Source organism: Phyllobacterium sp. K27 (assembly GCF_054796155.1).
The window spans coordinates 1944783-2000171 of record NZ_CM139240.1 but is presented as its reverse complement, the minus strand read 5'-3'; the positions used below and the strand labels follow the sequence as shown (position 1 = coordinate 2000171).

Here is a 55389-nt window from a genome sequence, read left to right as displayed (position 1 = left end):
GTACGGGTGCAAAGCTACAATAGTAATAGGACCATAAACAATGACCGAACGCTTTCCTCTCACCATAAGCTATGCGCAGATCGCCGTGTTTGATCCCGATCTGGAGAACCCTTTCAATGACTGGAACGATCGGCAATATACGCAAGGGTTTTCCTGGCGCGAAGGTAGTGTTTCCTTTGCTGTGCCAGACGGCAATACTGTTTTTGTTGAGGTGCTCACAGAACCAGAGACCAGTCACCTTTCCGGGGAACCTACGCGTGTGATTTTGGTACCTTTCGATATACCGGAAGACAAAGTGGTTATCGGATCCATCATGGACGAGCGGACCACGGTACTTGGTGCTGGAAAATATCAGCTGACATTTGAGCTGCTCGATGGAGGTATCGAAGATGGCGAGACCTACGAAAAATTCATAAGACTGACTTTTGCCAAAAGTGTTGCACCCCTGTTTGAGATTAAACTAGCGGATGCGGAGATGAACGTGGATCTTCCTCTGGACAAGAATGCCGTTCCAGCGAGGTAGTGCAATGCCTACAGGTCGTACTCTGCTCATGGATATGAACTCTGTAGAGAGAAGCATGTCCGAGGAAAAATAGCCTGTATCGCTGCGTGGTGGTTAAATGACACAAGAAACACAGACTTCGATACACATATAAACTATAGGAACGAGGTATGGCAGAACTCTTCATCAATTTCCAGATGGCACTCGATAAGTTTGGCCCACCTCAGCTTGGCGAGAGGCTATCGCACGCGGCTCTGGATACCTATCGTGGCAGGCTGCCGGACAGCCTGTTGCAGTTCTGGGAGCAATATGGCCTTGGCGTCTGGATGAAAGGTTATTTCCAATTGTGCAATCCGGAAAAATACCGCTCCATCCTCACATTCGTGTTCGGCAATGATCCGGAGTTCCGGCCAGAGCGAAGCCATGTGGTTGGCTTCTCCGCTTTCGGAAGACTTTTAGTGTGGAACGAAGACTATCGTGTGATGGATATAGACCTGATCTATCATTATGTTCTTTGCGATGAGCGTTTCGAGCCTCGACCCAGAATCAGCGATGATATACGCATCGGGAATGCGGTTATGGGTGTGGACGATAATGCCTATGACCCGGCTGATCAAAATGGAAAGCCATTGTACAAACGAACATTAAAGGCTAATGGCGAGTTGGCCTCCGGCCAGATATATGCTCCAAAATTGCATCCCGCACTTGGGGGCAGTATCACCGCCGATAATTTTCGCTCTGCCTCGGCGTTGGAAGCGATGAGTCTTGCGGCACAGGCAGGACCGTTTGATTTGCGCGATATGTCATCTCCACGCATCAAAGTCGTCAGACAGCTCGGTGGAGACTGATTATGTCTGGACGCGCGGTTACCCTTTTAGGCCTATGCACTTGTCCGATGGTTGATCCGGGGCGGAGGCCGCATGTTGGTGGCCCCGTGGTTTCGACGGCCCGGAACTTCGTGAAGGTAAACGGCAACCCGATTGCAACGGCCGCGAGCAATGGCTACGGCGTATGATACACTTTCCGATACGGTAACAGAAGAACACAAACATGGCTTTGAATGATAATTTCCAATTTATCGTTGAGCGCTTTGGTCGGCCGGAGGGGTTATGCCCTTCAGCCAACCGATCCAGATATTACTGCTTACCAGGATGTTGTGCCCCCTTCCTTGCTCGAATTTTGGAAGGAGTGTGGATATGAAAGGTTCTCGACGGCTATTTCCAGTTTTGCAACCCAACGAGCTACCAGCCTCTAGTCGATCAGATATTCGAAGGCGACGCGGATTTTGACCCCAAACTGATTCGCCCGGTTGGGTTTTCTGCCTTTGGCAGACTACTGCTTTGGCATAAAGAGTTTTTCGCTATCACGGTCGATCTGGTGAACTTGGAAATGTCGTGCAAAGATTTTTCCAACAAACATGCGGAAAAGTACGAAGCCGACATTGTCATAGCGAGCGCTCTCAATGGTCTGGACGCCAAAGCCAAGGATGAAAATGATGAGAATGGAAAGCCACTATTCAAGCGTACGCTTGCAAAGCTTGGAAGTTTGCCACCCGACAACATTTATGGTTTCAAACCAGCCTTAGCGCTTGGCGGGTCGCCCATTTTAAAAAATCTAGTCATCTACAGCGCATTTGAGCATATGAGCCTTTTGTCACAGCTCGGTGAAATCCAGTTAAGGGACTATTCCCACCCCGGATGAAACTGAGGGACACGGATATCGTCCAGCACGTTGGAGTTTTCACAATCGATGCCGCTGTGTTTGAGCGAGGATTTCCTCGACATGGGGAGGCCGCCGGAAGTTATCCAGCAGCCACGAGCTTACTTGCCCAGTCATGCCAGTAAGCTGCGACGGCTGAAGTTTGCTTCACGATACGATCAGGGGCAAGCGGGGCGGTCCACAAGTCCAGCCGATAGGTATCAACGGGGGTGTCATTGACATTGGTGTCAAGTTCATTGGCTGTCTGCATCGCCCTGCTTTGGTACCGCGCCCGATAGGACCCGGTTGGCACGGCCATGCCCACGCCTTGATCGGCCGCCCATTCCATCAAAGTGATCTCCCCTTTGGGTGCTTGAAACGAGACCTCCTCCCAGCTTTCATCGATACCGGGATCGGCATCGAACAGACGTATGGTGATGCCAATAATGCCGGTGTGCAGGCCGGTCATCAGAAACAATATTGCTGGCGTCTGTGCCCCGCACAGGCCATTGTTCTGGCCCCGGAAGCAGTTGTCCATTTCTCCGTTAAATGATCCATCCAGTTCAATATAGGCCTGTCCATAGTGAGCCTCGATATTCCCCGCGAACAGTTCGGTCATGATTTTTCCTTCTCCAACTGGTTTTAATGATCCCGCCGATGGACCGAAAAAACCTTCAGTAGAAAACTGCATGCCTATAAATGGCATGAGACAGCTTGCCACCTGCCTTGGTCGCTGTATTTACAACTGGAACATAGCATCCAATCAATAAACGATGAACGGACCCGCGTCGACGTGGGCCCAGCTCCCGTTACCACTCCCGCCATTCTGCGGTGATATCTTCATCATCCGCGAGGCTGAAGCCTGACGCCCTACCACCGTGTCGATTAGGACACCAAGTTCGTCACGCTCCTCAGATCATGCAAACACCTGCACTCGCATTTGTTGAATCACTACCACTCGGTGACAGCGCGCTGGGCGAATCAAAAAGTCAGCATCGCAGGCGAGCCATGCCCAGAGCATCGACATAAGTTCCTGCCTTGAAGGCGTAGGAACGGTGTATGCCTTCGCGTTCGAAACCGTACTTTTCATATAGCCGGATCGCCGGAGCATTGTCAGTATAGACCGTCAGCTCAAGACGTTTAAACGCCAGCCAATTGTCGGCAGCGTCGATCACTTCCCGGATCAGTGCTGTACCTACCCCTTTCCCAACATGATCGTCGTGCACTCCGATCCCCAGTTCGGCGGCATGGGCCCGGCGGCCAGTGTAAGGATGTAGACCAGCCTGGCCCACGATGACATTATCAATCAGAGCGACAATGATAAGCGCGTTCGGCCCTTGGCTTTCCAGCCATTTCTTCGTCTGCTCCGGTCGTTGATATGGCAACCGCAGCGTGCCGGCCCGAAAGCCCGGCAGATTGATCAGGGCTGACAGGGCTTCAAAATCATCAATCCGGGCTGCGCGAATCCACAGCCCAGCTGATTGCTTTACGGAAGTTAATTCAGAAGTATTCGATGACTGTTGGGCAACTTTGTTCATGGGCGGCTCTCCTTTTCTGTGAGGGAGGAGAGCGGAGTGTCATGAACCCTGCTCGCCTCGGCAGGGTTCGCAGGTTGATTGTATCGCGACTAACGCAATGCCACTCCCGCACACCCTACAAGGTGCGTGGTCATGAGCATAACAATGGTGACGCGAGCGTTTATCATGCGCAAATCATAGTGAAATCGGATCATTGGGCAAGAGGCTTTGAGTGGGAAGCCGGAAGGGATGATCTGGCTGGTTCGTCCATTTAGTCTTGAATGCCCGTGAATTCATTTTGAGGTGCAGCCATTAACAGCTGTCGACACGAAATAAGATGCACCTTTCTCTTTTTTGGAGCATACGCAAATGAGGGCTTTGCGGTAAACGATAGGATTGTTGAGTGTCGCCACCACTAGAAATGCTGAACTTACCATGGGTGCGGATTGCATTGGCGTACATAGCCATTTTGCTCGGCTCCCGAATTCCTGTACCCGGTATCGACGCCGCAGCCTTGGCTGAACAAATTTCCTATTCGCCAATGCAGGCAATGGCGCGGTTCTCGATCTTTGCGCTGGGAGCATTTCCCCTCTTTACCGTGCTTGCCGATATGGAAATCACAAAACTAATCGTTCCGTCTTTAGCAAAATGACAAGCGTCCCCTGCGGGCTCTTCCAGGATGAGCCTCATTGTCAAAATACTCATTCTCGCTCTTACCGCCATTCAAGGGTACGGCATCATAAGGGCACTAACCTCGATGGGGATAGTGGACGGGTCTGCAGGCGTGTTGGTTGCAGGGATTGCATCGTTTATCGGTGCTTCCGCAGTGATGATCTGGCTGGCTGACATCGTCCGCCTTCCCGGTATGGCGACGGGTGTCTGGTTGCTCTTGACCATACCAATGCTTGGAGCTCTGCCGCATGGAGTGGTCACATTGGTTGAACTGACGCATTCCGGCCCAAGTTCCGTTTTGGAACCGCTAATTGTTTGTATTTCAGTTGCAGCTGCAGTCGCCATGACTGTTCTCGCATGTAACTTGCTTTCGCGAAGTAATGGCTCTGGCAAAGCAGACTTACAGATATCATCGGCCGTTCTGCTCTGGCCGCCGTTTCTGGCCAATATTACTGGGAGCTATCTCATCGCCGTATTTTTTGTTCTCGATCCCACACTATTGTCCAACGCTGCATGGTTCATGGATGCAACATTCCTTGTAGTGATCACGCTACTCATTCCACTCTTCGTGTGTGGCTATTATCGGCTCTTCGCCTTGGACCAGATTGATGCAGCGCGACGTAGGGACATCAAGTCTATTCTTTTATTGGTGGCTGGCGTTCAAGTGATCGTCTGCTTGGGAATCGGCGTCCTGAATCGGATTCTACCTTTCCCGGCAATTCCTGATGGTGGAACGCTCATCGCCTGTGTTGTGGTGATGCTGGCCCTCCGAAATATGTTAGAGCGAGGGCGAGCCGTGCGAACAACAAGCTGAACGGAATGACCAGCCGCCAGACATGGCTTGTCAAATGGGATTGACGCTGTTGAGTGCGACCAGCTTAACTGAATTGCCTCTTTTGCGCAGGCCCGTCTTCACATTCTCAAAAGATGCCTCCAAATCACTCCGAAATCTCCCGATGACAGATTAGCCAGTGCTTAGAAAGTATTCTACTCGTGCCTGATCACTCGCAGCATCGGTTTTCCATCCATCTCTGAATCTTCGAAGCGGGCGTGCAGATCGAACGATGTAATGGCCTCGCCAGCCTTGAAACGCCGACCATGGACAACAAGGTTTCCGAGTCCGAATACGGAAAGCAGCGCTTTCGTCACGTCACCTTGCAGGTCTTCGATCATCAAATTCATGACGCTGAAATGCTCGAGGCCAGTGGTCCAAGCCCGCGTTCCATACTCACCCTGAGTTACGAAAGCACCGAATGCCAGCATTGTTGCTTTCTGGGCCGGCTGATCCAAGTGGCTATTCACATAGTTTAGATAGTCATCGAGATCGGTGCGTCCGACGATCATGCCAATAGAATGCAGCACTGCTGCGCGCATAGGCGCGCACTGGTGGATGCCCAGCAATGTTGCGGCAATCTCGTTGTGGGCAATCTCGGGTTGTTTCTCATCTGTCAGAACCCTCATCTTGAAGTGGGCCCGGTGGGTCGCCCGAAATAGATCATCATAACCTGCCTTGGGATCGACGCAGAAGGTCTTTGTCCAGTCGATCTCAGGCTGCGTCACGAGAGGGTAATGATCTGGAGTTTCCCGCGTCTCAACTCGCGTGGGTTCTCCCACAAAGACATAGGTCGAACCACGGAGGCCATTGAAAACGCCCCTCTCGTCCATTCGCTCACACTCGTAGCCCTCTCGGCCCCAAGCCTCGATGAGCGCCGAGTGCGAAAGGTCAGACGGGCCATCAAAATAGAGCGTTATCTCGAAATCCTCAACGGTATCGTCTGTCAAAAAAATATCCCGCGAAACTCAATAACAATTAACCGACGCTGGCTCGACTTCACCAATCTCAATAATGATGCTGAAATGCAAATCCCTTGTTCCTGCCTGCAAGATTCACTGCACTAACAGCGATCTTCAAGGCGGTGGATACATCAATTCCGATTTTGCTGTCTTCATTTTCGACCATCGTTATTCTCCTCACTGCCCGTTACACGACGAACGGCTCACCGCAACCAGCTATCGGCTTCTCATTCGTCGTTGCGCAGACATAGCCTATGAACGAGTTAGCTCGTTTACTTAGGTATTACGAAAAGCAGACGTTTGGGTTAGTCTAAAATTCGTTACACGCTTTGCGTCAGGAATAGAAGGAGATCACAAGTGAGGTATCTGCTGTCCTGCGCCATTACGTCTCTGCTTTTATTGTTGGCTGTAAACGCGTCAGCACAGGAGAAACCCATGAAGCTGGTCGAAACCCCGGAATTTTCGGTCGAAGCCAATCCCATGTTTGAAAATACGCGCGTCTTTGCTGGCTCGATTGGGCTGAGACGCGAGCCGGAGACGACGTTTTCACCCCAAATAAGTGTGTGGACGACGGAAGCCGAGAAAGATGTGTCGCCACAAGACTGGCTCACGGATACATTGAAGGACAACGGAGCCATCATCGAGCGCAAGGCAGTCGTTTTCGCTGGTATGACCGGAGAAATGACCACGATCAAAGATCGTCTCAAGGACTGGGATACAAATGAAGAACGGGATTGGTACCGGCTGCGTGTATTGCTTGTATCGGACAACGGCACTGCCTGGTATCACGCCACAGCGATGACGAGCGGAGCTGATTTTCCGGCAGTCGAGGCGGATTTCACGCGATTACTTGGCTCCATCAGAATCAAGCTTGCAGGAGTTGCCGCCAGCAAGGCGCGAGAGGTCGGCGAAGACCAGAAAACAGCGCTGCTCGAGCAAATGAAAAAGAAGATCGACGAAGCGGCGGCCGGCAACAGGGAGCGGGAAAGAGAACGGGAAAAAGCTGCCAGATCTGCGCGCGCCAGAGAGCCTGTCGCTGACGTGGAGGTTCGCTTTGACAAGGCAGTTGCAGCATCTGGCCTGCAGGACAAGCGGGATGTCTTGCGCCAGATTGTGTTACCGACGGTATCCCTGACCGAACTTGATGTGGTCGAAGCAGACAAAACCGGGCTCAGCCGTATCGGCGGTGGCCCCGATCTGCCGGAGAAGATGGACTGGCCGCGTGATGCGAGCGGCTTCTATCTGAATTTTCTGGGCCAGATCGAACTCGCCGACCTGCCGGAGCGCGCCGAAATCCTGCCGGATGCAGGACTGCTCTCCTTTTTCACAGGAACGGATTATAGCGATTGGCGTGTCAACTATACGCCGCCTGGCGTCACACTGGTTACTCATGCTCTGCCGGACAGCGCAATCGACACGACTGAATCTGCATTTCGAATGGTAGTTTGGAACGGCGACCGGAAACAGTTCGTGGCGGACGGAACCAGGATCGACGGATTGTCGGTCGAGACTGACGACAAAGGACGTATGACGTTCAAACGTGATGGGCACGCGGTGATGGTGTTTGCGTCCGAATATGAGATCAGCCGATCGGCACAGGAGCTCCGGCTTGAGCGATCGCTCAGCACACCGTTCGGTCTCCCCGACACCAACATTCCGAAAACCTATGTGGATGCGGGAATAAAAGATCCATCCGGTTTCGCATTGGCAATCCAGGAAAACTTCAAGATCGGCGAAGGGCCGCAGCACCAGATGTTCGGAATCTCCGGTGTACGGGAGTTGTCCAGTATCCAGAAGCTGGCTGCAGATTATGCAGCGAAGCAAGGCTGGTCGGATTTAGTCATGCCGGATGGATGGTTCATTCTGATCAAATTTGCCTCAGGGGGTGAAGCCGACTTCAGTTTCTCCGATCATGGTGACTACATCTTCATGATCCATCGCAATGACGCTGCGAAGGGTGATTTTACGCGAGTCTTCGCCTTCGTTGATTCTGGCTGAATGGGAATGAAAATGCCCAACGAGTTCGAGAGTCTAGTTCCTTTCCAACCACTTGACGAGCAAAGGCGGATTAGTTGCATGTTCGTCATATCGGCCATCAAATTCCGTACTTTTGAATAGGGTTATTTCACTGCTGGTGACTACAGCCGAGATTGCTGAAGCAGCTTCTTCCCAGAAGCAGCCATTACTTAGATTGTCCAGGAGGTCAATCTGTCAGTCCTTGCTGCATCGAATGTTGTGCCAGCGCGTTACCCTATAGAGACCAGGCAATTATGCCAAGGTTTCTAGTTTGCCCTTTACCAAATGTGGCGGGCATAACGTGGAGTATTAAAGCATGCAAATTCCTAAAGGGGCGACGGTTGCGGTTGCGGATGGCGAAAAGTTCAATCTCTTTCAGAACGTAAGTGATAACATTGATCCGAGTCTGAAAGCACTTCCTGATACCGATGTTGATACCGAGAGCAACAACGCAAGCGGAGGACGCAAAAGCAGTTCGGCAAATCCTGACCAAGGGCAGGCTGACGAGGATAATTTCGTGGGAGGAATTGCTGACGTTTTAAACCGACTGGTGCTTAACGGCAAGATCACCGGGCTGGTGGTGATCGCGGCCCCCAAGGCGCTGGGAGAGTTGCGAAAGCACTATCATAAGGAATTGGAAGCCATCTTAATTGGCGAGATTGCAAAAGATCTGACCGGACATTCTATCCAGGATATCGAGAAATCTATCGCAGCAGCCTGACCGATTTCCAAACCACTGGAGCCCCTGCTCCAGTGGTTTGTTGATAGCGAGGTGAAAAAAGGAACAAGTGTGCATCTGCTTCTTCCCCGGGCGTGACCGTCGTCTCCCCACCGCAGCTGCCTACGAAATTGCCAGCGTGAGGCCCTTACCCGACTTACTCTAGATCGGGTACATCGTTTCGAGGGACGCTTAGACCTGCCGTAAGCCGCCGTCGACGCACAGTTCGGCACCGGCGATGTAGCTTGCGTCATCGCTCAACAAGAACAAGGCGGCCGCAGCCACTTCTGAAGGCCGTGCCATACGACCCATCGGAATCGGAGCGACAATTGCAGCGCGAGTGTCCTCCGCCACAGCGGCCATCATGTCCGTATCCGTGGGGCCGGGTGCAACGACGTTGACTCGAATACCTTTGGGTGCGAGTTCTGCCGTCCAGGTTCTGGCGTAGGATCGAACGGCCGCTTTGGTTGCGCAGTAGGTTCCATAAGCCGCGTAGCCCGCGTTCCCGGCTATGGACCCAACGAGGACGACCGAGCCGCCTTCTGCCATTGCGGGGAGAGCCGCCTGGAGGCCGAACACCATCCCGCGGACATTGACGCCAAAGTGGCGGTCGAAATGCTCCGGCGTTATTTCGGGGATCTGCGACGGCTCGGAAAGACCTGCATTCAAAACAAGCGCGTCGATACGACCGTATGCTTTGCGGACATTTTCGACAGCCTCCACCATGTCTTCCGGAGAGCTTGCGTCCGCGGTAATACCGACAGCGCCATTACTAATGGCTTTGGCCGCTTTTTCAGCATCTTCACCTCTGCGACTGGTGATGAAGACATTTGCGCCTTCGGCAGAAAGTCGCTCTGCAATCGCCAGGCCGATACCCTTCGCGCCGCCGACGACCAAAGCCACCTTGTTACTCATGCGATCCATCGTAAATCCTTTCACTGAATGGTCTCGCTATGATATACGTTGGATATCTGATATCAATTACGCACCTGGAATAGCCTAGATATGAACCAGTATACCGACCTTGAAGTACTTTCTCAGCGCGCGCTTTGCGACATGGCGCAGGTTCGCCCGGTGCTCGACAAGATCGCTGATAAATGGACGATCCTGATACTGACAGTGATCTGTCCGAAACCTGCGCGGTTCAACGAACTCAAGCGACGTCTCGATGGGATCACTCATAAGGCTCTGGCGGATGCTTTGAAGAGGCTTGAGCGGAACGGCCTTGTCACGAGGACGGTGCTCCCAACGCAGCCGATCGGAGTGGAGTACGCAATTACTCCGCTAGGACATTCCTTGCGGGAGCCGTTTGAAGCACTGTGCGAGTGGGCAGCGGCCAATGGCGACAAGATTGAGGCAGCCACGCTGCGTTATGACAAGACGGGAAATCGCCGTTGATCGCGTCGCGGTGTGCGCTTCTGGTCTATTGCTGCCGTCAATGTTGCAGCGGTAGTTTTCGGAAGCCGTGAAGCTCTTCCATGCCTCCTTGCTCTTGAGGACAAAACGTTAGAACAGAATATCGTGAAGAACTTCAGGATGAGAAAAATGCACTCACGGGCTATTATCGTCGTCGGAGCCAAAGGCAACTCTGTGATCGTCATCGCTTAGTGGGCCAAGTTCGTCCAATACGTCATCCCGCGAAGCCAAAGCATGTTTGACAATGCGCACTTCATACGCTCGATTACCATCGACAATTGTCTGAGGACCCTCCTTCTCAACAACATCCAAAAGAGCTGCGAAGTTTGAAGCCGCCTCCTCTTTCGTCCATTGATCGCCAGGGTTTCTTGTCATTTCACCCAACTTTGTCTAAATTGCCGCGCTCTTGGGGGATAGCGGCGTACGGCGTGACTAAGCCACCGCAAAACGTTCTTTGGTGGCAATGTACATTCTCGATACGGATGTGCTGAGTGAGTTGTCCCGGCAAAGCGCCCATGGGGCTCTCAAGGCTTGGGTCAGCCTCCAACCCGCACAATCCCTCATGATCTCTTTCAGCACGTATTTTGAAATCTATCGGGGCGTAGAGCGCTTGAGAAAGACGAATCCCGACAAAAGCGACAGCCTCGAACAATGGTTTGTTCGGCTGATCCAGAACGAGCGATTTGTGACGATAGACATGGTAACCGACGCTGCGAAGCTTTACGCGCGCATGACTTTGACTCCCGAACTGAGATTTCTCTGGGTAGCCTCTCCTGGAACCAAGGAACCCAAGTGTGGCCAGGATCTTGCGATTGCGAGTTTGGCTATCATTCACAACGTTCCCATCGTTACGCGGAACGCGAAAGATTTCCTTACAATACATCGCTTCTTTCCCCTCCCGGGCATCTACGATCCTGCGCACCAAGTGTGGCATCTGAACGTTGAAACTAGCACGCAAGTTAATTTACCCCAAGTTGCCAGGTAAGTAACGGAGGATTTTCAGTTATCGCCACTACGCCGGGATAGTGATCCGTGAATCCTTTGATCTTATGAAACAATGGTGGGGTCGCGCAAACTTATTTAATTTAAAAACAGCTACTTATGGTAACATGTTAGCTCCAGCCTTGCCAAGCCGGTTGAGGCACCTCCGTATTGATCAGAGCCTCGTAGGTGAGATTTCCAAGACATGAAACGTCGTATCTTTTGTCAACAATTTTGACTGTCGACAGTTAGACCCGGCTCACAAATTATGGGACTGAAAAACGCAATTCGACGATGGATTCACAGGCGTTGGAATGTTTGTAAGGTGTCTTGCAGGAATAGTTTAAAAGCGGACATGGCAGTCCCCATAATTTGGTCGATATTATTCGTTCAACGCCACTGCGCGCCGTCTGGACGATTTAGCTTATTTAGCAAGGCAAGCAAAACGAGGCCAAGTTTCAAATCCAGTGCCCAATTAGATGTCATGGAACTGCGTGGTAACTTAATGCCGTATTTTACGCGATCTGAGAGGCTCTCGCTAGATCGGTGAAGCCAATTCCAGATAACGGCAGAACGCGTTTGCTAACTGCATTTGCCGAGGCGTCCGACATTGAGCCTCGAATACCGATGGCGATGCAACGAGCACACATAGGCATTTTGCACGGGAGGTCGCCACGTTAAGTCGGTTCAGGCTGTAAAGGAACTCCATGCCTCTCGGCGCGTCCGCATAACTAGATGTAGTCATCGAATAAATGACTATTGGAGCTTCTTGACCCTGGAACTTGTCTACTGTCCCTACACGACCGCCGGGGATTCTGTCCCGGAGTTCGAATACCTGAGCGTTGTAGGGGGCGATGATGAGAATGTCATCGAGTGTAATTAGACGCTCAACTCCCTTATGGTCGATCCACATGGTCTCGCATCCAAAAATCTCATTAACTAGATTCCGAACTTGATCTGCTTCTTCCGGTGAAGAACTTTGGTTGCCTTGGGTCGGAACGGGAACATACCGGAGGCCACTCCCTCTTATACGTGAAGCCGAGCGGATGTCCTGAACTTCAAGACCCAGTCGCGAGTGTAGTCGCCCTTGATAGAAGAGTTCTGACGTGAAGCGGCAAACATCTGGGTGCAGACGCCATGTTTCGGCAAGAAACAGACCGCGATCATCTGCGATAGTTTGTTGCCCATTAAGAATGTGATGCAAGGCCGAAACATCCGTACCCTCCGGATGACTTCCCTGCATTGGCTGCTCAAGTTGCTGTGGGTCTCCGAGCAATACGATACTATGTGCAGCTTGCGAGACGGCAATAACGTTGGCCAATGACATTTGAGCTGCCTCGTCGATGAACAGGACATCAACCGTTCTCGCGGCGTCTGGTGAAGACCACAACCATGCGGTAGCACCCGCCACTTGCGACCCATTTCCAATTGCGCCCAAAAGCGCGGCATTATCCTTGGCAAATCGCAGATTTGGTTGATCGGGTTCCGGATCGGAGGGCTTCTGGATGCAATTGACGTCAATCTTCATTTCAACTGCAGCCTTACCTACCGCATCGAGAAGATTGCGGATGACTTTGTGGCTATTGGCTGTGATGCCCACAGTCTTTCCCGCCCGTACGAGCTCGCATATCATTCGCGCGCCAGTGTGAGTCTTGCCGGCACCCGGAGGTCCCTGAATTGGAAAAAAGCCCCCATCAATAAATGGTGAAATCCTGAGCGCAGCATCAAGTGTGGTCTCACCAGAACCTTGAATTGACTGCCCACCAATCCTCGGCGGCATCCGCATAAGGAGATCTCGCGCCGCTTGATAAGGCCCCTCGCCGTCCAGGCCATGTTCGACGACATATTCAGCTATACGAACGATGGACTCTGCTAGTATGCGTGTGTTTATCACCTTGTGCGAGAACATTGCCTCCGGATGCACGTTCGCGCTGTCCATACGTTTTTTTACATCGACCCAACGCTCATCCAATGAGATCGCTTGGATCGACCCTAGTTTTGCGCCTCCTACGTTATGCAAGTCTTCGCCGCCACGCAGTTCAGTTTCCTGCAAGACGAAGCTATAGCGATGAACTGGCGCTTTGGCTGTTCCACCAGTCACACCCATCAGTGTCAGACCGGAAATCCCGGCGCGCTCATCAAGGAGTTCCTCAGACGTGAGATCGGACAGCCGAAAATACTCCCACCAGAGCGCCTTTTCTTCGCGTCGATGCCAGTCAAGAATGTTGGCCAGCAGCCAACGCCCATTCTGTTCAGCCGAGCGTTCTAAGGGATCAGTGGGTATTTTTTCATTCAAACGCGCGGCAAGTGTGTCAATCTTTTCCTGCCATTCGCTCAGCGCTTCGCCCCCAACTCCTTCTTCCGTCGCCGGACGAGAAATGTCCGCGCCGTTGGCGATAAGTTCGGTCCGGCGGGATTCCAGCCAATCCCTTAGTTGCCAGGTGGAAATACAGTCATCACGATTATATAACTCGACAATGCCACGGTCCGCATCATCAATGAGTTCAAGGTCCCCGAGTTCGAGTGCTGCTTGCACTTTTCCGAGTGCGGCATTTGCCTCTGAAAGGTCTATCTCCCGCGTGTACGAATAGAGCGGCTCGAGCTTCTTGATTGAATAGCTTTCGACACTGGCCCGAACGCCGTTTCTCACTACGCTGTAGAGATCCACAAAGCGCTTCGAGCGCAGAAGGAAATCAATCTCCTCCTCGCGTGTGGCGTAGCGCCCCATCAAACGCTTGAGTGCTGCAGGTTCATATGGGGCAAAGTGATAAATATGAAGATCGGGGTGGTCCTGCAGCCTTGAAAAAATAAAATCAACGAAATGTTCAAATGCCAGCTTTTCCTGCTCTTTGGAAAAGACCCATTTTGCTGAGTAAAATTGGCTCCCGTTGGCGGCTCGGCATGCATAACCGAACAGATACTCAAGTCCGCCCTCCCCGACAAAAGGGTCGCCTTCTAGGTCGAAGAATATGTCGCCGGCAGATGGCTGGGGCAAGCTTGTCAGACCGTAGCCGTTCTCCACCGGCAACAACTCGTGAAGAATCTTCCCGGATTCGCGACCAGCAACCTGGATGCGCGCTTGCTCCCGTATTCGCTCGTACGAATGAGCGGCACCCCTTTCCGGTTTCCACGAAATTGGAACTGGAATCATCGCCAAGGCTACTACGGTATTTATTCCATGCTGTTTTAACTCATTGATTTGAACCTTGGAAATCCCCGCGACCAGGGATAGGTGATCATCGCCTCGTCGCCGTGTGTCACACCGCTGTTGCCAGCGACAAACGTCACAATGCTCATTCGGATCAGGGTAAATTTCCTCCGCTTCGGACGATCCTACGGCTTTCTCCAGGCTTTTTTGAACCCGGCGATAGTAAGCTCTGTAGTCATCCATCCTGTACTGCTGAGGTTCGAAATCTGACCACGGCGTTACGACATAACTGTTGGCCGGGGCTATCCCTTGAACATCTGCCAGAAGATCAGCATACAGGCACAATTGCAGCACAGTCCCGCCTTTGGTCTCTGTTGCCAATTTCGTATCAATAATTTCGTAAGACCACGGACCAAGATCACTGGGGTCATCGACGCGGCGCAGGATATCCGTGCGGCCGATCCAGTTTTTTGTCCGGAATGCGCCCTGAACAATGATGTCATCACCGGCAGCCATTGCTTGTCGCGTCTTGGCGACTGCTTCGTCATCTACCCCGACGCCTTCAACAAGAGTAATGCGAAACCCTTTTTCTTTAAGATGCCTAACATAATCGCGTTCATGGCGTGCGCCGCGTTCCCAGAGAAGTTCAAGGAGCGGATCCCATACATACGGCTTAGCCAATGTTCCTTGTGCAACTTTCATGTCGAGATCAGTCAGATGTCCGCAACGAAGATGCCCAACTAAATCGGTGGCACTGAGAACAATTGAATCGCCAAGTCTTTGCATAAGCGGTCTCCGTGAGTTCACAACACCAATGCGGGATTTCTGGAACCTGCTAGCGGACCCCATCCAGCAGGCTCGTCAGTCCAATTGCAATTCCAACGCTAAACTAAGTATCGCCAGCTTACGCAATAATACTGATAGTTGCAGGCCGTAACTGGTTCAGCTGGCTGCTCGGGTACGGTGTTCAGCCGGGTTGGACAGTACCATTCATTCTTGAATTAGCCACGAGCTTGTAAGTCGTTCCACTGAGCATTCATAACGGATCGTTGGTCTCCTAAGTTCACTATCAGAGGAACTGCACCATAGAGCGGTTCTCTGTTTGATAGTTCTGATGCAAGCGGTCGCTATCTTATCGTCTGCAGCCGTGCCCAGCTTCGTGGCCAACCACTTCCTTCAGATTGCTAGTGCCGCGTGAAGTATTCAGGTAGCCAAGTTTGTCAGAATTTAAAATCCAGGGATCGGCGTATGGAGTTCGACGGGTCTGGCATGATGTGCTGTCTGAAGGCTTGTCGTTGAGTCTTCATGCCGAACGTGCTGGATTGCCAGATCAAGCCGACAGACCGAACCAGAACTGGTAGCCGACTTCACCTTATCTGAACGGCGGAGGGCTGGCTTTATATTCCCGCCGTCAGCATCGCTCTGATTTGCTCGATCAAGGCTCGGCCCTGTCAAACTTCAGATCCGGTGATTTTTGCTGCTCAATTCCGGATCACGGCAAGCAGCAGTCAGACTGCAGATTTCAACATCACCCGTTCTTCCAATTTGGCCGCGCTCTCCTTCCGCTCACTGTAGCGATCCGTCAAATAGTCAGAAACATCTCGGGTCAAGAGTGTGAACTTGACCAGTTCTTCCATGACATCGACCACCCGATCATAATAGGCGGAGGGCTTCATGCGACCGTTTTCGTCAAACTCCTGATAGGCTTTCGCTACAGAAGACTGATTGGGAACCGTAATCATGCGCATCCAACGTCCAAGCACTCGCATCTGATTAACGGCGTTGAAAGACTGGGAGCCACCGGAGACTTGCATGACAGCCAGTGTTCGTCCTTGCGTCGGGCGGATTGCTCCCATTGCGAGCGGAATCCAATCAATCTGCGATTTCATGACGCCTGTCATAGCACCATGACGCTCGGGGCTGGTCCAGACTTGCCCCTCGGACCAGAGTGACAATTCCCGCAATTCCTGAACCTTGGGGTGATCGACCGGCGCGTCATCCGGCAGCGGCAAGCCAGACGGATCATAGATGCGCGTTTCGGCACCAAAATGCTCAAGCAGCCGGGCTGCTTCCTGCGTCAGAAACCGGCTATAGGAGACTTTTCGCAATGATCCATACAGCAGAAGAATGCGCGGCCGGTGCGTTGACATTGGAGAAACAAGTTTTGCAGGCTGCGGCAGATGCAGAGCTTGCTGAACTATGTTTGGCAGATCAGACAAGGCGATTTCCTTCCGCATCGATAACGACCTCGCCATCTTCCTTGGTGAAAGGGCCTTTTTGCGCACCGGGTAGAATGTCCAACACCAGTTCAGATGGCCGGGCCAGACGCACGCCCCTATCCGTCACAACGAACGGACGATTGATCAGGATTGGATGCGCTTCCATTGCGTCCAACAACTGCTCGTCGGTCAGGGACGGATCGTCAAGACCAAGTTCTGCATAAGGTGTTCCCTTTTCGCGGATAGCCTCGCGAACAGTCAAACCGGCTTTGCTGATCATATCTTTGAGTTCGTTGCGGCTCGGCGGTGTCTTCAAATATTCAATAATCGTCGGCTCAATACCTGCATTGCGAATGAGCGCCAGTGTATTGCGCGACGTGCCGCAGGATGGATTATGATAGATGGTGACGGTCATCCGACTGTCCTTTCAATTTTCTTCAGATTTTGAACAGCGGCACCACTTTCGTACCAGCCCTTGCTGTGGTTTACGATCCACACGACAGATAACATCACCGGCACTTCGATTAATACGCCAACGACTGTGGCGAGTGCGGCACCCGAGTTGAAACCGAAAAGACTGATGGCAGCGGCAACAGCGAGTTCAAAGAAATTGCTGGCACCGATCAGGGCGGAAGGCCCGGCAACGCAGTGCTGTTCTCCACTGACGCGATTGAGCAAATAGGCAAGACCCGAGTTGAAATAGACCTGAATAAGGATCGGCACGGCAAGCAAAGCAATGATCAGGGGTTGGGCGATGATCTGCTCGCCTTGAAAACCGAAAAGCATGACAAGAGTTGCCAGCAGCGAGACAAGCGAGATTGGTTGCAACGTTCTCAGAAGACGATCGAGTCCCTCCTGACTTCCATTTGCAAGCAATTGTTGACGCGCGATTTGAGCGATGATGACCGGGACAACGATATAGAGGACTACAGACAGGACAAGTGTATCCCAAGGCACGGTGATTGCCGAAAGGCCAAGCAGGAGGCCGACGATTGGAGCAAAGGCGACGATCATGATCGCATCGTTCAGGGCAACCTGTGACAGGGTAAAATGCGGCTCGCCTTTTGTAAGGTTCGACCAGACAAACACCATTGCTGTGCAGGGCGCTGCTGCCAGAATGATCAGACCTGCAATGTAAGAATCGATCTGTATTTCCGGCAGATAGGGCCGGAAAAGCCAACCGATGAACAACCAGCCCAGCAATGCCATGGAAAACGGCTTGACCGCCCAATTGATGAACAGTGTGACGCCGATACCGCGCCAGAACTGCCCAACATGACCAAGTGATGCGAAATCGATGCGCAATAGCATGGGGATGATCATCAGCCAGATCAGCACCGCCATCGGGATATTGACCTTGGCATATTCTGCCGAGCCTATGGCTTGGAAAACACCGGGGATGAAGTGGCCAAGAGCTATGCCGACAACAATGCACAAGGCAACCCAAACGGTGAGGTAGCGCTCGAAAATGGACATAATTACGCAACGTCCGTTCTGGCAGTTGATGAGCCTTCAAGGCGGCCGATTTCCTGCAGTTTCGCATGCAGTGAAAGATTATCTATTGATTGCATGGGAAGGTTCAAAAATGCCGATATCCTGTTCTTCAAATAACGGGCGGCGGTTGAAAACGCTCTTTCCTTCTCTATCTCCGTGCCCTCGACAGCAGCAGGGTCTTCAATTCCCCAATGTGCAGTCATAGGTTGGCCTGGCCAGACCGGGCAGGTTTCGCCTGCGGCGTTGTCGCAAACAGTGAAAACAAAGTCCATCTCGGGAGCACCCGGTCCGGCAAATTCCTCCCAGTCTTTCGATCGGAAGCCTTCCGACGGATAGCCGAACGCGTCAAGAACCTTCAAGGCCAAGGGGTGAACTTGGCCCTTCGGGTGGCTGCCGGCGGAAAATGCCCTGAACCGCCCCTTCCCTTCAACATTGAGAATGGATTCGGCCAAAATGGATCGCGCTGAGTTCCCCGTGCAGAGGAAAAGTACGTTATAAACTTGGTCAGCCATTGAGAGTCTCCTTGGGTGGACAACAGGGAACGATATCGGCGAGCAACGCCTGGCAGAGTCCGGGATGACCTGCGCAACAGTCTTTCAAGAGGAAGCCAATTGCCTCACGGAGCCTTTCAAAATCTGCACGATAGATAATTGATCGGCTTTGGCGTTCGGCATTGATGAGGCCCGCCCTCGATAAAATGCCGAGATGGGTCGACATCGTGTTTTGCGGAACACTCAGCATTCGCGAGATTTCACCTGCCGGAATCCCGTCAGGCTCGTGCATGACGACGAGCCTGAAAGCGTCCATTCTGGTTGTTTGGGCCAACGCCGAAAAAACTTCTATAGTCGGTTCTTTTTCCATATATCGGGATATATCGATGTGATAATTCCTTGTCAATCTGTCACAGGGGGATTTAGGTTGCACCCGAACACGCTGATTTCCGCAGCGATACTCTGATTAAGAGTAAGTATCTTGGAGGGTGCGGCGTCAAACTGTCCGGCGCGATTCCGACCGGGACTCAGTTCAATTCAAACCAAGCTGTGGTGGAGCTTGCAGAGAAGTTTGCTGCAGTCAGGCGTCTTCTCATGAATAAAATCCCCGCTGAGACCCTGTAAGTTCAAAACCTATTTACAAAAATTTCGCAACAATGGTGTGACGTTCATGTAATGCCGGGCAAGCCGAGTGCTGGTAAGAACCAATCCGCTGAAAACATTATCGAAATTTCCGCTTCGTGACTTTTTTCACCTGACACATTCCTGGAGAACAGCGCGCTCAAGTGATTTATAGTGGGGAATTGCCTTCTTTGAAATTTTGGCTTCAGCCTGCCCCTTCCACGTGACTGAAGTTGTAATCGGAACCGTCATCAGAGTTTTACAGAACTGTTATACTCGCGTCTTTGAAACACATCTTGCGTTAGACATAGACTGGCCACTGACTGAACCGATCAGGGAAGCATGGACAAGATATTGGAGGAAACTGATCTGGTTGTGCAAATCGCTTCCGCTTGGCAGGATCGCGCAGGGCTTGTGCGCAGACAGATTTCTTTCGCACGGGCAAAGGAACTCATCCATCGCATTTTCGACGATGCCGGCGTTCCCAGACCTTTCGTGAAGTGCATCCCTGCAAACTACCGTATGCAGGGGTTTGCCACGTCAGAACACGAGATCTTCATTTCGGAACTGCCCAGCAACGCGACATTGATCGAGGCGTGTGCACAACTCCTGCTTGGCCTGAGTGACAGCGTTCCGGTCCAGCAGAACTTCAGCCAAAATTCACTATATTTCCGGAACTGTATGGCGCTGGCTGACCGCTATATAGACAACATGGCTCACGCTGACGCCCGGCGGGAAACCTGCCTGACCGTCGGCGACGTGCATTCAAAGTGGGCAGACATTCAAAAAGACCATCCCCTTTATGAAACTGCAGTCGGCGCGGGATGCCGCATTTTTAGACGCGGGGGAGAACCCGAACCGCTGCGCGATCCGTAAAGGAACAATCAACGCATTCCATAAGCACAGGCATCCTGGCTTCGCGGAGGGTTCACAACATGCCGCCTCGTCGGCGAGCTGCGAGCACCGCCTGGAGCGATGCGTCGCCGTGAAAATCTATGAGTATAGGGCTGGTAATAGAGTTCATGATCGTATAGTCTTATTTCAACATCTTTTGAGATATTGAGGTAATTATGAATGAATTGCAAGCCCTCGATGCTTTTGCATCGCTTTCACAGGACACCCGGCTGAGGATTGTGCGTCTGCTTGTGACTGCCGGACCCGACGGAATGCCTGCAGGCGCAGTTGGCGACGCGATGGGAGCATCATCCTCCAAGATCTCGTTTCATTTGAGCCATCTGGAACGTGCCGGTTTGATCCAGTCACGACGCAAGGCGCGATCGATTATCTACAGCGCCGTCTATCCTGCACTCTCCGGATTGATCGAATTCCTGATGAAGGACTGCTGCCAGGGACAATGTGATCCCATTGAGAAAAACTGCGCTGAAACCTGCACTGCCTGAAATCGTCACTCGTTGGACCAAAAGGTTCTTGAATGTCAGCATCATCTCATCGGGACCTTTTTGTGGTCGCCGCTCTCGGCCTGACTCAGATCATCGGCTACGGCACTCTTTATTATAGCTTCAGTGCATTGGCCGCATCGATGGCTGCAGATTTCGGCTGGTCACAGGAGTGGGTGTTTGGCGTCTTTTCCATCTCGCTTCTCGCAGGGGGATTAGCCGCGCCCCTGGCAGGCAGCCGGATAGATCGCCACGGAGCGGGAAAAGTAATGGCTTGGGGATCAGTCGGGGCGGCCATCGCACTCATTGCGTGTGCGCTTGCCCCGGGACCGATTGCTTTCGCTGCGGGGTTGATGACGATTGAACTCGCATCGACATTCGTCCTCTACAACGCAGCCTTCGCTTTGCTGGTACAGATCAATCCTGTCACCGCACCACGAACAATCACCTACCTCACCCTTATCGCCGGGTTCGCCTCGACAATTTTCTGGCCCTTGACGTCAGCGCTCCATGCGACCCTGTCTTGGCAGAAAGTGTATTTCGTCTTTGCCGCTTTCCATCTCGCCCTATGTCTGCCGATTCATATTTGGCTGGCGCGACTGTCTGCGAGTTCGGCGGATGCAGGGTTAATTGAGGTAGCAACAAAGCACTCTGTTGAAGGAATCCTTCCCACAGAACGCAGGCAATCCGGCTTTGTATTGATGTCTGCAGGCCTTGCCCTCGTGAGTTTTGTCGACGCGGCTATCCTGATTCACATGTTGCCCTTGCTGACTGGATTGGGGCTTGGCAGTGCAAGCGTGCTGATCGGTACCCTGTTCGGCCCTGCTCAGGTAGCCAGCCGACTTTTCAGCATGTTGAGCGGCAACCGCATTCAACCACTGGGTTTGGCACTGATATCAGGGCTGCTCGTACCAGTGTCGGTTGGCGTCCTGTTGCTGAGCGGCTCATGGGTTCCAGGGGCTCTTGCATTTGCCGTCATCTTTGGTTTGGGGGCCGGTCTTGCCAGTATTGTACAGGGCACTCTGCCACTGGCGCTCTTTGGCAGCAATGGTTACGGACAACGCGTCGGCAAGGCTACCGCAATCCGACTGGTTGCGACCGCCGCTGCGCCCTTCGTGTTCGCATTTATGATGCAGCATCTTGGCGCGGGGACGGCATTGGCCATAACGGCGGCACTTGGTTTTATGGCTGTGGTATCTTTCGCAGCCATCGATCGTCCTATGCACCGAGCATGGCTCCGGCAACTATCCTGAATCCTGCTCGGACCCCCTCGCCGTTCATTTGTTTTGACAATGTTCAATTTTAATCGCCTGCTCACGCGAAAGCCCGAGGTCTTCAAGCAGGTGATCGTCCAACGTAGACAACCGCCGCTCCGATTTGGCTCTCCGTCGAATTTGGATCACGCGACTGAGATGCGAAACGACACACCGGATCAAATTATCCCTCACGGCAGCAACAACCAGATTTTGGCAAAGGCATATCCGATTGCCAAGGACCCAGTCATTGCCAGCGATACGAACAGGATAATGGTCGAAAACCTTAGTACAGCGGCCACCGCCATGACACCCCATATACTGACCGCACCACCCGAAACGAGAAAAGCCATTGCAGCGCCTGGCGACATGCCAAGATCAAGAAGTCCACGCACCAGAGGCAATGCCGCATAGCCGTCGAGATACATGGGGGCTCCCACCATGACAGTGAGTGGAATTGCGTAGTTGGAATCCGCGCCGACATAGTTGGCCAATAGATGCGGCGACAAAAGATCCCGCATCACATATTCAGCCGAGAATGCGAACGTCAGGCACAAGGTTATCAGCTTCGTCATTGAGAGCAGGTCGGCCCGGAACAACCGCATCCGGTCTGGATATTCCCAGATGCGAAATGAAAAATCTTTCGGGGTTTCAGCAGAGCACAGGTCAGTTTTTGCCCTCCAGGATTGGCGGGGCGGTTTTTGCACCATGTCTGTGCCAGTTAACAGTGCGGTTCCGGATCCTGCAAAGACTCCGAGAGCGAACGCAGCGACGGTCTTGCCGATGGCAAAGGCCGGGCCGAGCACCGCCCAAGTCACAGCGAACATCGCCGGATCGGTGACAGGCGAGGAAAGCCAAAATGCCATGATGGGAGCGAGAGGAACGCCAGATGCAAGCAGTCCGGCCATGAGCGGGAGAACCGTTACCCCGCAAACGGGCGTAGCGGCACCTATCGCGGAAGCAATGACAATCGTGGCGGCAGGGCGTCCTTTAAACCAATGCGCGGCGACAGCGCCCGCCCCACTCGCTGCAACCCAAGCCGACAATACAAGCCCGATCGCAATAGTTGGGGCCACCTCGACAAAGCTGCCCAATACGAAGCGCAATGTTTCTTGAGCCGTTGCCGGCCATGCAACGGCTGCCGCGACAGGGACTACGGCGATCGTTGCCCACAACAGTGGTCGTTGAAATTTTGGCAGTGCGATGATCATAACGACTCCCTTTCGACACCGAGCATAAATCCACCGCTTCCATGAAGATAACGAATAGTATAAATAGGAGATATGAGTGCAAACGATAGGTTTAATCCTCAACTTGACAGCGAGCTCTTGCGCAGTTTTTTGGCAGTGGCCAAAGCAGGCAGCGTCAGTGGCGGGGCCAGCCGCCTGTTTCGAACGCAGTCCGCGATAAGCCTTCAAGTGCGGAAATTGGAGGAAACAGTCGGGCAACAGTTGTTCGAACGACATGGCCGTGGGGTCTCGCTGACCGCGAGAGGCGAACAGTTATTGTCCATCGCACGACAAGTTGTGGAAACTCTCGACCAAGCTGTCATTGCCATGCGCCAAGTGAAGGCCAGAAGCGAGATACGACTTGGGATACCTGAAGAGTACGGCGATACCCTGCTTCCGCTGATCCTCACCGAATTCGCAAAAGAACATCCCGGCGCGCGAATTCTCTTGTGGTGCAGTTCAAGTGCCGGATTCCGGGCTGCGATTGAACGGGGTGACTTGGATATCGCCCTACACTCTCCGGCTGATGTCACATCTGAAGACGCTGTCGTGCACCAGGAGGCTGCTGTTTGGGCAGGATCTGCATACCATGAAGTTGAAACCCGAAAGCCGTTGCAGGTGGCGCTTTTTGACAAGGCGTGTTGGTGGAGGCAACGCTGCCTCGATTTGCTCGATGCGTCTGGACTTGATTACGAAATCGTCTGCACCAGCGAAAGTGTTGCAGGGGTTCGTGCCGCGATATCGGCGGGGATTGCCGTCGGTGTACTGCCGAGGAGCTCTTTGACCGAGAGCATCAGGCTGTTGACTAATCCGGAACTTCCGCACCTTGGCGAAACACCGCTCGTGCTCACACGGGCGTCAGGCGCGAGGGCAGAACTCGCCGACAGCCTGACAAATATCGTCAAGAAAACACTTGGTGCCTTATCGGTCTAAGATGATCCGCCTGGTCAGCCAGGGTGAAAGGGCAGAAAGCTAAGAGATTCGCCTTCAACGATATTCACCATCTCTTCGCCAAGCATGGCTACCCCGTCGGCGATCGACAAAGGGAAAAGTCTTCCAGCCGAGCCTCTTTCCAACATGCGCAATAGAGGTCGATTGAACTGATCTCGCCCGGCAACACTGACAGGGATGAATTCGGACCGTCCCTTCTGCTTGGAATATTGGAATGCAGCTAGGCCGACGTCGAGCGGTGAATGCAGGCGATTCATGCCGGAACGCCGACGCAAAGCTGGCAAGACGATTTCCCTGAAGGTGATGGCAGCGGCATAAGGATTTCCCGGCAATGCCGCAAAAACCACATTGCGCACAATTCCCATTTTCAACGGCTTTCCAGGCCGCATCGCCACCTTCTTGATATGAAGTTCGCCGTCATTCTCCACAAAAGCTGCGGTCACATGGTCTTCGCCACCTGCTGATGCTCCGCCTGTCGTCAGCAGGATATCGCAATGTGAAAGGGCATCCCGGATTCGCTCCGAGATAAGCCGTTTGTCGTCTTTGACGTGGCCAAGATCGACAATCTGCACCCATGGTTCGTCAAGGTAAGCCGATATCATGAACTTGTTCGAATTATAGATTTGGGAGCCTGCCCGTGCTTGCCCCGGATCGACGAGTTCATTGCCAGTCGTCAGCAAACCAACGCGCAAGCGGTCATACACATTGATCTCTGCGATGCCGAGTGACGCCAGCAAGGCGATTTTGTTGGTTGTGAGAATGTCGCCTTTGTTGGCAATGAGCTGGCCAACCGCAACGTCCTCACCAGCACGACGTACATTGGCACCGGGTTCAGGCTGCCTGGTTATGATCACGCAATCGCTGGTGACATTGCAGTCTTCCTGCCGAACAACCGTATCAAAGCCTTCCGGCATTGGTGCACCCGTAAATATCCGGACGGTCCCACCTGAACATTTGGCCAGTGACGCATTATCTCCCGCGGCGACCGTCGCCGAGACCGGAATTGACCATGGTCCCGGACCCTTCAAAGAAGACCACGTTACGGCAAAGCCATCCATTGCCGCATTGTCAAAGGGCGGACTATGTATCGGTGCAAGCACATCCGCGGAACACACCCTCAATCGCGCCTTCCCGATGGCGATATGCTGACACCGATCAATCGGGGTGGCCATCGCGACGGCCGCAGCGACCGCATCGTTAAAGCCGATGGCGGAGTCTTTCGATCCCGCATAACAATCAGCTTCCTTTCCTCGATCCGCCACAACCTCGGGAATTTGATCCATTTCAGCTCCGATTATTGGCTGACCGTTTGCAGATAGGCGAACAGATTCTTGATGTCCTCGGGCTTCTTCAATCCGGCAAAGGCCATCTTCGTGCCTTTTACCTTACCCTTGGGATCGACAAGATAAGCCTCGATTGTCGCCTCATCCCAAACCATGCCAGCGGCTCCGGCATCTTTCATTGCGGACGAGTACTGGTAACCTTCCACCGTTCCTGCCTTGCGACCGACGATATTGTGCAGCGAAGGTCCGACCTTGTTTTTCCCCTCTTCGACTGTATGGCAGGCGGTGCACTTCTTGAACACCGTGGCACCCGCTGTGGCATCCAGTGCCTGAGCGGGACCAAACAGAACTAAAGTGGATATGATTGCGATAGCGAAACCAAAATCCTTCATTACAGACTCCAGGTAGAAAACTGCGTTAAGGCACAGAAACGCGCGCTCCCTGACATTGGAAGCGCGCGTTGGTGTTTACGATGCGGAATATTCTTTTGATTTGAACGAGAGATGTTTGACGCTTTCAGGCGCATCCGAAATCTTGCGGATATTCGCCCAAGTTTGCTTGTAGTTCGGCAACATCAGCTCATTCGTACCCGCATTGATGACATTGCCTTGAACGCCCGTCGGGAAACCGAACAGCATGAAGGTTTCGCCCTTTCGGGCGGACGGCGTAGGATACACGATGGCCTGTGTCGACCCGCTCTCATTGTAGATTTCCACGAGATCGCCATTGCCAAGATTGAGCGCCTTCATATCTTCCGGACTCATATCGATGAAGGGATAGGGCCAGCGGTCCATGACGAAGTCATTCTCCTGGTCGAGAAACGCGCTTTGCCAGACGAGATTCGCGCGCCCGTTGTTGATCAGGAACTTGTTGTTTTTCTTCTGTTCCTCTTTACCGGGAGCCTGCAAACCGCGCCATTTGGCCTCCAGGAAAGTCGCCTTTCCATCCTTCGTGCCGAATTTTCCGTCGGTGTAGAGACGCTTCGTTCCGACTATCTTTCCATCTTCGAATGCCGTCGCGGGTTCCTGAAAGCCATTGTTACCCATGGCACGCAGGCGATCATAAGTGACGAATTCACCGCCTCCGGCATTCTTGTTGTAACCGTCCATGAAGGCGTCTTCTTCTGTCTTCCAATCATAGCCCTTGAACTGGTCAGCATATTTCGCGTCACCCATATCGCGGAAAACCCGCTCGAGATTCTGGGCAAGACCTGCAGCGATCAGACAATCGGGCTTGGAAACGCCAGGCGGATCCATATAACGCTCAACAAGCCGCATTCTCCGCTCACCGTTCATCGATGTCAGGTTCATCTCACCCGACTCTGCGGCCGGAAGCCAAACATGACTGGCCGCTCCGATTTTCGAAGGGATGATATCGACGTCGACAGAGAACAAGCCGCCCGCATCGATCGCATTGACGATCGCTTGCACGAGAGCATCGCGATCGCCGTAAGGAACGCTGTTCATAGCATCCTTGACCAGATCGGTACGCTTTTTATAGACGCGGTTGAACTCGTGGGCATTGATCGTCGTCTTGTAGTGATCGCAGGCCCAGATGTGATGAACACCACCCTTGCCCTCGATCAGGAGTTTGTCGACATAGGCCGCAGGGCGTCCGACATGAGCGTCAGAAGGACGGACATACCCCTCCTGATGACCACCCATGCGCACGCAACCGCCACCTTCGCGGCCGACGTTGCCCGTTGCCAGGGCCACATTCACCAAAGCGGCATTGGTGCGGTAGTTGTCATTGCCCCAGATCAACCCCTTTTCATAAGCAAACATCGTGCGACGGCGTTTGCCTTCCTTGGGTTCGGCAATCCATGCCGCCGACTGCTTGATCTGATCGACGCTCAGGCCCGTTATGGAGGCAGCTTCTTCCAACGTTGTCTTGTTGAGTTTCACCGCATCATCGAAACCGCTGGTGGACTTGGCAATGAAATCCTTGTCCGTCCAGCCCTGCTCGGCGATATAGGTAAGCCATGCGTTGAACAGGACCATGTCCGTTCCGGAGTTGATGGCGAGATGTATAACGTTTTCTGTTCCGCCTTCCGCCTCGCAGGCATTGACTGAAACAGTACGGCGCGGATCGACGAAGATAACGCGGGCCTGTGCGTGGGGTTCATTAGGCAATTGGGCCTTCTTCTTGTCCAGCGATGTGCCGCGAATATTGGGAATCCAGTGATTGAGGAAATAGTTGGTCTGGGTTTCCAACGGATTATTGCCGACGGACACGATGGTATCCGCTAGTTCCGCGTCCTCGTAGCAATTGTTCAACTCGCCAACGCCCATATCACGGGTGGCATGTACTTCGGAATTGTATGCGGGCCGATTGTGGATGCGGATATTCTTGACCTTCATGGATTCAAAATAGAGCTTGCCTGTGCCCCAGGTATTTTCGTAGCCGCCGCCTGAACCGCCATGATCAAAGACCGAGACAAAAAGACCGTCTTCGCCCTGTTTCTTGATAACGGCAGCAGTTACCCGGGCGACAAGATCAAGCGCATCGTCCCATGTGGTCGGCTGCATTTGACCGTAGCGCCAGACCATTGGTGTCGTCAGACGTTGCTGCTGGGTGCCTCTGGACCTGCTGAACCTCGTTTCGCCCATGCGTGCGCCGCGTACCGACCCAAGGCCGGAGTTCACCTCGCACTCATGGTCCGGTTTGATGACAATATGTACGTCCTCACCGTTCTGCTGAACGATGTTGTACATCGACGGCGCGTACCAGGCATCGGTCTCTGCGGCCTGCTGTTCGGCCAGATTTACCCCAAAAACGTTCTTTGACGGATCTGTGCCGCCCTGTTTGTTCACAGGCCACGAATATGCGTGGTAGCCGCAGCCGACGATGCAATAATGACATGTGACGTTGTGCTTTTTCGCGTCCGCCGGGATGATTGGCAAGCGATCGATTTGGCTCTTGAATGCCATGATGTCTTCCTCCTAGAGAACGTTGCTCAAACGGCCGTACAGCAGTTCATCCAATCCTTCGGCATAGATGTCGCCCTTGTCGTCGATGCGCAGGGCATATTGTGGAAGGTTTGAGGTGGATTGGCCCCAGATCTGCTGCCCTCCCGCTTCGGGATCGAACACCGAATAATGGCCCGGGCAATTGAATGTCCGCTTGTCTGCGGAGTAAGTGAGAGGGAAACCCTTGTGCGGGCATGTGACTGAATATCCGACAATGTCACCGTCCGGCCCGGCACCGCCTGAAACTTTCTTTCCAAGTTTCAGGATCACGCCCGGAGCTTCGTCATCCGGGTATGCCACATCCAAAGGTTCGTTCACGACCAGATCTTTGATGTTTCCGAGCCTGTTGGATGGGTATTCAACACGAGCCGATCCGCTGTTTGGCGCAATGGCCGCCTGAGATTCGACGGGTATGGAAACCGCTACCGCAGCGCCTGCGACAGCATACCCGCTGCCCCTGAGAAATTGCCGCCGACCGATGTCTACCATTTTACTGCAACGTGACATTCTTCCCTCCAGAACCGTTTGACTGACAGTTAAGGAGCAAGAGCCGTGCCAACTGCTTTGCTAGTATAGAACGCGCGGTGTTATAGAAGTTTGGAACGTTTCAGCGATGACCGCACGTTCGGAATCTCGAACGCGCTGGCGTTTGGCGTTCAGTTTCCCGAACGGTCTTTTGGAGCCATACCGAAACGCGACATCTTCTCCCACAGCGTCGTCCTTGAAATCGCCAACAGATCGGCTGCTTTTGCGATTTGTCCATCTGTCTCGAGGAGCGCGCGCTGGATTTGACGCTTTTCGGCGGCGTCGCGGACGTCAGCCAAGGGTGCGAATCCATCAGACATTCCAAGATTTCCATCTTCGGGGAAGAGATCAGATGGCATTATCTTGTCGCCTCGTGCCAACGTGGCTGCTCTTTCAACGCGATTGCGCAGTTCCCGCACGTTGCCGGGCCAAGCGTAATGGGCAGCCGCATCTTCTGCCAGGCTGCTGAAACCACGGATGTTACTTTCGGTCCTTTGGGTGAAGTCGGTCAGGAAGTAATCCATCAGGTTGAGAATGTCGCCGTGGCGCTCACGAAGCGGTGGAATCTCAACGGGGAGAACTGAAATACGAAAATACAGATCATCACGAAAATGGTGCGTCGGAGATTTGGCACTCAGGTTCTGATGTGTGGCAGAGACAATGCGGGCATTGAAGCCTACCGTTGTTTCTCCTCCAACGCGCGTGAATGACTTTTGCTCGATCAAGCGCAGAAACTTAACCTGAAGGGCCGGAGGCATGTCGCCGATCTCATCGAGGAAAAGAGTGCCCCTTCCAGCGCGCTCGGCATAGCCCAAATGTCTTTGCGTTGCTCCCGAGAATGCTCCCTTCTCGTGACCGAATAGTTCGCTTTCCATCAGCTCCGCCGGGATAGCAGCACAGTTCACGGCTACGAACGGCTCTGATGCCCGAACGGATGCGTCGTGCAAATAGCGTGCTGCAACTTCCTTGCCTACTCCGGTTTCGCCCGTAATCAGAACGGGAAGATCGTTACTGGCATACCGGGTAAGAACGCTCGCAACGTTCTGCATTGCGGGGCTTTCACCAAGTGCGGTGTTGGCAGATGTTTTACGTGGCCGCCGCCCATTGCTGATCCGCTGAAGGAAGTCATCCATCAGAAATGGCTTCGTCATGAAATCGACGGCTCCGTATTGCATCAAACGAACTGCCTGATCGATATCTGCATAGCCCGTTATGAACATGAAAGGCGGAGTACTCGACGTCTTGGAAAGGCTTTGAAATACCATTTCTCCCGAAACGTCGGGCAATTGGATGTCGCAAATCACCAGATCGAGGGAAAGAGAGTCGGTTTCGATAGCGGCAATGGCTTCCTTGCCCGTTTGCCACCATGTCACTTTCCAACCTTCAAGTTCCAATCGTTGAACGATTGACTCGCCCATGATGGGATCGTCTTCAACGAGCCCCACTTTTGCTGAATCAGGCAGCATTTGCATGGCTTGCCGTTCCCTCCCTATAGAACTCCAACCGTATCAGTGTGCCCCCGGATGGTTGCGGTTCGATGGTCGCGTGCCCGTCAAGTTCGATCAGGGTTTGCCTGACGACCCACAAACCGATGCCCTGCCCTGGCCCGGCATTATTCCTGCCATCCAAATGCGTAAGCGTCGATGCGACAGCCGCGCTCATACCGCCTCCTTGATCGGCAACTTCAATACGCAGACAGTCTGCCGCCGACTTGACGTCGAAAACAACGGTACCCTCCTCCGGCGTGGCAGCGATCGCGTTGAGCATCAGATTCAGTGCAGCCTGACGTATGGGGCCAGCTGCAATCGGGAATGTTTCATCGAACTCAATTTTCCAAAGCAGCTTTTGCCGCTTTCGGGAGAGCTCTGGCATGGTCAGCACGTGCACATCATGCAGATCATCGCGGGTAAGTCTGCTGGGCGAGCATTCATATTTATAAGTGGCCAACGTCGCCTTGACGACATCCCTGATTCCGATCAGTCCCCGTTCAATCAGGGCCAGCGATGCCTCCCTCACTCCGGGCTTGGTTCCATGGGTTTTTAGCGTATCAATCGCGTTGAATAATCCGCCCAGCGGGTTGTTAATCTCGTGGGCCATCGAGGATGACAGCCGACCAAGGCTGGCGAGTTTTTCCTCTTCTGCCAGCCGCCGTGCCATTTGCCTTTGCTCTTGTTCCGATTGCACAAGTTCATTGAAACGGTGAAACAAGCTTGAAACTTCGTGATCACCTTTTGGTATCTGTGTACTATCGATCATGCTTAGCATTCCGCCCGAGGAATCCCGCATATGGTTCTCGAGGATACGCATCGGCTTAATCATAAAACTCACAATCCAGAAACCGCCTGCAGCAAAGGCACAAGCCAAAATCCCGTTGGTAATCAGCAGCGTGTAAAGAACACTGCGACGCTCAGCCATTAACTTTGATACGTCGAGAACGGCGTATATTTTTCCGACCTGCCTGTCTTGATAGATGAGGTCGCGCATCGCGAAACCCTTCATCGTTTCACTGGCGACGGTGACCCGAGGCAATGCGAACTGCTGAAGGAACTCTGCGGGAAGACGCGAATATGAAGGCCTGCTTTTAGGGTCGTTGGATGCCACAACCTCCCTGTTTGTTCGGGTGACAACAGTCTCGATCAAGTCGAGTGAAGCGTAGTTCGACCCGGAACGATCAAGAACATCGAATACCTCCCAGATGTCACCACGCATTACGGAAGGCATAATGGAGGCACTGACGCCATCAAGGTAGCTGTCCACCAACCCTTGAAGATTCTCTTCCTGAATGTGAGACAGGCGATTCAGGACCCTGTCCGAAATTGCCACACTGATGATAATCATCAGTAACGCCACAATCAGTGGCACCCGCAACGAGACACTGCTTGTGCTTAAACGCTCCAGGCCCTTCATGTTGCAGATCTCAGAGTTGCCACCTTGGCGGCTATATCATCGAAGAGCTTTTCTTTTTCGACAGAGAAAGCATCCAACTGGAGCATCTGCAAGATTGCTATGCCTTTGGGATCGCTACTCATACCAACCAGGGCGTCCCTCAACTGAGCTATTCTAGGGTCGGAAGCCAAGTGCTTTGGCGACGCGACCGGGGGAAATCCCAGCCATTCCGACGCTCTGACGACCCTCGTCTTTTCCACGAGCGCCGGCTCAAGCTTGCGCATGACCTCCCATACATAGCCGTCCACACTGCCCGACTGCGCAAGCCCCTGCGCAACAGCGCGGATCACATTCCGGTGTCCATAAGTAAAGAATGAGTGGGCGAAAAAAGTATCGTTGCGCAGGTTGTGTTCGGCAAGCAAAGCCTCCGTAACCAAATATCCTGAATTTGAATCCGGATCAGAAAATGCGTGGATGTCATCCTTCAGGTCCCTCCAATCCTTGATGTTCCTGTCAGCCGCCGCGATGAGATAGGCTTGATAAAGCGGACGGCCGTTCCAGACCGGGGTTGCGACAAGATCCAGCGACGAACGGAACTGCACAAATGGATAACCGCAAATCCACGCGGAATGGATTTGGCCCGAGACAAGCAGTGCAGTTACTTCCTGATAAGTTCTCCTCGACACCAATTCGACCGGCATGCCGATCTCTGCTGTCAGGTATTCTTGCAGGGCGGAAAGAAGATCGAGATCATTGGACAGAAACACAGGTGTCAAACCAAAGCGAAGCACATCGGACTGAGCCTGCAGTATCGCAGGACAGGCCAGCACCGATATTCCGGTCGCTGCACCCGACAACAGCGCCCGTCTCGTAATCAGATTCATTGGCTTTCGCGGCATCTGACCCTTTGACGTAACAACGTCCTCCCCAAAAGACAGAGGACTACTGTACCGCAATCATTCGCCTGTTGCTCAAAATTCTCAACCACAGGTCGTCGGAGCAATCACGGCTTTGGGCCGAACCTCACACAGCGCGCGTCATCAGCTTGCTACAGCAGAACCATAGAAGTCGATAACTCTCGATTTGTAGAGACATGATGCTGGTCATGAGCGATGTTAAACGTTTAGCCAATGAACGCGTTTCCATCGCTCCAATTTTTATGGAAGCCCCTACGAGTGGTCGGGGTCACCGGGGCGAGATTGCCATTGAGCAATGCTAATTTCAATTTTCAACGCTTTCCGAATGGCCTTGAGCGCCGTAGACGTCGTTGCCACCGGATTTTTGTTCGGTCTCCAGATTACTGAACACCAAGCCTGTCAGGCTAGATTTCGATTGGGCTTTAAGCGTTGCAATCCGCGCACTGATTGCATTTCCATCCGTGTAGATCTGAAGTTCGGGTAAGGTAATCACGTTTTGAGTCAGATAACGTCTTTAGTGAATTGTTGGTTGCACAAAGGGAATTCAACGAAAAATGTCGTCCTCCTTTGCTGCTTCCATAAAGCTGAACGTGCCTCTGCCACGGTGTTCGTCCATCCAAGGTCTCAAAACACTTCTGCCGAGCCAGTTTTAGTTTGGTGCTCGCAAGGATTGGCCACTAAGCTCGTAGAATATGAAGTCAAATAGGCAACACTCTCGCTACAGCGGTGGTACACCGAATAAGCAGCCTCCGTGACATTTGAAGATATGCACCCATCAACACCTTCACTGCGATAACTTCCGCATTATGATGGAACGGAAGATGGCGTTGATCGTTTAAGTGCGGGCCTTCTGAGCTTTCGGAAGTTGCCAAGCCAAGGATTCACCCGGCAACTGGTTGAAGGTTACAGATGTCCAATATTGAACAATTCCCGCGCCCGGCAGGCAGCCTGAGCGAATACGAGGTACTTAAGGCATCCGCGCCGGGCGTCCTTGATGCCATACCTGGAGCAGTTTACCTCTGCGACCAAGGCGGATGGCTCGTGCGTTACAACAAGGAAGCCGCTGAACTCTGGGGGAGAACGCCGGCGCTAACGGAAAAACCAGAGCGCTTTTGCGGATCACATGCTCTCTTCCTGCCTGACGGAATCCCCCTGGCACATGATGTTTGTCCTATGGCGGCAGCCGTTCTCGCCGGCAAAGAAACCCGAAACGCTGAAGTCATCATTGAAAAGCCAGACGGGTCGCGTTCTGTCGCGCTTGTGAACATTCGAGCACTCCGGGACGAAGGTGGGGAAATTCAGGGAGCGATCAACTGCTTCCAGGACATCTCGGCACATAAGGCGGCGGAGGAGGAGGTTCGCCAAAAAAATGCGGATCTTGAGGATTTTTTTGAGAACAGCGCGATAGCGCTTCATATTGTCGGCGGAGATGGTGTAATCCTACGAGCGAACAGGGCTGAGCTCGATCTGTTAGGTTATACGGCAGAGGAGTACATTGGACGGCACATTGCCGAGTTTCATGTTGATGCGCTGGTGATTGGCGACATTTTGCACAAATTGTCGAAGGGCGAGAAACTCGATCGCTATCCGGCGCGCCTTTATGCAAAGGACGGCTCCCTAAAGCACGTGCTGATCACGTCCAACAGCAGGACCCGGGATGGTGAGTTCGTCAACACGCGGTGCTTCACGACCGATGTGACGGATCTCCATCAAGCGGAACGTGTACGCCGCGATAGTGAGGAGCGTCTGGCGGCGACTTATGAAGCAGCAACCATCGGCATTGCCGAAGCTGATGCTATCGGCCGCTTGCTTCGTGTTAACGACACGCTGTGTCAAATGCTCGGGCGCTCCCGCGAGGAGCTTCTGGCAATGACATTCTTCGATTACACCGCTGATGGCGACCGTGATAAGGATGCCTTTCTCTACGCTCGTCAGATTCGCGGCGAGATTGACAATTACGCGCTGCGCAAGCAGGCGAGCATGCCTGACGGAACGAAGCTCTATCTCGATATCCATAGTTCGTCGGTACGAGATGATGCGGGTCACTTCCGTTATGGCGTAAGAGTGATACAGGACGTTACCGCTGCACAACGTATGGAAGACAAGATACTGTCGAGTGAACAACATATGCGCGACCTGCTGGAAGCCCTACCGGCCGCCGTTTATACCACCGACACCGCGGGGCGCATAACCTTCTACAACAAGGCTGCGGTGGAGATGTCCGGGCGAACGCCAAAGCCGGGGGACATGTGGTGCGTTACTTGGAAACTCTTCTATCCGGATGGCACGCCTCTGGCGCACGACCAATGTCCAATGGCGGTGGCGCTGAAGGAAAACCGACCGATCCGAGGCGCGGAGGCCATTGCCGAGCGGCCCGACGGTACGCGTGTTCCATTCATCCCCTATCCCACGCCGCTTCACGACGAAAACGGCAATCTGATCGGTGCCATAAATATGCTGGTTGATATCACCGAACGGAAACAGGCGGAGAGCAGACAAAAGGTTCTGATTGATGAACTTAACCACCGGGTCAAGAACACACTCGCAACAGTGCAGTCATTGGCCGGGCAAACTGCACGACATGCTGACGGTCTAGATGAATTCCTGCGTAGCTTTGAAGCGAGGCTGCTGGCGCTGGCCCGTGCACACGATCTCTTGACCAGGCGACACTGGGAAGACACACCGTTGGATTCATTCGCCAAGGAGGTGCTGACGCCGCTGACCAGTGAAGCACTCGAGCGAATCTCAATCAGCGGGCCGTCTGTAGACATTCCCTCCAGCACCGCGCTCAGCCTAACCATGACCCTCAACGAGCTTGCGACGAACGCGGTTAAATATGGAGCGTTATCGTCGGACAATGGCTCCATATCCCTGTCATGGAGAATGCGAGAGGACTGCGCGACGCAACCGATGTTGATCCTCGAATGGATCGAAAAAGGCGGCCCGCCCGTTAGGCCACCGACCCGCCGGGGCTTCGGTACCCGGCTGATGGAACGCTGTATAGAACGGGACCTTGGTGGTGAGCTTGATCTCGCATTTACTGCCTCAGGGCTGAAGTGCCGCATCGCTATTCCGGTCGGTGGCCGTATCCAATGAGCGGGTTGTCGGGAGTCAGGGTGTTGATTGTAGAGGACGAAGGCATAGTAGCCATGATGATCGAGGATATGCTCGAAGCGTTGGGGTGCACGATTGCGTTTTCGGCGGCCAACGTTCACCAGGCCTGTGAGATCGCCACAGCAGCAGACATCGATCTTGCCGTATTGGATGTGAATGTAGCCGGTTCCCCGGTCTTTCCAGTTGCAGAAATCCTACGCCAACGCGAGATTCCATTCCTTTTCAGCACCGGGTATGGCGTTAGCGGCTTGCCTGCAAAATTCTCTGCCCATTATGTCTTGACCAAGCCATTTTCGGAGAAAGAGCTTGAACAGAAAATATCGCTCACAATCTGTAAGAAGGTTGAATGACCTGCTCCCATAGCAACCATATCAGACTAGCCTATCGACAATAATCAGAACGTAACCGCCGAACTCATCGCTCGCGCCTTCGATCCCCTTGGTGTAGTTCATGGTCGAACCGCTCCGGTCCATCAGCGTTTGAGTTTGACCGCGACAGGTTTGGCTGATGTAGGATTCCGGCCCGGTTGGTACGCTCAGCAACTTGAAGCGTTGGTAGCGGTCATTTCCTTGCCGCCGGATAAGCCGCAACACTGCTTGCCGCCACTGGCAATCTCCTAGTGATTGCAAGGTATTCGTCGCGGAGTTTGATCGGAACTAGGCAGCGTAAGTGTTGATCGAAGAAGCCGTCGGTATTCTTCTTCAGCTTCACCATAGAAGCCCATCGCTGCTTCAATCAAAGCTGCACGGTCCTTAATCGTGATGTGACCACGGGTGGCTTTCACCGCTCCAAGACCCTCCAAAGTATTCAACATTTCTAATATCCATGGTCTTCGGCCTCCGAGCATGATCGCCAATAGATCGTGGTCATTGGAAAATCTGAGCCGACCATTCTGTCATCGACCATCAACAGCCAGCGGGCCAACCTTGCCATTACGCTTGCTTGAGAATTTGCGATCGCTGTCGACACGACTTGAACCGACAGGCCGTGGGCATATTGTAAAAGCATGGCGTGCAACGCACGACTGGCCTCCATCGCGAGTGTCAAATCATCAGCCTTAATCTCATAGCCACCGCCTTCGTGCATCATCAGACATTGCATCCTCTTGGCATTCGGGCAGGGGTCGTGCTTTCACAATCGTGCCAAAGTTCATCGGCGAACCAATTTCATATGAGACTTTCAGACTAGCACTTGTCACATCGAGGCACGATGGCGTCGGATGGCCGAGTTGCAGAAGTAATTAAAGTTTTATCCAATTGACACCGGATTCCACGGGCGTAACGTTATATCTTGCGGAGAATGTGATGCCGAGCCCGTCGGAACCCTTGATTGACCTTGCCGAACCGATAATTTGCCCGGAGTGTGAGACCATTTACATGCGAATTATGGAAGAGTTGCATGAAAAGTCTCCTGTCCATTGCAGAGAATGCGGCGCGTTCATGTGCACATGGAACCAATTGGTAAAGCGTAATGGGAACGAGGCAGATCGAACGGTCCGAGTATCGAGAATTGCGTTATGGTCTTAGGTCAGCGCCAGCAATTCAAACGCGGCTGGCCGGACATCGTGTGAAGCGTATACGTGAGTATATTCATCAGAATTTGGCGGAATATCTAACGATACTTTCTATGGCTAAGGTTGTTCAATCTTCGCCCAGCCATTTCATTCGCGCTTTTACACTCACCTTCGGGATGCCGCCGCATCAGTATTTGACCAAAGTTCGTCTGGAGAAGCGGAAGCTTTATTGACGCACACCAACCTTCCCAATTTTGAAATTGCACATCGGACAGGTTTTTCAAGTAGAGTCATCTTACGAATACAATGAAACGACTCACACCCGGCCAGACGCGGGCCACATCCTCTAGTCTCACTGAGTAAGCGATTGAAAGCGAAAACGCCGAGCGTAAGTGTATGAAAGCAGGACTGAAAAACCTTTTGCGGGTCGCTGTCAGGTCAGCGGTGCTATTGAGCGCGTTCCTCTTCATCTGGTTGGCTGTCGGCGTTAGCAAGGGCGAAGCTGCTAAAGATGATTATGTCGCGATGACGCCATCGCAGCTTAAAAATAATATCACCTCCAGCCATCCTTCCGCATATTACATTCTTGCCTCCAAGCTCTTTGCTGCCGGAGATCGCGATGAAGCCATCGTTTGGTTCTACGCTGGGCAGCTGCGCTACCGCTTTCATCTTGCGGCCCATCCGGACCTGCCCGCGGATGGCGATCCAGCGTTTTTCGCCTCACTGTCCGAGGTGGTGGGCCGGCCAATCAATGAGTATGCGGCCGGGAACGTCGAGGATTGGAGCGAAGCGATGCAGCAAGCACTTGACTGGGACGAGCACCATGAAAACGGCTTTTCATCCAAGACCGTCTACGCCGCGCAATGGCAGCAACAACGTGCTGGTCTTATCAAGCTGCGCAATCGTGTTGTTGGCCAGTCAGACGAAATCCGCAGCCAACGTCTGAAGAATGGACTTCAAAACCGATGAGCTTGCGCCTTTTGATCAATGGGGGCGCGTGGGATGCGGTCAAGAGCTCTTATCGTCGTCCGAGCCAAAAGCAACCCCGTGATCATCATCGGTTAGTGGGCCAAGTTCGTCCAATACATCATCACGCGAAGCCAAAGCATGTTTTTTAAAAATACGTAACCTCAAACACTCAATCACCATCGACAATTGTCTGAGGACCTTCTTTGTCAATTGCGAAGTCCGCCCAGGTGCCAGCAACGTTACGTGGCTAAGCCGACCATCATCAGGCCGACTGCCTCGAGCGTTTGGACCATGGGGCAGCTCGCAGACATACGCCTTCGCATCGTTGATTCCGATGAATGCGACGAGGCGTCTCCCCCCTTGAAGGGCATTACGGCATACGTGCCAGAGGGAAACCTTTGGAAGTTCCCGTGAAGCAGAACTGCCACTGGGCCAACCATGCTTTTTGCTCAGAGACGTCCTTTCGGCTAGTATCTTTTGCGGAGCGCACAAAAGCCGTTGAATCCTAACCGAATCGGTTATGACCGTCAGCCAACGCAGACAAATAGGACAGTCGGTTGGATCACAAAACCAATATACTAGATGGTATCGACCCGCAGAATTGGCAGCGCCAATGGGATACGTTTTTCAAACTTCTGGCCCCCCATTCAGGGGTGCTCCGACGTATTACAGAGCGAGCATTCGATCTTGAATCGGATACACTCATGGAAATGAAGCCGGTGGCAACCGACATGAGTTCCAGACGAATCGCACAAGCGCTACACATGAAGAGACCATTTAAGGATCTGAGATCTGACGGAATATTCGAAACCAGCGCATCTTCTACCATCATCGGGTACGAATATCAGTCAACAGAAAACACCGGAATGCTCCTTCGAACATATATGTACGAAGAAGCGTTCCGCGAAAACAATCTGCTCACGACCGATAAGCGTCTTGAGTTCGTCGTTCTTTATTCCGGGAATGATATGCCTCCCAGCCGTGCACGTACGGTTCATGGAAAAATCGTAGAAAGAAATGTTCGTCATCTGTTTATAGATTTGAATCAGATTAGAGCCGCAGAGTTGGAAAACGACGACCTAGCCAGTCTCATCCTACGACTATCTCGAAAGGATGCCACCGATTTCTGCCTGTTTATTCATGCGGCAGAACGGATATCGAATGAAGTGTCAGTTGCAGAGGAACGTGACAAGCTTCTGATGGCGCTCGTCGTCGCCAGCTTCAACAAGCCCGACTTAGGTCAACGAGCAATCAGGGAGTTAGTTATGGATGAAGATACTAGAAAAAACCTTGAACGAATGATTCCGGTTTTCAACGATATGCGCAAGGCCGACATGGCTCGCCGTGGAGTGATTAGAGGCTTGAAGTTGAGCAAAGCTCCAACATCAGTAGTCGAACACGTTGAAAAATTGTCGGATGATGAAATTGTGGATCTAGAGCAATACATTGATGAATATATTGCAGATGAAAATTGGGATGCAATCGTTCCTAGCGGATTCCGTCTAGGTGGTTGACGTATTTTTCAAAAGCGTTTCACCATGACTTTGGCCAACCACCTTACGGCGATGCCCATTGTTCCGCTGTAATCTCCGTATTTGGCAGCTAGACCGGAATGAAGGCCGCCGTGGCAACCCGTCACAACATCCCAATAGTTACCGCCCATTATTGGGATGTTGTGACGGAGATTTTGGCCATGTCGGGCGGAGCGCCCAGATCGGAGGCGAAGATTCTTCATGAAACTGCCCACAAGAGATTGGTGTGAGGCTACAACTAAAACGAGCTAATGAACAAGATCGCGTAAGCAGGGATGCGCTCAAGTGCTCTTATCGTCGTCCGAGCCAAAAGCAACTCTGTGATCGTCATCGCTTAGTGGGCCAAGTTCGTCCAATACGTCATCCCGCGAAGCCAAAGCATGTTTGACAATGCGCACTTCATACGCTCGATTACCATCGACAATTGTCTGAGGCCCCTCCTTCTCAACAACATCCAAAAGAGCTGCGAAGTTTGAAGCCGCCTCCTCTTTCGTCCATTGATCGCCAGGGTTTCTTGTCATTTCACCCAACTTTGTCTAAATTGCCGCGCTCTTGGGGGATAGCGGCGTACGGCGTGACTAAGCCACCGCAAAACGTTCTTTGGTGGCAATGTACATTCTCGATACGGATGTGCTGAGTGAGTTGTCCCGGCAAAGCGCCCATGGGGCTCTCAAGGCTTGGGTCAGCCTCCAACCCGCTCAATCCCTGATGATTTCTTTCAGCACGTATTTTGAAATCTATCGGGGCGTAGAGCGGCTGAGAAGAATGGATCCCGACAAAAGCGACAGTCTGGAACGGTGGTTTGTTCGGCTGATGCAAGACGAACGATTTGTGACGATAGACATGGTTTCCGACGCTGCGAAGCTTTACGCGCGCATGACTTTGACTCCCGAACTGAGATTTCTCTGGGTAGCCTCTCCTGGAACCAAGGAACCCAAGTGTGGCCAGGATCTTGCGATTGCGAGTTTGGCTATCATTCACAACGTTCCCATCGTTACGCGGAACGCGAAAGATTTCCTTACAATACATCGCTTCTTTCCCCTCCCGGGTATCTACGATCCAGCGTGCGAAGTATGGCATCTGAACGTCGAAACCAGTCTAAAGGATAATTTACCCCAAGTTGCCCCGTAAGTAACCGAGGATTTTGATTATTCCTAACGCGCTAGCAAATGATCTGTGAATCCTTCAAGGATACCGAACCTGCAAGTGGCTAGCGCTATCTCTTTACAGCATAAAATCAGCTACTTACGGCAACATGTTACACGCACATCTCGCCGGAGGTAAGCGAACGGCCTCGGCATTGACGATTTATCCCCTGTGCTGAAATTTTCTCTAAGACGTACGCCAATTTACTCTGTGTCAACAATTGTCGACTGTCGACAACAAGGTGCAGTACTACCCCAAAATGCGTCTAGGCACTCAAGACCGCCAAAACCTTGAGCGCATCTTAAGGCAAAACCGCCGTTCGTCCGACGTTTCACTTTCGATACATGGGACAGCGACGAGGGTATTGCTCTAAGCAAAAGTTTTGTATTGACAGCAACCACAATGTTCACTATTTGTTCTTGCACTATGAACAAGCTCGCACTCCACCTCATACGCTGATCGCGAACAGAAGCCGTTATTTCCGGCTGCCGATCCGTTGCGTATTTGAGTGGAGCGTCCGATGAGCATTGAATCTGACATCACCGATAGTCTTGACAAAACTCGTGCCGAAGCTGCCATGCGTAGTTACACGCCTAAAGGTACCGTGAGGTGCGCTGGCACACCTCTCTTCAGAACAGAACTGGCACGCGATTATGGATGCTTGCTGGACCTAGATGCGGAAGTCATCCGGTGGTCGTGCCTCCAATCCGAGTTCACTGACGGCAGGTTCGTGCACATCCCAGACTTCTTCGTCGAGCGTCGGAGTGGATGGGTTTTCGTCGACGTTCTAGATGAAAACCTGCCCCTTCCCCAAGCTTCGATCAAAATCCTGCTTGGTAACACTCCTCATGAGTTCGTGACAGCCCAAGAGATCAACGCGGGGTTTCGACTTCAGAATGCAAAGGATCTCCTGCGCTACGCCCAGTGGCGCACGCCACTCGGTGATCGATTACGCCTGCTTGCAGCGCTCGATGAACATGGATCGCTGTCAGTGGCAGAATGCCTGACGGTTTTTAGAGAAACGCTCCCGATAGCTGGACTAGCCTCGTTGATTCTTCATCGATTTATCGAAATCGAGCTGGATATCGAGCTGATCAATCCCGACACCACCGTGCGCCGAAACCGCGATTGACGCTCCCGAAAGAACATCCCGCCGTAGCATCTCTATCCGTCAGGTGGACCATGAAAAACCGACTTCGCATGAATATCCCGAACAACATCCCGCGATTTCTCGCCTACTGCGCGATCGCAAAGGCTTGCCGCACGCAATACGAGTTAAGCCGAGGTCTGCCAGTCGTCATCGGACTTGTGGTTCCCTTTGCAGATGATCTGGAAATCTATGCTGCCGCCGTGGAGCACATCGGCCGCCAAAAGGCGGAACTCGGTTCCGATGACTTCGGTCGCAGCGATACCGAAGTTCTGTCGATGACACCGGCTTTACGAAAGACAGCCGAAGGTCGCACAATCCAGAGAATTCTAACGAGAGTGCCCCGTGTTGTTGTCGTTGCAACTTCTCATGAAGCGTTTCCGGACGATTTCAAGATCATCGCAGACGCGATCATGCAGGTCGCGCCTCCAGATCACCGACACGTTCAGGCGGCAGTTCTTCTGGGTCTCGGAGAGCGAATTTCAAACGAAGATGCCATCAAGATCGGGTCGAGGCCATTATCGATGGCGTCCTTGGCGATGCGAAAGGGTCGGCGTATCAAGAAGTCGATTACGTTGCTCGAAGACCTGGCTGCCAGACAAGAAGACAAATCAGATTCCGTTGGAGGTCCAACGTTGAAAGAATTGCATGGACTGGGCGAAGCCGCCATCTGGGGAGAAGAGCTAGCACTTGATCTTGAAGATTGGAGTGCGGGGAAGATTCAATGGACAGACGTCGACAGGGGCGTACTTCTAAGCGGGCCGCCTGGCACCGGCAAAACCACCTTTGCAGGAGCGCTGGCGCGGACCCGCAAAGTGCATATTGTAATCGCATCTTTGGCGCGTTGGCAATCCATGGGGCACCTCGGAGATCTGCTGAAGGCGATGCGCGCGACCTTCGAAGAAGCAAGAAAACGTTCTCCTTCTATTTTATTTATTGACGAGATTGACGCAGTTGGAGATCGTGACAAAGTCACTGGAGACAACAAGCAATACCATGTTGAAGTGGTATCCGCGTTGCTGGAACAACTCGACGGCGCTGAAAAACGCGAAGGAGTTGTTGTCGTCGGTGCCTGCAACAATCCCAATCGTATGGATCCGGCCCTCACCCGGGCCGGCCGCTTGGACCGGCATATTCAAATTCCCCTCCCCGATGCGACGGCACGCTTGGGTATTTTGCGCTGGCATCTGCGAAACGACCTTCAGCATTCCGAACTGCCCGAAATCGTTGATGCAACAGACGGTTGGTCAGGTGCCACAATTGAGAAACTGGTGCGGGATGCGCGTAGGCTTGCACGTCGTCGTCGGCGAACCCTTGAAATCATGGACCTTTCCGACGCGTTGCCAAAACGTTTTCAATTTCCACCCCGACTTATGCGGCGCAATGCATATCACGAGGTCGGACATGCATTAGTTGGCCTCGTATTGGGAGTTGGAAAACTTGTCGAAGTGCGGTTGTCTAATTCCGTCGATCTGAGCGGACCTAAGCACCAAAATGGCGGCATCACCCATTTTAATGAAATCTCGAACCTCGAACGACTACCCTCGGAAATCCTTGACCGGATCGCTGTCAGCGTCGCTGGCGCTGCGGCCGAGCAGGTCTTCTTCGGCATTTATGGAGCCGGCTGGGGCGGCGACGCAGGGTCAGATTTGTATCGAGCCACACTTCTCGCCACGGCAATAGAAGCTTCTTATGGACTAGGCGAAAATTTGATCTATATCGCCGAGGACTCCGAAGCCGCACTCCTGGCCGCCGCAAGATCGAACATCGTCCTCCAGGAAAAAGTTCGTTGCATTGTAGCCGAGCAGTTTGCCCGTGCAAAAGACGTCCTCATCAGCAAGCGTGGCCAAGTTGAACTTATGGCGGAGGCGTTGCTCAGGCAGGGACGGCTGTCCGGAGAGGATGTTGAACAACTCCTGAAACATATTCCCCGCGAGAGTGAGGCACAGCAATGACCGAGTATCTCTCAGCCACCAGTTTCCAGCCCCAAAGGATCACGTCTTATTCTTTCGTTTCTTTAGATGCGCTCCCGCCGCGACGCGCTCGAATAGGTCTCGGCGGGTAAGCGGAGACCGCCACCGCATCAACATCAAACTTCAAAACCTAGATCGTGGAAGCTTTACTTCCGCGTGGAGGCATTTATGCGTGTAATCAACAATGCAGTCGAAGCATCGAAGAATCTCGACAAAGAAATCGAACTCTTGGAAAATCTGGTGCGCGACCTGAAACAAATCCGCCGGGGTATCTTTCCGGGAAAGAAAACCCTCGCTGCGGCACCACTAATCGACAATTGGAAGGTCGTTTCTCGGCCAACCACCTGTCTCACTGGTGAGTTTTCCGGACACCCCATTTTAAAAGATACCCCAGTTGGCATTACCAGCGACGTTTGGGTGATTTCTCCACAGATGGGCTTCGTCAGGACATTATCGCGATATTATAAACTTGGTCGAAAAGCGAATACGAACGACAGGTCGCAATAAACCTTTGGGATGCAAGGTAGTTTCATCGAACCAGATTGTTTTAGCGCCGTCTGCGTTCGATGAGACCATCCGGTTGTCTTTCGCTCGACAACCCAGCCCGCGGCTCTCGCAGCTAATGTCGATGACCGCTAAGTTACCGCCAAGACTTCTCCAGTATCGTACCGACGCACAAAATCTATCCGCGTGCCGTTCCAGTGATAGCAGTAGTGCCGCCCTTGGACGGGTATAGTTATGGCGTCCGGCCAGAAGATGCCGATACAACGTTGACCAGGCATGCGGACGCTGTTCCATAAGAGGCCGTCGCTTCCGGCTGCCCTAAGTTCGCGTCCCTCAATTTGGGAAGCGGTGTAATCGTCCGGATGGAGAACGTCAGGCACGGCGTTCACGTCATCTAGTACTCGGTCTACGCTGCCCACCAAGACACGGAAGTCCGATGTCCACCCCGGAGGCTGAGGCGTTGAATTCATGAACTTCTGATGGTGATGGATTGTTTCGGCGACAGCGACTTCTTCACTGTCGCCTGCATAGTAAATACCGTAGCTTCCGTCCGTGAAGCGGCTTGGCCGCCCTGTTGAGCAATGGACAAATGGGGCCATTACATAACTAGCGCCAACGCCCGAAACACGACGTTTCGCTGGTACTTTGCCAAGATCGCCCACCTCAAATCGAAGGCGCGGATTCGTTTTCGCCTCAACAGCGACAAGGGCTTCCCAGTCGCGGGGATCGGCTATGTCATCGAACAAATCGATAGGCGGATAGATTGATCTAATGATGCGGTACGTTCTGGTCCACTGGACCCGGGTTCGGGCAGCAAGGCCACTTACCATGCACTGCGCTCCGCATCGAGCCATTCACGCATAACCGAAAGATCAGCAAGCTCGCCTTGAAGCATTACATCCAGCGCTGACTTGCCGCCAAAGGCGGTATTAGGTGCTTGAATCCACTCATATCCTCGTGTTGGGTCCTTAAACAGGTGTCGGACACCTTTGTGAATGCCCATCAAATGAGCCATCCGCATTTTCAGGTCTCGATCCATACGCCCTACATTACCCTCTTTCCATCGAGCCCAAGTGCGGGCCGACAAACCGCCGAGCAAGGTGCAAGCTTGTGCGTCTGTGAGTTTCCAAGCATTGAAGAGATTCACCGTTGTGCGGGCGAGCGCGCCCGCTTCCACGTCAGTGATTTCAGTGGATAACCTGTTGAATGGTGTCGAGGCAATGGATTGAAGCTGCATAGCATCCTCACTTTCTGGCATAAAAATAGCATAATATTGCCAAATGGCAAGGCGGTCTCGCTTTGTGTACCTGGGCACGGCGGGTATCAGAGTATGGAGTCATGTGTCACCTGCTCCATAATGCCGGGCCTAAGCGTCCTCTCGAGCACTTCTTGCCTCAAACTCGAGTTTCATAACGGATTTTTCGAAGATTGCGACAGTGCGTATCGACCCTTGCGTCTGGACTATTTTATCTTGCAATCGGCAGAAGTAGAAGCTTTCGACTCCATTTCAGTCGCTAAGGGCTCACGACTATATCAATACCCATGTCGCCGTACCACTGGCATGTAGACTTTCTGAAAACAACATGGCCAACGCGCGGACACTCAGGTAAAGCGAAATACTTAAATTATTTTCCTCTAAAGATCCTCTACTTATAGCTCACAAATCATGAACAAAAGAGGAAGACTGGCCTAGATATAGATTCTAAAGCCGAGCGAGTACCCATCGCTTTGATGTAACTGCATTTTTTTGTAGATGAGATCTTGCGCGGGAACTAATCCCGTGGCATACACCGCCTCCCCGAGCAAATCGGGCAGAAAAAAGGCAAGTTTAGTCATGAACAAGTTCATATCGATATTTGAGCGGAACGCCCGCCAAACCGCTTTCTAAAGCATCGGTATGTATTACCGATGCTGTGGCATCGGTTTGTCTGTCGTTCCCTCCTGAAATACATGAGTTATTTTTTTTGGAAAAGGGAACCATCATGCGTGCACGTCATACACTCCAGTTTCTCCGCGAGATCGAACGCGGCGTCGAACGCGGCGTCGAACGGCGATCAATTCCGTATCGCACTACATTTCTTGTTCCGTCCTCAAAACTTTTAGGTTTTGACGCACGTACCAATGAAAGAGGCTGCTCGATACGGGTGATCTGACTCCGCCTGACAAGGCCACCTCCACTTCACAAGCACACGTCCCAACAAAACGATCTGATGCCTCGCGCCGCCCTGCCCTGCGGACGAAAGCATCGACACGCGGCTCATTCGTCAATGATCTCACAATGCAGGAGGTCGTCGTTGAAAGCCAGATCGAACGAGGGCTTGGGAGGATCTTGGTTGCGCAGCATGACGTCGCCCGCATCGAAGATCAGCCACAGGCTGTTGAATATGTCGACGACGACGGCGAGCTTCACGAGCACACTTTCGATTTCCGCGCCTGGTATCTAAGCGGAAAAGTCGTCGCATTCGCCGTGAAGGCGTCGGGGCAAGTCGCAAGGAGCGGCATCCGCAATACGCTGAAGTGGATTGGCAAGCAGGGTTTAAAAGGCTTCGCCCACGAGATCGTTCTTTTGACTGAGAAACAGATCACCGATGGCCGCGCATGGAACGCGAGCCAAGTGATCCGCTCTCGGCAAATGAGGAACGATGACCATTGCGAGGAGCTTCGCGGATTTGCCGCGCAGTTCAGGGGAGCAGTCAGCATGGCGGACCTGATTTCCGACTTTGAAGTTCCTGCATACGGCCGCAACGCCATGTTTTGCCTGATCTACGAAGGGTACCTAACACCCATCAACCGAGACGAACGCATTCAAGACACGAGCCTCCTAGCCGTGACCCGCAACTGAAGGAAAGGAAAAAACAATGCCAGAAGTCAATACTTATCTCGGAACACGTCAAATCATTCCGTCCTATCGCTTCGAGGCTTTCGACAAAGTCGTCATTGATGGCGTCGAACACGGCGTCGCGAGTTCCGATGGCCGGATTCACGTTTTCGTCCGGAAAGAAGGGCCGGCAATCCCGCAAACTTTTAGCAATGACCAAGTGCATGAGTTGCTCAATGCCGAGCCGTCATTGATGGAAGTCCACAGCGGTGCGTACGCGCCTGCGGAATCCAAGCTCCGACACAGCGGCGCTGCATTAATGAGCGAACTCTCGGAAACCCAGCAAATGAAAGTGCTCGTGAAGCAGGAATTCTGTCGCAGATGGCTTGCTCTCGAGGCCAACGACAATTCGCTTCGTCGATCCGACAAGTGCATGGAGCCTCGCATCATGGCTATCTGCAGCGAAATTCTTGCCGACCGGAAGCTGGGTTTTGAAAAGAAGGCGCGCTGGAAGGCCACTTCAGTTTCGATCGACGTTCCGCCTGCCCGCACACTTCGTCGGTGGTTGAAAATTTATGAACTTGCCAACTCCAACGCGGTCGCGCTCAGAGACCATTTCGGCCGCTCGCGTAAGCAGGAAGAGTTTACTCCAGAGGAATACGGCATTCAGCAGTCTTTTGCCGTTCAATATGCGAGCACAAAAAGACCGACGATGGTGTTTCTCTACAAAATGATGCGCGCGCATATCAATGACCAGAACATCGAGCGCACGGCGACGGGCCAGCCGGTTCTCCGATGGCCGTCGTTGAAAACTTTCCAGAATCGCATCAACTCGCTCCCGGCGTTTTTCGTCTATGCTGGCAGGTATGGCGACAAGGCTGCCCGCGCAAAATATGCCATGGTCACCACCGGAGTAAATGCCACTTATCCTCTTGAGCGTGTCGAGGCCGACGAGTGGAATATGCATTTGCAGACACTGCTGGCTCAAGCAAATGTCTGGTGTACTCTCTCCTCGGAAGAAAAAGCGGCCGTCGAGCGCAGTCGGCTTTGGTTCTCTGGGTTAATCGACGTGGCCACAAAGTGCGTTCTCGGTTTCCGCATTACCCGGAAAGAGCCGTCTACGGAGTCGTCCATCACAGCGCTGGAGATGGCCGTATGTGATAAGAGCCGATATGCCATCGCAGCCGGGTGCGAGACGCCATGGGACATGAAGGGCAAGGTCGAAACGGTTGCCACGGATTCAGGCCCTGCCTACGCATCGCTTCCCTACCAGGTCACCGTGAACGATCTCACTGGCAGCGGCCTCCTGCCGCCCTCGGGGGAAGCGCACCTTCGCGGAACCGTCGAACGATTCTTTCAGACGATGGACACGATTGGTCTAAGCTTTTTCACTGGTCGTACGTTCGGCTCGGTTCTGGCCAAGGGGGACTATGATTCCGAAGGCAACGCCAGTCTTTGCATGGATACGCTCAACAAGATCTTCATCAGGTTGATCGTCGATGTCTACCACAACACACCCCACAATTCCCTCGGTGGTGAAACTCCACGAAATGCGTGGCTGCGCCTGTCGTTTGAGCATGGAATTATCCCACCACCAACCGGCGACCTGCGTCGCCACATTTTCGGGACGAATGTCGAGCGCAAGATTACGTCAGAAGGCATTCCATTTCTCGGGATCTATTTCAATTCACCAAAGCTCCAGGAACTACGCCGCACATTTCACAGCCGCAACGTTCTCGTAAGGATTGACCGTTTTGACCTTTCCGGAGTTTCGGTCTGGTCAAGCGAGGGGTGGTATCACGTCCCGGCGCGTCTAAGCGGATTGGAAGGAGTGAGTGTCTGGAAGTGGGTCGCCGCTGCCGAACAGCTCCGGGCCATCAACCGAGCCAATACGAAAGTTTCCGAACAGGTTGTATTCAGGACTTTCAAATGGCTCGAGCAGCAGGCATCACTCGCGCAGGCTGAAGCCGAACTCGCTACACCCGTTCTCAACGACGAGCACTTTCGCAAAATCGAGCAACGACTGACACGCCATATCACCGTGGTTGAGGGCGATAAAGGCGACGACGTCGATTTCGATACTCTCGGCGAATGGGCACCCTCGAACGAATTTTCGGAATTTTTCGGAGTCGATCTCGCCGTTTTCAAACCGAAACCCGCAAAGCCGAACGCCAAGAAGAAGGCGGCAGTGAAAGCAAAGCGTGCTGTCGCTTCAAAGGTCGACACCCACCATCCGGCTGTAGATGAAGACGGATACGTGGAAGATGAAGACGTCGATCAATTCGGCAGCATCATCCGCATTCGGACAGATTTCTAACAAAAGGAAGGAGCAAATCATGTACGGTAATTCCCAAAACGACCCAATTTTCGAGGCTACACGCAGAGTGAGAGCGACCATGTCCTCTGCTTCCGTAGCACGCGCCGAAAAGATGGCGGAAATCAACGCTCGTTATATCGAGACGATGCGCGACACCATCTTAAACGCACGCCTTGACCTCCTGTGCGAAAGCCTCGTCGCCACCCACAACTCGGAGATGGACAAGAAGCGCATCTTGATCATCCTTGGTGAATCTGGTGCGGGCAAATCCCGATTGCTGGACCATAACTTCGCGCTGAGAGAAGCCTTTCAGTCATACGTCGATTCTTATGGAACAGTTACCCGCCCCGTACTTCGCTACAATGCACCCCAACCATGCACACCCAAAATGGTTGCTCTCGAAGGATTAAACGAGCTTGGGTATCCCGTTACCGGCACTGTGACTGAAGCAAAGGCATGGCAGCTCTTTCGGCATCAATTGATGGTCCGCAAAGTTCTCTTCGTGCATATCGACGAAGCGCAACACTCTGTGATGAACAAAGATAAGGACGTCGTTCAAAAGGTATCGGATGGTTTCAAAAACCTGGTTCAGATGGAATGGCCCGTTCGATTGATTTTGTCCGGCGTATCACCTTTGGAAGATCTGATTTTACGCGACAAACAGATCAAGGAGCGTTCTCTGGTCGTCCGGCTCGACAAAATCGATACTGAACGTCACCGAGGCCTTATCCAATCAATCCTGGAGACCGTCATCAAGGATCATGCATCGCTTGAACTCGACGATTTCGTCACAGACGAATTCCTTGATCGCCTCGTCCATTCTTGTGGGGGCAGTTTCGGGTCGATCATTCAGATGATCAGGGCCGCGGTACGGGAGTGTCTTGTCGATCCAGAGCACGATGGCGTGGTTCGCGGGAAACATTTTAAGACGGCTTATCAGGCAATTTCTGGATGTTCACCAACTGAAAATCTGTTCACCCGAAAGGATTGGGCAGATCTCGACGCGGGACTTGCAGTCATGCCTATCCAAACAGCTAACGAACAATCCGTCGGTGGAGCTATGGGCCTGCGCTATGGAGAGCGCCCATGAGCAGGTTAGGAATCACATTGCCATTGCTAGAAGATCAATCGCTTGCAAGCTTTTGCTCACAACTCGCTTCAGCTAATGGCGCATCGAACGCTAGGGAATTTTGCCTACATATGGGACTGCGATTCCAAGAGGTCGTTGATGGGACAGCAGAATCCATCAAGCAGTTGGAAACTCTCAGTGGTGTCGATGTGCTTGCGCTCGGTAAAGCCGCCTCAATTAAGCACGATGGCCTGTACCTGATCAACGGTGAAAAATTGAGAAAACAGTTCCTGTGCCGCACTCGCTTCAGATACTGCCCTGCGTGCCTGATCAGTGACAGCGAACGCACAGACCGCCTACCTGAAGCCCGAATGTACGGTCGGCGGAATTGGTCGGTCTCTTTTATCCGCACGTGCCCGATCCATCATGTCGAGCTAGTCACGGAGGTCAATCCCGCGAATCAAAGGGTCGTCCAAGATTTCTCGGTATGGATCAGGAATAACAAATTAGACTTCAGAGCCATCCTTGCCGGGTCACAGAAGAGGAGAACATCAAATTTCGAGAGGTATATTACAGCCCGATTGAACAATGAGGGGACGTCGGTGGCTTTTTTGGATCAGCTCCCATTATACGCCGCAGGCAGATCATGTGAAATGTTGGGGGCGATCGTACATCTTGGCATCGGGATGGCTACCAATAGCGTTACGGAATCACAGTGGTGGACATGCGCCGAAACAGGTTACCAAGTGATGTCGGATGGTGAAGACGCAATCAGAGATTGTCTTAGCTCTTTTCACGACCGCTTTTTCGCGCGGGCCTGTGATATGGGCGGTACCGCGCTTTACGGTCGCTTTTATGAATGGCTGGCACATGAAAATGACGATGTCGCCTACGATCCGGTCCGCGACTTGGTCCGCTCGCACGCTGTAGCAACGTTACCCTTCGGTCCGGGCGATGAAATCTTCGGTCCAATTACGACCCCTCGTCGATGGCATTCGGTCAGAACCGCTTCTCTTAAATACGACGTCCATCCACAACGGCTTCGAAAGCTCCTTATTGGAGCCGGTTTAACCGAACCGTCTGCAATTGAACTGCCTTACAGTCGAATTCTCATGGATGCCTCAAAAGTTGAAACCTTTATGGCGGCAAGTCAGCAAACCCTCGGTTCTTTGGACGCACGGGCATATGTGAATGCTCCACGAGTTCAGTGGAGAATTCTAGTCCAAGAGGGGTTCGTTCGACCATTTCTCGAAGCCACAACTGGAGGATCGATGGATTTGAAGTTCAGCGTCAGCGAACTCGATCGATTTTTACGCGCGATCTCACGATTAAGCTCTGGCGAGCCGGTTGCGGGTAAGACCTGCTCGATTCCCGATGCTCGTAGGCGCGCCAAGTGTAAGACCAGCGAACTCATCAACTTGATTATCAGGGGCGAACTCCTGGATGTTGCTCTTGATCCGGAAGAGCGCGGCTTCATGGCGGTACATGTGAACATTTCCGAACTTGTCAAAAAAACCCAACTTGAGGACCATGGCGGATTGTCATTCAGGGAAGTCATGAAAGAATTGCGCACCTCCACAAGAGTCGTTAGTGGACTACTAAACTTTGGCGCGATTCCAACGCAGCTTGCCCAAAATCGAACAAAACGTTGTTTGCAGACGTTCGTTAATCCTGTTGATCTAGAGGCTTTCAAAGCAACTTTCGTTTCTCTCAGCAATCTTGCGATTGAGCGGGATGAACACCCCCGTCGAATAAAAAAACGATTGAGACAAGCGGGCATCTTTCCGGCGTTCGATCCAGAGAAGATTCAAGCTTCGTTCTACGAGCGGACGCAAATCACCATTTAAAGCCTCAAGTTGATCTACGTTTTGGCCCCGGAATTCCGGGGCTTTTTTTGTTTTGAAGCCAGATAATTTAGTATTCTGGGACAAACCAACATGTCTTCTGGGTCACTCATATTGCCGACGACTCCAAATTATTAAATGTTTTCAACAGAAACGGGTCATAGTCTGCTACTTTTGACAGCTACTTCAAAAAAATGGGCTTTCATCAGGAAGCCCATTTTTCGTCTCCAAGCTTCCCACTCTAAGCGGGTTACAGTGCAACCTAATTTGACTAGAATAATCGGGCATCATGTTCCAGGGAGAGGCACATTCCATGTTCTACGCAATTCTGGCCTATCACGAAGAAGAAATCGTCTCGTCGTGGACGAGCGAGGAGGACGACGCACTGATGACCGAGTTACTAGAGGTCAATCAGCGTCTTATCCGTGAAAAAACGCTCGGACCTGCCGCGCGACTTGGCCCTACTGGCCGCGCTGTAACCTTGCGCGGCAAGGATGCTGGCATGATTATTGATGGGCCATTTGCCGAGACGAAAGAGCAATTGCTTGGCTTGTATGTTGTCGATTGCCCATCACTGGATGCCGCTGTGGTCACCGCGCGCGACCTGCGCCGCGCTAATCCGACTGCCGTTTATGAAGTCCGCGAAATATTGCTCTATCGCCCTGGCACATCTTTCAGCGCCAGTGACGAAAGCTAAATACCCCTCACCTTGACCTATAGCATCAGGATAGACCATGAAATCACCGATCTTTTGCGGTTTGTCAGCCTTCCCCATTACTCCCTGTGATCAAAAGGGCCATGTGGACGAAGGTGGGCTTTCAAGAATAATCGATCGTCTTGCAAATGCCCGCGTGGATTCAATCGGTCTGTTGGGTAGCACCGGCACATATATGTATCTTAGCCGGACAGAAAGACGACGTGCAGTTGAGATTGCCAAACAAGCCGCCGGCTCTGATGTACCGATCATCGTCGGGGTTGGTGCCATGCGCACCGATGAAGCGGAACATCTTGCAAAAGATGCTGAGGAGTCAGGTGCCTCAGGACTGCTTCTTGCGCCCGTCTCGTATACTCCCCTAAATGACGAAGAGGTCTTTCAGCATTACGCTTCGATAGCTGGTGCGACTCGCCTTCCTCTATGCATCTACAACAATCCAACGACAACCCATTTTCGCTTTGAAGTTTCGCTGATTGAGAGACTGTCAAGAATTGAGAATGTTGTCGCCCTGAAAAACCCTGCTGCTCCCGCTGCGGATATGCCCGCGATAATCAAACCGCTCCGCAACGCATTACCTTCCGAATTTGCAGTCGGATTCAGTGGTGATTGGAATGCAGCCGATGCTTTACTGGCTGGTGGTGACGCCTGGTACAGCGTTGCCGGTGGTTTGCTACCTGTTCCATGCCTGGCATTGACGCGAGCCGCTCAAGCGGGAAATCATAACGAAGTCAAACGCATAAATGACCTTTTACAACCTCTGTGGGATTTGTTTAAGAAGCTGACAAGCATTCGCGTGATGTATGCCGCCGCCGATATATTGGGATTGACGCATTCCAATCCGCCGCGCCCAATACTACCGATCGAAAAATCTGAGTATAAGCGCATCACCCGCGCCTTGGAAAAGCTTATCGCGGTTCGAGAGCCACCGTTTTTATAATGGCATAAGCGGTCATTCCCTCCGTGAGCGAAAGGCGATCACACGAAAACGATGTAATTCGGGAAAGCAGCGCTGTTCCTTTACAATCAATATGCACGTCGACTGTGCCTTCGATATTGGAAATGATTGCGACGATCTTTCCCTTCAAAATATTGAGAGCGCTCACACCCTGCGGATAAACTGTAGCAAGCATGACATCCCTAGCCAGAACATACATGCGCACGGTCTGCCCAACTGTAACCTCGGGTCCGGAAACATAAAATCGGGAGGAATTGAACTCGATAGTGGTTAGCCTATGCTTTCCATCGTACTGAATGACCTTTCCCTCAATGAAGGTTCCCGCTTCTTTCCGGTCTTGCATCGAAGAAATTGAAGGATGATTCAGCACATCAGCTACAGCACCAGCCATCGTAACCTTGCCATTGTCCATAACGATGACCTTATCGGCCAGCCGCACCACTTCTGCCACCGAATGACTGACATAAATGATCGGGATATTCATTTGGTCACGAAGCGCCTCAAGATAGGGCAATATCTCCGCTTTCCGCATCTCGTCCAACGCTGCAAGCGGCTCATCCATCAAAAGCAATCGTGGTGACGAAAGCAAGGCACGGCCAATGGCAACACGCTGTTTTTCACCACCAGACAGATTTGTTGGCCGCCGGTCGAGTAACAAGTTTAATCCCAGTAAATTAACGATGGAATCAAAATTGTTCTCACACTTGGGTTTTGAAACAAACCATCGACCGTAGTTAAGATTCTGACGGACAGACAAATGAGGAAATAACCGGTTATCTTGAAAAACAACGCCAAAACGGCGTTTATGCTTTGGAACAGATATTTTTTGCTCTGTATCAACTACAACGTCGCCATCGAAGACGATACGCCCCTGATCAGGATGGCCCAACCCCGTTAACATGCGAATGACAGAGGTCTTACCCGAGCCCGACGCGCCAAACAGTGCAGTGACGCCGCCGTCGGATGTGAATGCCGCATCCAATTGGAATGCGCCTAACTTGCGTTGTGCCTTGAATACCAGCTTCATGCTGCCGCCGCTTTGCGACCGAGAAGATAGCTCATGAACTCTGAAGCCA

General features: G+C 52.6%; 58 protein-coding genes and 2 pseudogenes (1 of these 60 cut by a window edge). 32 read left to right on the top strand and 28 right to left on the bottom strand.

Going from position 1 to position 55389, the window contains the following annotated elements:
- Positions 1–40 precede the first annotated feature (40 nt).
- The 4 genes and pseudogenes from comJ to ACYJL1_RS09705 all read left to right on the top strand — a co-directional run bounded on the left by comJ (position 41) and on the right by ACYJL1_RS09705 (position 2203).
- Complete coding sequence (gene comJ / locus ACYJL1_RS09720) at positions 41–523, top strand: competence protein ComJ (protein WP_460895225.1); 483 nt, start codon at positions 41–43, stop codon at positions 521–523.
- Between the two features lie 149 nt (positions 524–672).
- Positions 673–1350 carry a GAD-like domain-containing protein gene (locus ACYJL1_RS09715; RefSeq protein ID WP_460895224.1) on the top strand — a complete coding sequence of 226 codons (678 nt, stop codon included), beginning with the start codon at positions 673–675 and terminating at the stop codon, positions 1348–1350.
- 415 nt (positions 1351–1765) lie between these two features.
- Positions 1766–1816: pseudogene (locus ACYJL1_RS09710) on the top strand (hypothetical protein); the annotation flags it as partial.
- A 75-nt stretch (positions 1817–1891) separates the two neighbouring features.
- Positions 1892–2203, top strand: coding sequence for a T6SS immunity protein Tdi1 domain-containing protein (locus ACYJL1_RS09705; RefSeq protein WP_460895223.1), 312 nt, complete (start codon positions 1892–1894; stop codon positions 2201–2203).
- A 100-nt stretch (positions 2204–2303) separates the two neighbouring features.
- Here the strand turns inward: ACYJL1_RS09705 and ACYJL1_RS09700 are convergent, their stop codons facing one another.
- Positions 2304–2819, bottom strand: coding sequence for a hypothetical protein (locus ACYJL1_RS09700; RefSeq protein WP_460895222.1), 516 nt, complete (start codon positions 2817–2819; stop codon positions 2304–2306).
- A 370-nt stretch (positions 2820–3189) separates the two neighbouring features.
- The gene (locus ACYJL1_RS09695; protein ID WP_460895221.1) at positions 3190–3738 is read right to left on the bottom strand and encodes a GNAT family N-acetyltransferase; all 549 of its coding nucleotides are present in this window, start codon (positions 3736–3738) and stop codon (positions 3190–3192) included.
- 41 nt (positions 3739–3779) lie between these two features.
- Here ACYJL1_RS09695 and ACYJL1_RS09690 point away from each other — a divergent pair, with 41 nt between their 5' ends.
- The 3 genes from ACYJL1_RS09690 to ACYJL1_RS09680 all read left to right on the top strand — a co-directional run bounded on the left by ACYJL1_RS09690 (position 3780) and on the right by ACYJL1_RS09680 (position 5203).
- A complete protein-coding gene (locus ACYJL1_RS09690; RefSeq protein WP_460895220.1) occupies positions 3780–3992 on the top strand; it encodes a hypothetical protein in 213 nt (70 codons plus the stop codon).
- 128 nt (positions 3993–4120) lie between these two features.
- Positions 4121–4369 carry a hypothetical protein gene (locus ACYJL1_RS09685; protein ID WP_460895219.1) on the top strand — a complete coding sequence of 83 codons (249 nt, stop codon included), beginning with the start codon at positions 4121–4123 and terminating at the stop codon, positions 4367–4369.
- A 27-nt stretch (positions 4370–4396) separates the two neighbouring features.
- Complete coding sequence (locus ACYJL1_RS09680) at positions 4397–5203, top strand: hypothetical protein (RefSeq protein WP_460895218.1); 807 nt, start codon at positions 4397–4399, stop codon at positions 5201–5203.
- 173 nt (positions 5204–5376) lie between these two features.
- Here the strand turns inward: ACYJL1_RS09680 and ACYJL1_RS09675 are convergent, their stop codons facing one another.
- Positions 5377–6171, bottom strand: a complete 795-nt coding sequence (locus ACYJL1_RS09675) for a hypothetical protein (protein WP_460895217.1) — start codon at positions 6169–6171, stop codon at positions 5377–5379.
- A 447-nt stretch (positions 6172–6618) separates the two neighbouring features.
- Between ACYJL1_RS09675 and ACYJL1_RS09670 the strand changes: the two genes are divergently transcribed.
- The gene (locus tag ACYJL1_RS09670) at positions 6619–8181 is read left to right on the top strand and encodes a DUF1963 domain-containing protein (protein WP_460895216.1); all 1563 of its coding nucleotides are present in this window, start codon (positions 6619–6621) and stop codon (positions 8179–8181) included.
- 334 nt (positions 8182–8515) lie between these two features.
- Positions 8516–8920 (top strand): host attachment family protein, encoded by a 405-nt coding sequence (locus ACYJL1_RS09665; protein ID WP_460895215.1) that lies wholly within the window; start codon positions 8516–8518, stop codon positions 8918–8920.
- Positions 8921–9109: 189 nt separating this feature from the next.
- On the opposite strand, the gene ACYJL1_RS09660 is transcribed toward ACYJL1_RS09665, so the two are convergent.
- The gene (locus ACYJL1_RS09660) at positions 9110–9841 is read right to left on the bottom strand and encodes an SDR family NAD(P)-dependent oxidoreductase (RefSeq protein WP_460895214.1); all 732 of its coding nucleotides are present in this window, start codon (positions 9839–9841) and stop codon (positions 9110–9112) included.
- Between the two features lie 81 nt (positions 9842–9922).
- Here ACYJL1_RS09660 and ACYJL1_RS09655 point away from each other — a divergent pair, with 81 nt between their 5' ends.
- Complete coding sequence (locus ACYJL1_RS09655) at positions 9923–10315, top strand: winged helix-turn-helix transcriptional regulator (protein ID WP_460895213.1); 393 nt, start codon at positions 9923–9925, stop codon at positions 10313–10315.
- A 153-nt stretch (positions 10316–10468) separates the two neighbouring features.
- Here ACYJL1_RS09655 and ACYJL1_RS09650 read toward each other — a convergent pair whose 3' ends face one another.
- Positions 10469–10708, bottom strand: a complete 240-nt coding sequence (locus ACYJL1_RS09650) for a hypothetical protein (RefSeq protein WP_460895212.1) — start codon at positions 10706–10708, stop codon at positions 10469–10471.
- Between the two features lie 88 nt (positions 10709–10796).
- On the opposite strand from ACYJL1_RS09650, the gene ACYJL1_RS09645 reads away from it, so the two are divergent.
- A complete protein-coding gene (locus ACYJL1_RS09645) occupies positions 10797–11318 on the top strand; it encodes a PIN domain-containing protein (protein WP_460895211.1) in 522 nt (173 codons plus the stop codon).
- Between the two features lie 534 nt (positions 11319–11852).
- On the opposite strand, the gene ACYJL1_RS09640 is transcribed toward ACYJL1_RS09645, so the two are convergent.
- Complete coding sequence (locus ACYJL1_RS09640; RefSeq protein WP_460895210.1) at positions 11853–15248, bottom strand: TM0106 family RecB-like putative nuclease; 3396 nt, start codon at positions 15246–15248, stop codon at positions 11853–11855.
- 440 nt (positions 15249–15688) lie between these two features.
- Here ACYJL1_RS09640 and ACYJL1_RS09635 point away from each other — a divergent pair.
- A pseudogene (locus tag ACYJL1_RS09635) lies at positions 15689–15875 on the top strand (IS3 family transposase); the annotation flags it as partial.
- Between the two features lie 95 nt (positions 15876–15970).
- On the opposite strand, the gene arsH reads toward ACYJL1_RS09635, so the two are convergent.
- Genes arsH through ACYJL1_RS09610 form a run of 5 tightly spaced genes read right to left on the bottom strand, consistent with a single transcriptional unit; the run spans position 15971 to position 19036 of the window.
- On the bottom strand, positions 15971–16699 hold the full coding sequence (gene arsH / locus ACYJL1_RS09630) for an arsenical resistance protein ArsH (RefSeq protein WP_460895209.1): 729 nt from the start codon (positions 16697–16699) through the stop codon (positions 15971–15973).
- Positions 16674–17096, bottom strand: a complete 423-nt coding sequence (gene arsC, locus ACYJL1_RS09625; RefSeq protein ID WP_460895208.1) for an arsenate reductase (glutaredoxin) — start codon at positions 17094–17096, stop codon at positions 16674–16676. The genes arsH and arsC overlap by 26 nt, the downstream gene beginning before the upstream one ends.
- A complete protein-coding gene (arsB, locus tag ACYJL1_RS09620; protein ID WP_460895207.1) occupies positions 17093–18157 on the bottom strand; it encodes an ACR3 family arsenite efflux transporter in 1065 nt (354 codons plus the stop codon). Before arsB ends, arsC begins: the two co-directional genes overlap by 4 nt.
- 2 nt (positions 18158–18159) lie before the next feature.
- Positions 18160–18687 (bottom strand): arsenate reductase ArsC, encoded by a 528-nt coding sequence (locus ACYJL1_RS09615; RefSeq protein WP_460895206.1) that lies wholly within the window; start codon positions 18685–18687, stop codon positions 18160–18162.
- Complete coding sequence (locus ACYJL1_RS09610; protein ID WP_460895205.1) at positions 18680–19036, bottom strand: ArsR/SmtB family transcription factor; 357 nt, start codon at positions 19034–19036, stop codon at positions 18680–18682. Before ACYJL1_RS09610 ends, ACYJL1_RS09615 begins: the two co-directional genes overlap by 8 nt.
- 593 nt (positions 19037–19629) lie before the next feature.
- Here ACYJL1_RS09610 and ACYJL1_RS09605 point away from each other — a divergent pair.
- The 3 genes from ACYJL1_RS09605 (at position 19630) to arsK (ending at position 21937) form a co-directional block, all read left to right on the top strand.
- On the top strand, positions 19630–20163 hold the full coding sequence (locus ACYJL1_RS09605; RefSeq protein WP_460895204.1) for a hypothetical protein: 534 nt from the start codon (positions 19630–19632) through the stop codon (positions 20161–20163).
- 194 nt (positions 20164–20357) lie between these two features.
- Positions 20358–20687, top strand: a complete 330-nt coding sequence (locus tag ACYJL1_RS09600) for an ArsR/SmtB family transcription factor (protein WP_460895203.1) — start codon at positions 20358–20360, stop codon at positions 20685–20687.
- 32 nt (positions 20688–20719) lie between these two features.
- Complete coding sequence (gene arsK / locus ACYJL1_RS09595; RefSeq protein ID WP_460895202.1) at positions 20720–21937, top strand: arsenite efflux MFS transporter ArsK; 1218 nt, start codon at positions 20720–20722, stop codon at positions 21935–21937.
- Between the two features lie 24 nt (positions 21938–21961).
- Here arsK and ACYJL1_RS09590 read toward each other — a convergent pair whose 3' ends face one another.
- Both ACYJL1_RS09590 and ACYJL1_RS09585 read right to left on the bottom strand, forming a co-directional pair.
- Complete coding sequence (locus ACYJL1_RS09590; protein ID WP_460897995.1) at positions 21962–22087, bottom strand: DUF1127 domain-containing protein; 126 nt, start codon at positions 22085–22087, stop codon at positions 21962–21964.
- Positions 22088–22128: 41 nt separating this feature from the next.
- Positions 22129–23148, bottom strand: coding sequence for a permease (locus ACYJL1_RS09585; protein WP_460895201.1), 1020 nt, complete (start codon positions 23146–23148; stop codon positions 22129–22131).
- Positions 23149–23220: 72 nt separating this feature from the next.
- Here ACYJL1_RS09585 and ACYJL1_RS09580 point away from each other — a divergent pair, with 72 nt between their 5' ends.
- Entirely contained in the window at positions 23221–24099 is an 879-nt protein-coding gene (locus ACYJL1_RS09580; RefSeq protein ID WP_460895200.1) for a LysR family transcriptional regulator, read from the top strand.
- Positions 24100–24113: 14 nt separating this feature from the next.
- On the opposite strand, the gene ACYJL1_RS09575 is transcribed toward ACYJL1_RS09580, so the two are convergent.
- The 7 genes from ACYJL1_RS09575 to ACYJL1_RS09545 all read right to left on the bottom strand — a co-directional run bounded on the left by ACYJL1_RS09575 (position 24114) and on the right by ACYJL1_RS09545 (position 32664).
- Positions 24114–25400 carry a molybdopterin molybdotransferase MoeA gene (locus ACYJL1_RS09575; RefSeq protein WP_460895199.1) on the bottom strand — a complete coding sequence of 429 codons (1287 nt, stop codon included), beginning with the start codon at positions 25398–25400 and terminating at the stop codon, positions 24114–24116.
- A gap of 11 nt (positions 25401–25411) precedes the next feature.
- Positions 25412–25792 carry a c-type cytochrome gene (locus ACYJL1_RS09570; protein ID WP_460895198.1) on the bottom strand — a complete coding sequence of 127 codons (381 nt, stop codon included), beginning with the start codon at positions 25790–25792 and terminating at the stop codon, positions 25412–25414.
- 75 nt (positions 25793–25867) lie between these two features.
- Positions 25868–28330 (bottom strand): arsenate reductase (azurin) large subunit, encoded by a 2463-nt coding sequence (locus tag ACYJL1_RS09565; protein ID WP_460895197.1) that lies wholly within the window; start codon positions 28328–28330, stop codon positions 25868–25870.
- Between the two features lie 12 nt (positions 28331–28342).
- Positions 28343–28876, bottom strand: a complete 534-nt coding sequence (locus ACYJL1_RS09560; protein WP_460895196.1) for an arsenate reductase (azurin) small subunit — start codon at positions 28874–28876, stop codon at positions 28343–28345.
- Between the two features lie 149 nt (positions 28877–29025).
- On the bottom strand, positions 29026–30366 hold the full coding sequence (locus ACYJL1_RS09555) for a sigma-54-dependent transcriptional regulator (RefSeq protein ID WP_460895195.1): 1341 nt from the start codon (positions 30364–30366) through the stop codon (positions 29026–29028).
- Entirely contained in the window at positions 30350–31732 is a 1383-nt protein-coding gene (locus ACYJL1_RS09550) for a sensor histidine kinase (RefSeq protein ID WP_460895194.1), read from the bottom strand. The genes ACYJL1_RS09555 and ACYJL1_RS09550 overlap by 17 nt, the downstream gene beginning before the upstream one ends.
- Positions 31733–31797: 65 nt before the next feature.
- The gene (locus ACYJL1_RS09545) at positions 31798–32664 is read right to left on the bottom strand and encodes a substrate-binding domain-containing protein (RefSeq protein ID WP_460895193.1); all 867 of its coding nucleotides are present in this window, start codon (positions 32662–32664) and stop codon (positions 31798–31800) included.
- Positions 32665–33606: 942 nt separating this feature from the next.
- Between ACYJL1_RS09545 and ACYJL1_RS09540 the strand changes: the two genes are divergently transcribed.
- Both ACYJL1_RS09540 and ACYJL1_RS09535 read left to right on the top strand, forming a co-directional pair.
- Complete coding sequence (locus ACYJL1_RS09540; protein WP_460895192.1) at positions 33607–35793, top strand: PAS domain-containing sensor histidine kinase; 2187 nt, start codon at positions 33607–33609, stop codon at positions 35791–35793.
- 20 nt (positions 35794–35813) lie between these two features.
- Positions 35814–36161, top strand: a complete 348-nt coding sequence (locus ACYJL1_RS09535) for a response regulator (protein ID WP_460895191.1) — start codon at positions 35814–35816, stop codon at positions 36159–36161.
- 21 nt (positions 36162–36182) lie between these two features.
- Here the strand turns inward: ACYJL1_RS09535 and ACYJL1_RS09530 are convergent, their stop codons facing one another.
- Genes ACYJL1_RS09530 through ACYJL1_RS09520 form a run of 3 tightly spaced genes read right to left on the bottom strand, consistent with a single transcriptional unit; the run spans position 36183 to position 36900 of the window.
- Positions 36183–36404: a hypothetical protein gene (locus ACYJL1_RS09530; RefSeq protein ID WP_460895190.1), complete on the bottom strand. Its 222-nt coding sequence runs from the start codon at positions 36402–36404 to the stop codon at positions 36183–36185.
- 23 nt (positions 36405–36427) lie between these two features.
- Positions 36428–36658 (bottom strand): hypothetical protein, encoded by a 231-nt coding sequence (locus ACYJL1_RS09525; protein WP_460895189.1) that lies wholly within the window; start codon positions 36656–36658, stop codon positions 36428–36430.
- Positions 36628–36900 (bottom strand): hypothetical protein, encoded by a 273-nt coding sequence (locus ACYJL1_RS09520; RefSeq protein ID WP_460895188.1) that lies wholly within the window; start codon positions 36898–36900, stop codon positions 36628–36630. Before ACYJL1_RS09520 ends, ACYJL1_RS09525 begins: the two co-directional genes overlap by 31 nt.
- 381 nt (positions 36901–37281) lie before the next feature.
- On the opposite strand from ACYJL1_RS09520, the gene ACYJL1_RS09515 reads away from it, so the two are divergent.
- From ACYJL1_RS09515 to ACYJL1_RS09505, 3 genes are all read left to right on the top strand, one after another.
- Positions 37282–37557, top strand: a complete 276-nt coding sequence (locus ACYJL1_RS09515; RefSeq protein WP_460895187.1) for an AraC family transcriptional regulator — start codon at positions 37282–37284, stop codon at positions 37555–37557.
- Between the two features lie 163 nt (positions 37558–37720).
- On the top strand, positions 37721–38293 hold the full coding sequence (locus tag ACYJL1_RS09510; RefSeq protein ID WP_460895186.1) for a hypothetical protein: 573 nt from the start codon (positions 37721–37723) through the stop codon (positions 38291–38293).
- A 557-nt stretch (positions 38294–38850) separates the two neighbouring features.
- A complete protein-coding gene (locus ACYJL1_RS09505; protein WP_460895185.1) occupies positions 38851–39807 on the top strand; it encodes a hypothetical protein in 957 nt (318 codons plus the stop codon).
- A gap of 299 nt (positions 39808–40106) precedes the next feature.
- Here ACYJL1_RS09505 and ACYJL1_RS09500 read toward each other — a convergent pair whose 3' ends face one another.
- The gene (locus tag ACYJL1_RS09500) at positions 40107–40346 is read right to left on the bottom strand and encodes a hypothetical protein (protein ID WP_460895184.1); all 240 of its coding nucleotides are present in this window, start codon (positions 40344–40346) and stop codon (positions 40107–40109) included.
- 88 nt (positions 40347–40434) lie between these two features.
- On the opposite strand from ACYJL1_RS09500, the gene ACYJL1_RS09495 reads away from it, so the two are divergent.
- The 4 genes from ACYJL1_RS09495 to ACYJL1_RS09480 all read left to right on the top strand — a co-directional run bounded on the left by ACYJL1_RS09495 (position 40435) and on the right by ACYJL1_RS09480 (position 44598).
- Complete coding sequence (locus ACYJL1_RS09495) at positions 40435–40956, top strand: PIN domain-containing protein (protein WP_460895183.1); 522 nt, start codon at positions 40435–40437, stop codon at positions 40954–40956.
- Positions 40957–41491: 535 nt separating this feature from the next.
- Positions 41492–42103 (top strand): hypothetical protein, encoded by a 612-nt coding sequence (locus ACYJL1_RS09490; RefSeq protein WP_460895182.1) that lies wholly within the window; start codon positions 41492–41494, stop codon positions 42101–42103.
- Positions 42104–42753: 650 nt separating this feature from the next.
- Entirely contained in the window at positions 42754–44073 is a 1320-nt protein-coding gene (locus ACYJL1_RS09485; RefSeq protein WP_460895181.1) for an AAA family ATPase, read from the top strand.
- A 186-nt stretch (positions 44074–44259) separates the two neighbouring features.
- On the top strand, positions 44260–44598 hold the full coding sequence (locus ACYJL1_RS09480) for a DUF6634 family protein (protein WP_460895180.1): 339 nt from the start codon (positions 44260–44262) through the stop codon (positions 44596–44598).
- A 128-nt stretch (positions 44599–44726) separates the two neighbouring features.
- Here ACYJL1_RS09480 and ACYJL1_RS09475 read toward each other — a convergent pair whose 3' ends face one another.
- Positions 44727–45425 (bottom strand): RES family NAD+ phosphorylase, encoded by a 699-nt coding sequence (locus ACYJL1_RS09475; protein ID WP_460895179.1) that lies wholly within the window; start codon positions 45423–45425, stop codon positions 44727–44729.
- Positions 45419–45832 carry an MbcA/ParS/Xre antitoxin family protein gene (locus tag ACYJL1_RS09470; RefSeq protein ID WP_460895178.1) on the bottom strand — a complete coding sequence of 138 codons (414 nt, stop codon included), beginning with the start codon at positions 45830–45832 and terminating at the stop codon, positions 45419–45421. Before ACYJL1_RS09470 ends, ACYJL1_RS09475 begins: the two co-directional genes overlap by 7 nt.
- Before the next feature lie 745 nt (positions 45833–46577).
- Here ACYJL1_RS09470 and ACYJL1_RS09465 point away from each other — a divergent pair.
- The 7 genes from ACYJL1_RS09465 (at position 46578) to ACYJL1_RS09435 (ending at position 54295) form a co-directional block, all read left to right on the top strand.
- Positions 46578–46748, top strand: coding sequence for a hypothetical protein (locus tag ACYJL1_RS09465; protein ID WP_460895177.1), 171 nt, complete (start codon positions 46578–46580; stop codon positions 46746–46748).
- Positions 46749–46873: 125 nt separating this feature from the next.
- Positions 46874–47437 (top strand): hypothetical protein, encoded by a 564-nt coding sequence (locus tag ACYJL1_RS09460; RefSeq protein WP_460895176.1) that lies wholly within the window; start codon positions 46874–46876, stop codon positions 47435–47437.
- 16 nt (positions 47438–47453) lie between these two features.
- Entirely contained in the window at positions 47454–49730 is a 2277-nt protein-coding gene (locus ACYJL1_RS09455; RefSeq protein ID WP_460895175.1) for a Mu transposase C-terminal domain-containing protein, read from the top strand.
- 79 nt (positions 49731–49809) lie between these two features.
- A complete protein-coding gene (locus ACYJL1_RS09450) occupies positions 49810–50820 on the top strand; it encodes an ATP-binding protein (RefSeq protein ID WP_460895174.1) in 1011 nt (336 codons plus the stop codon).
- The gene (locus tag ACYJL1_RS09445; RefSeq protein WP_460895173.1) at positions 50817–52646 is read left to right on the top strand and encodes a TniQ family protein; all 1830 of its coding nucleotides are present in this window, start codon (positions 50817–50819) and stop codon (positions 52644–52646) included. The genes ACYJL1_RS09450 and ACYJL1_RS09445 overlap by 4 nt, the downstream gene beginning before the upstream one ends.
- 310 nt (positions 52647–52956) lie before the next feature.
- Positions 52957–53340: a YciI family protein gene (locus tag ACYJL1_RS09440; protein ID WP_460895172.1), complete on the top strand. Its 384-nt coding sequence runs from the start codon at positions 52957–52959 to the stop codon at positions 53338–53340.
- Positions 53341–53377: 37 nt separating this feature from the next.
- The gene (locus tag ACYJL1_RS09435; RefSeq protein WP_460895171.1) at positions 53378–54295 is read left to right on the top strand and encodes a dihydrodipicolinate synthase family protein; all 918 of its coding nucleotides are present in this window, start codon (positions 53378–53380) and stop codon (positions 54293–54295) included.
- On the opposite strand, the gene modC is transcribed toward ACYJL1_RS09435, so the two are convergent.
- Complete coding sequence (gene modC, locus ACYJL1_RS09430; protein ID WP_460895170.1) at positions 54264–55340, bottom strand: molybdenum ABC transporter ATP-binding protein; 1077 nt, start codon at positions 55338–55340, stop codon at positions 54264–54266. The genes ACYJL1_RS09435 and modC overlap by 32 nt on opposite strands.
- Positions 55337–55389 carry the end of a molybdate ABC transporter permease subunit gene (gene modB / locus ACYJL1_RS09425; protein ID WP_460895169.1) on the bottom strand. It continues 649 nt past the right edge of the window, so only the last 53 of its 702 coding nucleotides appear in the window; the start codon falls outside the window, past its right edge; its stop codon occupies positions 55337–55339. The genes modC and modB overlap by 4 nt, the downstream gene beginning before the upstream one ends.

What these genes read in the sequence shown, in the direction of transcription:
- ACYJL1_RS09600 (WP_460895203.1), top strand. Translation starts at nt 20,358, where the DNA reads ATGAATGAATTGCAAGCCCTCGATGCTTTTGCATCGCTTTCACAGGAC.
- ACYJL1_RS09695 (WP_460895221.1), bottom strand. Translation starts at nt 3,738, where the DNA reads ATGAACAAAGTTGCCCAACAGTCATCGAATACTTCTGAATTAACTTCC.
- ACYJL1_RS09655 (WP_460895213.1), top strand. Translation starts at nt 9,923, where the DNA reads ATGAACCAGTATACCGACCTTGAAGTACTTTCTCAGCGCGCGCTTTGC.
- ACYJL1_RS09435 (WP_460895171.1), top strand. Translation starts at nt 53,378, where the DNA reads ATGAAATCACCGATCTTTTGCGGTTTGTCAGCCTTCCCCATTACTCCC.
- ACYJL1_RS09500 (WP_460895184.1), bottom strand. Translation starts at nt 40,346, where the DNA reads ATGACAAGAAACCCTGGCGATCAATGGACGAAAGAGGAGGCGGCTTCA.
- ACYJL1_RS09650 (WP_460895212.1), bottom strand. Translation starts at nt 10,708, where the DNA reads ATGACAAGAAACCCTGGCGATCAATGGACGAAAGAGGAGGCGGCTTCA.
- ACYJL1_RS09705 (WP_460895223.1), top strand. Translation starts at nt 1,892, where the DNA reads ATGTCGTGCAAAGATTTTTCCAACAAACATGCGGAAAAGTACGAAGCC.
- ACYJL1_RS09470 (WP_460895178.1), bottom strand. Translation starts at nt 45,832, where the DNA reads ATGCAGCTTCAATCCATTGCCTCGACACCATTCAACAGGTTATCCACT.
- ACYJL1_RS09665 (WP_460895215.1), top strand. Translation starts at nt 8,516, where the DNA reads ATGCAAATTCCTAAAGGGGCGACGGTTGCGGTTGCGGATGGCGAAAAG.
- ACYJL1_RS09460 (WP_460895176.1), top strand. Translation starts at nt 46,874, where the DNA reads ATGCAGGAGGTCGTCGTTGAAAGCCAGATCGAACGAGGGCTTGGGAGG.
- ACYJL1_RS09510 (WP_460895186.1), top strand. Translation starts at nt 37,721, where the DNA reads ATGAAAGCAGGACTGAAAAACCTTTTGCGGGTCGCTGTCAGGTCAGCG.
- ACYJL1_RS09565 (WP_460895197.1), bottom strand. Translation starts at nt 28,330, where the DNA reads ATGGCATTCAAGAGCCAAATCGATCGCTTGCCAATCATCCCGGCGGAC.
- comJ (WP_460895225.1), top strand. Translation starts at nt 41, where the DNA reads ATGACCGAACGCTTTCCTCTCACCATAAGCTATGCGCAGATCGCCGTG.
- ACYJL1_RS09580 (WP_460895200.1), top strand. Translation starts at nt 23,221, where the DNA reads ATGAGTGCAAACGATAGGTTTAATCCTCAACTTGACAGCGAGCTCTTG.
- ACYJL1_RS09680 (WP_460895218.1), top strand. Translation starts at nt 4,397, where the DNA reads ATGAGCCTCATTGTCAAAATACTCATTCTCGCTCTTACCGCCATTCAA.
- ACYJL1_RS09540 (WP_460895192.1), top strand. Translation starts at nt 33,607, where the DNA reads ATGTCCAATATTGAACAATTCCCGCGCCCGGCAGGCAGCCTGAGCGAA.
- ACYJL1_RS09670 (WP_460895216.1), top strand. Translation starts at nt 6,619, where the DNA reads ATGAAGCTGGTCGAAACCCCGGAATTTTCGGTCGAAGCCAATCCCATG.
- ACYJL1_RS09520 (WP_460895188.1), bottom strand. Translation starts at nt 36,900, where the DNA reads ATGATGCACGAAGGCGGTGGCTATGAGATTAAGGCTGATGATTTGACA.
- ACYJL1_RS09480 (WP_460895180.1), top strand. Translation starts at nt 44,260, where the DNA reads ATGCGTGTAATCAACAATGCAGTCGAAGCATCGAAGAATCTCGACAAA.
- ACYJL1_RS09645 (WP_460895211.1), top strand. Translation starts at nt 10,797, where the DNA reads ATGTACATTCTCGATACGGATGTGCTGAGTGAGTTGTCCCGGCAAAGC.
- ACYJL1_RS09450 (WP_460895174.1), top strand. Translation starts at nt 49,810, where the DNA reads ATGTCCTCTGCTTCCGTAGCACGCGCCGAAAAGATGGCGGAAATCAAC.
- ACYJL1_RS09615 (WP_460895206.1), bottom strand. Translation starts at nt 18,687, where the DNA reads ATGGCTGACCAAGTTTATAACGTACTTTTCCTCTGCACGGGGAACTCA.
- ACYJL1_RS09550 (WP_460895194.1), bottom strand. Translation starts at nt 31,732, where the DNA reads ATGATTATCATCAGTGTGGCAATTTCGGACAGGGTCCTGAATCGCCTG.
- ACYJL1_RS09475 (WP_460895179.1), bottom strand. Translation starts at nt 45,425, where the DNA reads ATGGTAAGTGGCCTTGCTGCCCGAACCCGGGTCCAGTGGACCAGAACG.
- arsB (WP_460895207.1), bottom strand. Translation starts at nt 18,157, where the DNA reads ATGTCCATTTTCGAGCGCTACCTCACCGTTTGGGTTGCCTTGTGCATT.
- ACYJL1_RS09445 (WP_460895173.1), top strand. Translation starts at nt 50,817, where the DNA reads ATGAGCAGGTTAGGAATCACATTGCCATTGCTAGAAGATCAATCGCTT.
- ACYJL1_RS09605 (WP_460895204.1), top strand. Translation starts at nt 19,630, where the DNA reads ATGGACAAGATATTGGAGGAAACTGATCTGGTTGTGCAAATCGCTTCC.
- modC (WP_460895170.1), bottom strand. Translation starts at nt 55,340, where the DNA reads ATGAAGCTGGTATTCAAGGCACAACGCAAGTTAGGCGCATTCCAATTG.
- arsK (WP_460895202.1), top strand. Translation starts at nt 20,720, where the DNA reads ATGTCAGCATCATCTCATCGGGACCTTTTTGTGGTCGCCGCTCTCGGC.
- ACYJL1_RS09660 (WP_460895214.1), bottom strand. Translation starts at nt 9,841, where the DNA reads ATGGATCGCATGAGTAACAAGGTGGCTTTGGTCGTCGGCGGCGCGAAG.
- ACYJL1_RS09570 (WP_460895198.1), bottom strand. Translation starts at nt 25,792, where the DNA reads ATGAAGGATTTTGGTTTCGCTATCGCAATCATATCCACTTTAGTTCTG.
- ACYJL1_RS09495 (WP_460895183.1), top strand. Translation starts at nt 40,435, where the DNA reads ATGTACATTCTCGATACGGATGTGCTGAGTGAGTTGTCCCGGCAAAGC.
- ACYJL1_RS09525 (WP_460895189.1), bottom strand. Translation starts at nt 36,658, where the DNA reads ATGCTCGGAGGCCGAAGACCATGGATATTAGAAATGTTGAATACTTTG.
- ACYJL1_RS09515 (WP_460895187.1), top strand. Translation starts at nt 37,282, where the DNA reads ATGGGAACGAGGCAGATCGAACGGTCCGAGTATCGAGAATTGCGTTAT.
- ACYJL1_RS09440 (WP_460895172.1), top strand. Translation starts at nt 52,957, where the DNA reads ATGTTCTACGCAATTCTGGCCTATCACGAAGAAGAAATCGTCTCGTCG.
- ACYJL1_RS09690 (WP_460895220.1), top strand. Translation starts at nt 3,780, where the DNA reads ATGAACCCTGCTCGCCTCGGCAGGGTTCGCAGGTTGATTGTATCGCGA.
- ACYJL1_RS09610 (WP_460895205.1), bottom strand. Translation starts at nt 19,036, where the DNA reads ATGGAAAAAGAACCGACTATAGAAGTTTTTTCGGCGTTGGCCCAAACA.
- ACYJL1_RS09715 (WP_460895224.1), top strand. Translation starts at nt 673, where the DNA reads ATGGCAGAACTCTTCATCAATTTCCAGATGGCACTCGATAAGTTTGGC.
- ACYJL1_RS09700 (WP_460895222.1), bottom strand. Translation starts at nt 2,819, where the DNA reads ATGACCGAACTGTTCGCGGGGAATATCGAGGCTCACTATGGACAGGCC.
- ACYJL1_RS09545 (WP_460895193.1), bottom strand. Translation starts at nt 32,664, where the DNA reads ATGAATCTGATTACGAGACGGGCGCTGTTGTCGGGTGCAGCGACCGGA.
- ACYJL1_RS09455 (WP_460895175.1), top strand. Translation starts at nt 47,454, where the DNA reads ATGCCAGAAGTCAATACTTATCTCGGAACACGTCAAATCATTCCGTCC.
- ACYJL1_RS09560 (WP_460895196.1), bottom strand. Translation starts at nt 28,876, where the DNA reads ATGTCACGTTGCAGTAAAATGGTAGACATCGGTCGGCGGCAATTTCTC.
- arsC (WP_460895208.1), bottom strand. Translation starts at nt 17,096, where the DNA reads ATGACCGTCACCATCTATCATAATCCATCCTGCGGCACGTCGCGCAAT.
- ACYJL1_RS09585 (WP_460895201.1), bottom strand. Translation starts at nt 23,148, where the DNA reads ATGATCATCGCACTGCCAAAATTTCAACGACCACTGTTGTGGGCAACG.
- ACYJL1_RS09575 (WP_460895199.1), bottom strand. Translation starts at nt 25,400, where the DNA reads ATGGATCAAATTCCCGAGGTTGTGGCGGATCGAGGAAAGGAAGCTGAT.
- ACYJL1_RS09640 (WP_460895210.1), bottom strand. Translation starts at nt 15,248, where the DNA reads ATGCAAAGACTTGGCGATTCAATTGTTCTCAGTGCCACCGATTTAGTT.
- ACYJL1_RS09465 (WP_460895177.1), top strand. Translation starts at nt 46,578, where the DNA reads ATGCGTGCACGTCATACACTCCAGTTTCTCCGCGAGATCGAACGCGGC.
- arsH (WP_460895209.1), bottom strand. Translation starts at nt 16,699, where the DNA reads ATGCGGAAGGAAATCGCCTTGTCTGATCTGCCAAACATAGTTCAGCAA.
- ACYJL1_RS09555 (WP_460895195.1), bottom strand. Translation starts at nt 30,366, where the DNA reads ATGCAAATGCTGCCTGATTCAGCAAAAGTGGGGCTCGTTGAAGACGAT.
- ACYJL1_RS09490 (WP_460895182.1), top strand. Translation starts at nt 41,492, where the DNA reads ATGAGCATTGAATCTGACATCACCGATAGTCTTGACAAAACTCGTGCC.